Here is a 57,671-nt window from a genome sequence, read left to right on the forward strand (position 1 = left end):
GGGCGACTTGGCACCGACGGAGATGCGGCCGGAGTTGGCAGCATTGGTCGGGGCGAGCACGCCGGCCGCGAAAATCAGCTTGTTTTCGGCGGAAAGCGGATGACAGTTTGCCGGGACTTCCTTGTTGACCACTCTTGAGGTCAGGGCGCGACCTCCCAGACCGGCCAACTCGCCGAGCTCTTCAAACTTGAAGCTCTTGGTCCTGGTATTGATGCGTAGGATTTTCATGAAGACTCCTTGATCAGCAAATCGGGTAAGAAGTTTGCGAAGGACATACAATCATGCCCCTCAAGACATAAAACAAAAAAAAGGGCAGGATTGGGAGGAATGCCACCTCTCAACCCTGCCCCAGTTACTGGCATCATACAATTACGGCAGTCTCACGCTTCGGGTCCGGGTCAGAATGACCCGGCTTGCATGCGCAGTCCGTCTCAAGGACGCAGACCCGCGCACCACGTTTCGTCGAATCTGGCCGTTTCCAGGAAATCTTCATCGCGCACCGTGGCCCCGACCTCATCGCGCTCAAGGCCGACTTTCCAATCAACCTCTTCCAAGGAAAGCAGCGAAGCATCGTCAAACCACATGCGGACCTCCGTTATCTGGAAAAAAAAGCGCGCCGGACAGCCGGCGCGCAATTATCAATTACAGGGCAGCCTCGTAAATGCGGGCCACATCGGCGTCTCTCAGGCAGACGGGGTTGGTGAAACCGCAAGCATCTTTCTGAGCGTTGCCGGTCATGATGGCGATGTCTTCCTTCTTGACGTCCTTGCCATAACGCTTGCCCAGTTCGATCAGGCCGGAAGGAATGCCTACGTCGGTGGACAGCTGCTTGATGGCGTCAAGGGCTTTTTCCGCGCCAGCGCGCAGGGACATGCCTTCAACATTCTCGCCCAGGAATTTGGCCATGTCGACAAAGCGTTCGAGCTTGGCGTTCAGGTTGGCGCGCTCGACATGGGGCAGCAGGATAGCGTTGCATTCGCCGTGCGGCAGGTCGTAGAAGCCGCCCAACTGGTGAGCCATGGCGTGAACGTGACCGAGGCTGGCATTGTTGAAAGCCATACCGGCCAGGTACTGTGCGAAACACATGCCTTCACGGGCTTCGATGTCCTTGCCATTGGCAACGGCTTTGCGCAGGTACTTGGCGATCAGTTCGATGGCCTTCTGGGCGCAGGCGTCGGTCATGGGGGTAGCGATGGTGGAAACATAGGCTTCCACGGCGTGGGTCAGGGCGTCCATGCCGGTAGCGGCAGTCAGCGCCGGGGGCATGCCGACCATCAGCATCGGATCGTCGATGGCGATACCGGGGGTGACGCGCCAATCAACGATGGCCATCTTCACCTTGCGGGAGGTATCGGTGATGATACAGAAACGAGTCATTTCAGAGGCGGTGCCGGCAGTGGTGTTGACGGCCAGATATGGAGGCATGGGCTTGGTGGACTTGTCAACGCCTTCGAAGTCGTGAATCTTGCCGCCGTTGGCAACAACAAGGCCGATACCCTTGCCGCAGTCATGCGAGCTACCGCCGCCCAGGGAGATCAGAGAGTCGCACTTGGTTTTCTTGTAAACGTCAACACCGGCGTGGACGTTGTTGTCAGTGGGGTTCGGAATGGTTTCGTCGTATACTTCATACTTCATTCCAGCGGCGTCCAGCAGGTCGGTGATCTGCTTGGTCAGGCCGCAGCCAGTGATACCCTTGTCAGTAACTACCAGGGGCTTACTGCCGCCCAGAGCCTTAATTTTCTCAGGAATCTGCTTGGAAGCACCAATACCGATCAGAGTAACGCTGGGAATGAAAAATCCATACACCATTTCTTGAACAGCCATGATTGCACCTCGCTAAAGATTGTTTGACTCGAATAGAATCCACTCAATTAACTCTCGTGATTCCCCATAAGGCAAGAATGAGGCCAGACCGCTTCAAAACTTGAAAAAACATGTTTTTTTTAATATAACATGTCTGAATTATTATTCATAAACGATTAGCATTCCCATTGGGGGCGTATCCGTACTCCTCACACCGTCCACCCCTGCCTCGTTTTGTATCACTTTGATCCTGGCCTTTATGGCCAAGCTGGGTCAAAACGACTCATTGTGTCCCCGATCCCCAAAAGAGCACCTTTGCCAGACCTCTAAATGTTGGGTAGCATGCCGACATCGCATTCGACATTCTTTTTATTTACAGCACATTGAAGATCTTCGCCAAAGAAACATCGCGCACCGGGTAACCGAAGACAAGCGGTCGTGTTCTTGCACGAAGATTTGATAAGACCAGTTGGGTCCAATCCCGGAACATGAAGACAACCCCGTTGCGAGGAGAAGATATGGATATAAGAAAATTCTCTCTGCCAGAAATCATTTTCGGACACGGCAGCATGGAATATACAGGCTCGTACGCTCTGCAGCTCGGCGCCAAGAAAGTCTTCCTGGTCAGTGATCCGGGCCTCGAACGCAGCGGCTGGGTCGGCAAACTCATCGAGGTCCTTGAGGCTTCGGCCTTGAAGTGGGTTTACTACTCGAACGTCAGCTCCAATCCGCGCGATCACGAAGTGCACCTCGGTGCGGACCTCTACAAGGCGGAAGGCGCGGACGTGGTCATCGGGCTTGGCGGAGGAAGCCCGCTCGACATGGCCAAAGGCGTGGCCACCGTGGCCAGCAACGGCGGGATAATTCAGGACTACGAGGGAGCTAACCTCATCATCAGGCCCCTGCCGCCCATGATCTTCCTGCCGTCAACGGCCGGGAGCGGCTCGGACATTTCCCAATTCGCCATCATCACCGATGTCGCGCGCAAGGTTAAAATGTCGCTCATCAGCCGCTCCCTGACGCCCAACGTGTCCATCATCGATCCGGACATGCTCTCCACCGCCAGCGACGACCTCATTGTGACCTCATCCGTGGACGCCCTGTCCCATGCCGTGGAATCCTACGTCTCGCTCATTGCCCATACGCTGACCGAGACCCAGGCCTTGAAAGCCATGCATCTCATCCTTGACAACCTGAAGCCCGCGCTCAAAACCCGCGATCCCCTTGCCATGGAAAACCTCTCCATGGCGGCGGTTGCGGCAGGAATGAGTTTCAGCAACGCCAGCCTTGGGGCCTGCCATGCCATCGCCCACTCCCTGGGCGGATTTTTCGATACCACGCACGGAATGGTTCACCCGGTGCTGCTCCCGGCGGTCATGAGCTACAACCTGCCCGCCTGCGAAGCAAAAATGGCGAACATCGGAGAAATCGTGCTCGGCAAGCGCCTTTCCTCCTCCCTGCAAACGGCGGAAGGAGGCATCAAGCGCCTCAAAGAAATTTTTCTGGAACTTGGCACCGCGGTTCATTTTCGCGAAATCGTGGATGACGAATCCGCCTTCCCCCAAATCTGCGAGATGGCCACCAAGGACGCCTGCCTGCTGACCAACCCGCGCCCGGCCACGGCCGAGGAATTGCTGAGCATCTGCCAGGAGGTCTGGTGATGGGCAAGACCACGCTCAGCGATATCGTCGGGCCTGAATATACCAAGCTCGGTTTTTTCCGCGAAGTGCAGGAAAAAATGGGAGAGCTTGAGACGTATAATGCGGAGCTTGAAAGGAAAAAACAGGAAATCCAGGACATCCTGAACGGAATCATGGATCTTTTGGCGGTGGTCTCCACGGATTATCGCATTGTTTACGTCAACAAGGTCTTCCACGACTATTTCGATATATCCCACCCGGAAGGCCTCTTCTGTTACCAGGTTTTCCGGGGAGGCTCAGAGCCTTGCCAAGTCTGTCCCCTGCGCACGGCTCTGCAAACCGGAAAGCCCGACCGGGCATCATATATCGACCATCGGCCGGATCGCAGCCTCCACTTCGAGGTTGTGGCCTCTCCCATGTTTGACGACAAGAGCCAGGTGCGCACGATCCTGGTCTCGAAGCGCGACGTGACCATGGAAAAAGAATATCAGGCCAAATATTATCAGGCCGAGAAAATGGCCACCATCGGACTGCTGGCCGCAGGCGTGGCTCATGAGATCAATAATCCCCTGGCGGCCATCAGCGGATTTTCCGAGGCTTTGAAGCGTCGCCTGCCTTATCTTGGCACCCTGCTGGACAAGGAGCAGAGCATCCTCGAGGATTTCACGGACTACACGACCACCATCCTGGAAGAATGCAACCGCTGCCGGGACATCGTCGGCAACCTGCTCTCCTTCAGTAGCCAAAAAACCTGTAAATTCAATACTATAGATCTAAATTCTCTCGTCACGGGTTCCCTCAAGATTCTGCATCACCAGATCAAGTTGCATCCGGGCATAACCCTGCATCAGGACCTGAGCCCTCACCCCGTGACCATCCGGGGCGCGCAGGGCGAACTCAAGCAGGTCCTTTTGAACCTCGTGCTGAACGCCATGGATGCCATCGAAGCCAAGGGAAGCATCACCATCCGCACCAGCATGGACAACGCTGAACGCGCGGCACTGATCGTCGAGGACACCGGACAGGGCATCCCTCCGGAAACACTGGATAAACTCTTCATCCCATTCTTCACCACAAAGACCAAAGGGCACAGTATCGGCATTGGCCTGTCCATCTGCTACAATATCATTAAAATGCACGGCGGAGAAATCCACGTCTGCAGCGAACCCGGCAAGGGTTCCGTCTTCCGGGTCATGCTCCCGACCGGATTTTCAGCAAACAACAAGGAACTGAATACATGAGCATCTTCAACTCCATAGAAATTCTCGTCGTTGATGACGAATCCAATATACGCAAGCTCTTCTCCCGCGAACTGGCCTCGCCCGGCCGCACCATCCACACCGTGGGCAGCGCCAAGGAGGCCTTCGAGCACCTGCACAAACATTATTACGACATCATCATCCTCGACATACGACTGCCCGACGCCAACGGACTTGAGCTGATGACCAAGCTGCTCGAGACCGTACCCAACGTGGCCATCATCCTCATCACCGGCTACGCCGACGTGGACAATGCCGTGGAAGCCATGAAGAACGGGGCTTACGATTACATTACCAAGCCCTTCTCCCTGGATCGCATGGAACAGGTCATCGAAAAGGCCTACCAGAGAGTCCGTCTCCAGAGGGAAAACGAGCTCCTGCGCCATAATTCAGAACACAAGTCCATGCCCAAATTCATCGGACACTCCAAATCCGTGCAGCAGGTCCGATATCTCATCGAAAAAGCCGCGCCCACGGACGTGCCGGTCCTGCTGACCGGGGAAAGCGGCACGGGCAAGAACGTGGCTGCGGCGGCCCTGCACGCCAAGAGCAAGCGCGCGGGACAACCGCTCATAATCAAGAACTGCGGCACCTTCGACAAGGAACTGCTCAGGAGCGAACTGTTTGGGTACTGCAAGGGCGCCTTCACCGGTGCGGAACGCAGCCATGACGGCCTTTTGTCCCTGGCACACAAGGCCACCCTCTTTTTCGACGAAGTGGGCGAACTGACACTGGAGCTGCAGGGCGCGCTTCTGCGCGTGCTTGAAACCCAGCATTTCAGGCGGGTGGGCGACAAGGAGGAACGTTGCGTGGACGTGCGTTTCGTTTTTGCGACCAACAAGGACCTGGCCAAGGAAGTCGAAATGGGGCGCTTTCACGACGCCTTCTACCACCGCATCAATGTCTTCGCCATCGAGCTGCCGCCACTGCGCGAACGGCGCGAAGACATACCGGCTCTCGTCGAGTACTTTCTCATGTCCCTGGCCAAGGACGGCCAGGAATACAAGATATCGCCCCGCGCCATGCAGCAGCTCATGGACAACCCCTGGCCCGGGAATGTGCGCGAACTCAAGAATATCATCGAGCGGGGGATGATCCTGGCCGAGAACAATATCATCAATGTTCAGGCACTGCCATTTTGCCAGAAGAGCTGCCAGAATCCTCGCGAAAAAGGATTTTCAACCCTCGAAGAGCTGGAACGATCACACATCAGCATGGTCATGCATGCCGTGCAGGGCAACAAGTCCCGCGCAGCGCAGGTGCTTGGTATCGGGCGCAAGACCCTTTACAGAAAGCTCGAAGAATACAGGCTGACCGAGGTGGGGCTGCAGAACGCCAACTTCCTGAGCAAATAGAGTGCATCTTTTTGACGCAGCCCAAAAGCGCTTCTCCAAGGCAAGAGCGGCAAGAGATGCCCTGGAGGTACCCATAAATCAAACTCCGCAATAACCGCTTGCGCCTGTTGTGTTTTTTTCCGGCATCCTCTAGCCTTTGGCGGATCGTAAATTGCGCCGCGTCCGTACGGGCCCATGCCTGACAAAGCGACGGCAGAAAACTCCAGGATTCGCCAATGCCAACGGTATTCTTCTTGTGCGACGCCAAAGGGCGCGTCGTCGAAGCACACGCAGGAGAATTCGAGGAATGGGACCTCTCTCCCGGCACGTCCCTGTGCAACGCGCTGGGTATTGACTGCCCGGGCGGGGATCTTCTGAAGGCCCGCCTTTCTCCTGAAACCACCCATACTCTGACCGGGCCATCGGGCCAGCCCATAAGCCTGCGCATCATGCAGCTACCCAAAAGCCTTGCGCCCGAGGGTGGTCTTCTGGCCACCGTGAGAATCTCCTCACAGCTCGGCATCCTCGCCGCCGACAATCCCGAACCCTCGGCCGCCACGCTGGACTATGCCGTTTTCAATGCCGTTTTCAACGACGCGCGTGATGCGATCTTGCTCACGGATGAACAATTCAACATCCTCGCGGCCAACCGCAAAGCCCACTCCCTGTACGGCAAGGGAGAAGAACCGCTGGCCGGAACCACGTTCCGGCGCATCCTGCGCACCGTGGACGAAGCGCGGGTCCTTGCCTCGGCCAGATCCCTGAAAAATGGCGGATCTTGGCGCGGTTCACTCGCGGTCTTGAGCTCGGACGGTCAGGAAACACCTGTCAAGCTGGGTGTTCGATGCCTGAGCGTGGGGGGAGTGCGTCTGTTCCAATTCATGATGCGCGACCTGCGTGGACGAATCGCCCTCGAACGCGACTTGGCCCAGAGCCGGCTGGCCGTCGCAGACATGAACACAGCCCTGAAACAGGTCCTGCGCAATGTTGAAGAAGAGCGTCAGGAACTCAAAGACGAACTCGTGCAGCAGGTCCGCGAAGAGGTTCTGCCCACAGTGGAACGTATCGCCCTCGAGGACTCCCCCCTGGTGCGCCAAGCGTACAGGTCCGCCCTGGAAGAAAAGATCGCGGACATGGGCGTAACCGCTCCGGAATCAGCGAATCTCTTTGCCAGGCTCACCCCCCGCGAAATGGACATCTGCCGTCTCATCCAGCAGAGTTGGCAAGGCAGGGCCATCGCCGAGGAGCTCGGCATCTCCTTTGAAACCCTGCAGACACACCGCAAGAACATCCGCCGCAAGCTCGGGCTTAAAGGCGGCCCGATCTCCCTTTCCGCCTTCGTGCAACAGCATCCTCCCTTCTGACATATCGGGTATCCAGACATACCCGATACATCCCTGCTCCATCCCCTTGATCTCTCGCTTTATTCCCCTAGTCTATCCAATGCTTCAAAAAGGCGCGCAAGAAAGCGCGTTTCAATAACTTGAGCCAAGGAGACTTAATGGCAAAAATATATGTTGAAGGTCTGTACAAAATTTTTGGCCCCAACCCGAAGAAAGCGCTGCAGATGCTGTCCGAAGGCAAAAGCAAGGACGACATCATGGCCGCCACCAAGCACGGCGTGGGTGTCAACAATGCCACCTTCGAAGTGCATGAAGGTGAGATCGTGGTTATCATGGGTTTGTCCGGCAGTGGCAAATCCACTCTGGTGCGCTGCCTGAACCGTCTGATCACTCCCACTGCGGGCAAGATCCTTATCGACGGACGCGATGTCCTGACCATGGGCGAAGACGAGCTGCGGCAGTTGCGGCAGCGCAAGATGGGCATGGTCTTTCAGAATTTCGCCCTCTTTCCGCACCGTACCGTGCTCGAAAACGCGGCCCTTGGCCTTGAAATTCAGGGCATGGACAAAGAACAGCGGCTGAAGCTGGCCGATGAGGCACTTTCCCTGGTCGGCCTTGATGGATGGGGCGCATCATATCCGCGCCAACTGTCCGGCGGTATGCAGCAGCGCGTAGGCCTTGCCCGTGCGCTGGCCCTGAGTCCCGACATCCTGCTCATGGACGAAGCTTTCAGTGCGCTCGACCCTCTCATCCGCCGCGACATGCAGGATGAACTGATCAGCCTGCAGGAACGGATGCAAAAAACCATCGTCTTCATATCGCATGATCTGGACGAAGCCCTGAAACTCGGCGACCGCATCATTCTGATGAAGGACGGCGCCATAGTGCAGATCGGATCTCCGGAAGAAATCCTGACTCACCCCGCCGACGATTATGTGGCGCGCTTTGTCGAGGACGTGGACATCACCAAGGTCCTGACCGCCGAATCCGTCATGAAACACAGCGAGGCCGTGGCCTATCTGCGCACCGACGGGCCCCGTGCGGCCCTGCGCAAGATGCGCAAGCACAACATAGCCCACCTCTTCGTGGTGGACCACACGCACCGACTGGTCGGGATCGTCTCCGCCGACGCCGCGGCCATCCTGGCGCAACGCGGCGAGGCAAGCCTGACCGAAGCCATCTGCACGGATATCAAGACCGTTTTCCCGGACACTGCGGCTCATGATCTCTTCAGCATAATGGCCGATCTGCCTTACCCGCTGGCCGTGGTCGACGAAGCAAACAAGTTCAAGGGGGTCATTGTGCGCGGCACTCTGGTCGCAGCACTGGCTGAAAGAGGAGGTGCCGCATGAACGAGTACAAACTGCCGGTAGGCGAAGTCATCGAGACGGGCATCGACTTTCTGGTCGAACACTTGTCCTTTATCACCAAAGCCAGCGCCGAGGTGGTCGAGACTATGCTGGGAGCCATGGAAAGCGGCCTGCTGCTCATCCCCATCCCGATTTTCATCGTGTTGGTGGGTGCCTGCGTATGGTTCCTGACCAAGGAGCGCAAACTCACCTTGGGCAGCGCTCTTGGCCTTGCGCTGATCTGGAACATGGGACTTTGGACCGCCACGGTCAGCACCATCGCCCTGGTCCTGGTCGCCACGCTCTGCGCCATCGCCATCGGCGTACCGCTGGGCATCTGCGCGGCCATCAGTAAAAACACATACAAGGTGGTCATGCCCGTCCTCGACGTGATGCAGACCATGCCGGCCTTCGTCTACCTGATCCCGGCCATCCCCTTTTTCGGGCTTGGCAAGACAGCGGCTATTTTTTCCACGGTCATATTTTCAATGCCTCCGGCAATCCGCTTCACATGCCTTGGAATCCGCCAGATTCCCGCGGAACTTGTGGAATGTTCCACCGCTTTCGGCGCAACGCGCATGCAGCGACTGTACAAATTGGACCTGCCCCTGGCCGCACCGACCATCATGGCCGGCATCAACCAGACGGTCATGCTGGCCCTGTCCATGGTCGTCATCGCGTCCATGATCGGCGCCAAGGGTCTGGGCGGCGAGGTTTGGAAAGCCATCCAGCGTCTGCAGATGGGACGAGGATTCGAGGCAGGCATAGCCATCGTCATCGTGGCCATGATCCTGGATCGGGTGCTGCAGAAGCTTGGCACCCGAAAAGAAAACTAAAACAAAGGAGTTACCTGTGAAAAAAATTCTACTTACCATCGCGTGTCTGATGCTCTTGATTCAGCCTGCCCTGGCTGCCAAGGGCAAAGTCCGTATCGCTTACGTCGAATGGGACTGCGCCACGGCCAGCACCACGGTCGCCAAGGCCGCCCTGGAAGAGATGGGCTATGAAGTCGAAACCCTTGCGGTCGCAGCGGCGGCCATGTGGCAGGCCCTGGGAACCGGCGACGTTGACGCCATGGTCACCGCCTGGCTGCCCGTGACCCACGCCGACTACTATGCCAAGGTCAAGGACAAGGTCGAAAAGGTGTCCGTGGTCTCCGGCGGTGCCAAGCTCGGCTGGGCCGTACCTGCGTACGTGACCATCAACTCCATTGAGGAGCTGAACGCCAACGCCGACAAGTTCAACGGCAAGATCATCGGCATCGACCCGGGCGCCGGCCTCATGAAGCTGTCCGAGCAGGTCATTGCCGACTACAAGCTGGACAAGCTGGAACTGATGGAAGGCAGTGGCGCGACCATGACTGCGGCCCTGGCCAATGCCATCAAGAACGAGGAATGGGTGGTCGTCACCGCGTGGTCCCCGCATTGGATGTTCGGCAAATGGGAACTCAAGTACCTGGAAGACCCCAAGGGCATCCTGGGCGGCGAAGAGCAGATCGAGGCCATCGTGCGCAAGGGTCTGGACAAGGACATGCCTGAAGTTCATGCCTTCTTCTCCAACTTCAAGTGGGATTCCCCGGCCCAGCTGCAGATGGTCATGGCCTGGAACCAGGAAGGCGGAAGCCCGGAAGAAAACGCCCAGCGTTTCCTGAAGGAATATCCAGAGACCGTGAAGGGCTGGATGGGCAAGTAAAAGAGCTCAGAAAAACGACGTTAAACGGCGCATGCCGGGAATTTCCCGGCATGCGCCGTTTTTATTTTCACCCCACAATCGTAGGGGCGGCCCCCCGTGGCCGCCCTACCCGTGGCCGCCCTACCCGTAGCCGCCCTACCCGTAGCCGCCCTACCCATGGCCGCCCTACCCGTGCCCGGCCTGCACCCTGCGACCCGAAAACGGGCAGGCACGGGGGCCTGCCCCTACGGTGAGCCGCGTTTCTCGCCCTTTGGCGCTATCATCGCGCCCCCACAAACAAAAAACCCCGGCTCTCACCGGGGTTTTCTGATCAGGCCAGCTTACCGCAACATTTCTTGTACTTCTGACCACTGCCGCATGGGCAGGGGTCGTTTCGGCCGACCTTGGGGTCGACCCGGCGCACCGTGTCCGGCTTCTTGTCTGCGGGCTCGTTGCCGCCGACATATTTCACGTCTTCCTGCTCCTCGTGCTTGAGCTCCTCCTGCTTGACCGCCTCGATGCGCAGGTGGGTGAGCGCCTTCATGGTGTTTTCGCGGATGCGGAAGATGAGATCCTCGAACAGCTCGAAGCCTTCACGCTTGTACTCCTGCTTGGGATCACGCTGGGCGTATCCTCTAAGACCGATGCCTTCTTTCAGGTAGTCCATCTGCAACAGATGGTCTTTCCAGTTGCGATCAAGCGCATCGAGCAGGAAAAAGCGCAGGATTTCCTGATACTGATCAGGAGCGAGAGCGCGATGCTCTTCAAGCACGGAGAAAATCGCGGTCCGCGCCTCGTCCTTGGCCATGAATTTTCCGCCCGGAGCCATGCGCTCCATGGCGAAGACCTCGTCCAGCTTGGAGCGGATCATGCCCTGGATCTCTTCAGGGGATTCAGTGTGGCCCTTTCTGTTTTCAAGCGGCTCGTAGACCTGAGAGAGAAGATCGTCGACAAACTCTTCCACCGTAGGCTGCAGGTCTTCTGCGATCATGAACTCGCGACGCAGGGAATAGATGACCTCTCGCTGCTGGTTCATGACGTTGTCGTAGTCGATGAGCTGTTTGCGGATTTCAAAGTTGTGCCCTTCGACACGCTTCTGAGCGTTTTCGATGGACCGGGAAATGAGAGGATTCTCGATGGTCTGACCATCTTCAAGACCCAGCTTTTCCATGATTCCGGCAATGCGCTCGGAACCGAAGAGACGCATGAGCGTATCGTCCAGAGCCAGATAAAAGCGCGAGGAACCGGGGTCGCCCTGACGTCCGGCGCGGCCGCGCAACTGATTGTCGATACGTCGGCTTTCGTGGCGTTCGGAGCCCAGGATGTGCAGGCCGCCAAGCTCGCGCACGCCTTCTCCAAGAACGATGTCAGTGCCGCGGCCGGCCATGTTGGTGGCGATGGTCACACGGCCTTTCTGACCGGCCATGGCCACGATCTCGGCTTCCTTCTCGTGGTACTTGGCGTTCAGGACTTCATGCGGGACACCTTTCTTCTTGAGCAGGGAGGCGATGTATTCGGACTTCTCGATGGAAGTGGTACCGACCAGAACCGGCTGGCCCTTGGCATGCAGGCCCTTGATCTCCTCTACGATGGCGCCGAATTTCTCGGCCTGGGTCTTCAGGATCACGTCGGGAAAATCCTTGCGCACCATCTGCTTGTTAGGCGGGGCAACCACGACTTCCAGCCCGTAGATCTGCTGGAATTCAACGGCTTCGGTATCGGCCGTACCGGTCATGCCGGACAGTTTGCGGTACATGCGGAAGAAATTCTGGAAGGTGATGCTGGCCAGGGTCTGGTTCTCGGCCTCGACCTTGACCCCTTCCTTGGCCTCCAGAGCCTGATGCAGACCATCGCTGAAGCGCCGCCCGGGCATGAGCCGGCCGGTAAACTCATCGACGATGACCACCTGCCCGTCCTTGACGATGTAATGATCGTCCAGGGTGAAGAGATAGTGGGCGCGCAAGGCCTGCAGAATATGATGCTGCAGGGTGATGTTGGCCGGGTCGAAGAGGTTGGTCACAGCCAGGATCTCTTCGCAGTAGGCCACGCCCTCGTCGGTCAGCACGACGGTGCGAGCCTTTTCATCGATGGTGAAATGCTCCTCCCGGTCCAGCTTTGGAATGATGGCGTTGACGCGTCCGTAGAGCGAAGTCGATTTCTCGCCCGGTCCCGAAATGATGAGCGGAGTACGGGCTTCGTCGATGAGGATGGAGTCCACTTCGTCGACAATGGCGAAATTGAGCGGACGCTGCACAAGCTGATGCTTGTAGAACTTCATGTTGTCGCGCAGATAGTCGAATCCGAACTCGTTGTTGGTGCCGTAAGTCACATCCGCGCCGTAGGCCTGCTGACGCTCGGCGTCAGAAAGACCGTGCACGATGACGCCGACGGAAAGTCCCATGAACGTATAGAGCTGGCCCATCCAGGCCGCGTCACGCTTGGCCAGGTAATCGTTGACCGTGACCACGTGCACGCCCTTGCCGGCCAGGGCGTTCAAGACCACGGGCAGGGTCGCGACCAGGGTCTTGCCTTCACCGGTCTTCATTTCCGCGATCTTGCCCTGATGCAGGATCATGCCGCCCATGAGCTGGACGTCGAAATGGCGCATGCCAAGCACCCGCCGACTGGCCTCACGGGTCAGGGCGAAAACTTCGGGCAGCACGGTATCAAGCTCGCGTCCGCCGGCCACTTCTTCCCGATACCCTGCAAAGCGGGTTGGAATCTCGGCGTCGGAGAGAGCCTGCATTTCCTTTTCCAGGGCATTTATCTTGCTGACCGTGGGCTGCAAGGTTTTCAGGTATCTGTCGTTTCTGGAACCGAATATTTTCTTGGTCAAATAACCGATCATGAATACTCCCGACTTGTTGGTCTTGGGGATAAAAGAGCCTCTTGCCGGGGGCGGGTGCTCCGGCTAGAAATCGGACAAATGCTCCGGGCTCAAGCACTAGGGCAGATTTTTTACAATGACAACCGCAAGAAGGCAGCCATGAACGAGCACAACCACGCCCTTTTGATCATCGACATGCAACACGACTTCGCAGTGCCCGGTGGTGCCTGCGAGGTGGCCGGGGCCCATGCCACCATTCCGGTCATCCGCAAGGTTTTGACTTCATTTCGAGACCTTGGCCTACCGGTCTTTCATATCGTGCGCGAATATCGCAGCGACGGCTCCGACGTCGAAATTTCTCGTCTGGAGGCTTTGAGGGCGCGGCCCATGGTTGTACCCGGTACCCCGGGAGCACGCATCGCGCCGGGGCTTGAGCCCATCGAGGGCGAGTACCGCATCGTCAAAAAACGCTTCAGCGCGTTCATGTTCACAGAGCTCGACCTGATCCTGCGCCGCAAGGGGGTCACGCACCTGGCCGTGACCGGCACGCAGTTGCCCTTCTGCCTGCGCACCACCCTGTTCGACGGCCTGAGCCTGGGCTATCACATGACCCTGCTGACCGACGCTTCATCCTCGCGCACGCCGCAGATCCATCTGGCCAATATCCAGGACATCAGGGACGCGGGCATGACCTGTATAAACGTCGAAGAATACCTGCGCGGCATCAATACTCCGGCCTGATGACGCACCGGGGGATGACCATCGCGCGTCAAGCCCGGTTCATTTCCCGCTCGGTGTCACGGTTCACGGCTTTCTGCTTCAAGTCCTCGCGCCGGTCGTAAACCTTCTTGCCCTTGGCCAGGGCCAGCTCGATCTTGATCTTGCCATCCTTGAAATAAAGCTTGGTCGGCACCAGAGTCAGGCCTTTCTGCTCCATCTTCGATTTGAGCGAGTTTATCTCGTGGCGGTGCATGAGCAGCTTGCGCTCCCGGTCCGGCACATGCTGGGCATATCCGGCGTTGGCGTAGGTGGATATGTGCACGCCCGAAAGAAATGCCTCGCCGTTCGTGATGCGTACGTAGCCGTCCATAAAATTGACCTTGCCGTCACGCAGGGATTTGACCTCGGAACCGGTCAGCATGATGCCGGCTTCGATGAAATCGAGCAGTTCGAAAAAATGACGGGCCTTGCGGTTGGCCGCGATGATCTTGATGCCTGTAGGCTTGGCGCACATGAAAAAATCCTTGAAGTTGAAATCTAGTCGTCCACCAGGGAGGAGTAGAACATGAGTTCCTCGGGAAAACGTCGGAAGATCATTTCCCGGACGAGCTTGTTGTTGCGGGCCACTGAATGACTGGCCATGACCTGCTTCAGCAAGGCATTGCATTCCTCCATTGAGGCCTGCCGGACGATGCGCTTGATGCCCGGGATGGCCTGGGGTCCGAGACTGATGGAGTCGACCTGCATGCCCATGAGTACCGGGATGCAGAAGGGGTCGGCCGCAAGCTCGCCGCACAGGCAGACCTCGATACCGGCCCGGTGGGCCGAGTCGACCACCCATTTGATGGAACGCACGATGGCCGGATGCAAGGGCTGGTACAGGTAGGACACGTCCTTGTTGGTGCGGTCGATGCCAAGAGAATACTGAATGAGGTCATTAGTGCCGATACTGAAGAAGTCCACCTCGCGGGCCAGAAAATCGGCGGTGATGACGGCGCTTGGCACTTCGATCATGATGCCCATGGGCATGTCCTCGCGGAAGCAGATGCCTTCCGCGTGCATCTCCTCCTGGACCTCCCGGTAGAACTTCTTGACCTCGACCAGTTCCTGTAGCCCCGAAATCATGGGAAACATGATGGACACGTTACCGAGCACGCTGGCCTTCAGGATGGCCCTCAGCTGGGTCCGAAAGACCTCGCGGTGCTTCAGGCAGTAGCGGATGGCGCGCAGCCCCAGGGCAGGATTGGACTCGGCCGAGGACTGCATGCGCATGAGCTTGTCCGCGCCCACGTCCAGGGTGCGGATGACGAGCTTCTTGGGCGCGACCAATGAGGCCATGTCCATGTAGATTTCCGTCAACTCATCCTCGGTGGGCATCCCGTCGCGATTCAGATAGCTGTATTCGGAGCGGAACAACCCGATGCCTTCCCCGCCGTTGTCGTTGACCGCGACGACCTCTTCAAAAAGTTCGATGTTGGCCAGAACCTGCACCCGGTACCCGTCGATGGTCTCGGCGGGAAGATGGCATGAGCGCATGATCGTGGCCTGATAGCCCTCGAACTGGGCCTGCAGATCCGTGTACCGGGCCAGCTCGTCCTCGTCGGGATCGATGATGATGCGCCCATGAAAGCCGTCAAGGATGATGATCCCGCCTTCGGCCAGATCATCTCCTAGCCCCTCCATGCCGACCACGGCCGGAATCTGCAGGGACCGGGCGAGGATGCCTGCGTGGGAGGTCTTGCCGCCCTGAGCCGTGGCGAAGGCCATGATCTTGTTGACGTCCAGCTCTATGGTGTCGGCCGGAGACAGATCATGTGCCAGCAGGATGGCGCGGTGTTTGATGGCCTGGTGCCCATCCCCTCCCCCGACCAGCTTGCCCAGCACCCGCTCGGCCACCAGCCGGACATCCTGCATGCGCTGCCGCAGGTATTCGTCGGCGATGGAGGCGAATATCTCCTGCACGTCTCCGACGGCCCTCTCCAGCGACCATTCGGCATTGATCTTGGTGAGAGCGATGTGATCCAGGGCCCGCTTGCGAAACTTGTGATCCCGCAGCATCATGAGGTGCGATTCGATGATGGCCGAATGTTCCTTCAGATCCTCCGGCACCAGGGTCAAAATCCTTTCCAGGTCGTGCAGGGCATCGTCAAAGGCGCGGTTCAGCCTCTCGATTTCAAAAGGCACATCCGCATCGGACACGGTCTGGCGGACCGTGCCGGAAAAATGGCTTTTGTTGAGGTAATACGCGCGGCCAATGGCGATGCCGGCCGAGACGGGAATACCGAAGAGCGTGCGGGAAGCCATCAGCGATCCTCTCCGAACATGTCTTCAAAAAGTTTGGAAACACTCGAAATTGCGGCGGCAGCATCTGGGCCATGAGCCCGCAGGGTCAGCTCGGCTCCTTGCGGGGCAGCAAGGGAAAGCAAATCCAGGATGGATTTGGCATCGGCCTCCATGTCACAGGAGTGGACAGTGATGGAAGCCGCATAGCGTTGGGCTTCCTGAGAAATCTTTCCTGCGGGCCGGGCGTGAAGCCCAAGGCTGTTCCCGACCCGGATAATCTTTTCCTGCACTTCACCCATTTCAAATCACCTACATGGATACAGAAGCAAAAATCTTTTCCCAGGGCGCTATCAGGCCGCCCAGAACCAACGCCGCCAAAATCAGGGAGCGATCCCACTCACGCATGAAACCAGCCAAGGCCAAAAGTCCGGTACCTGCGGCCCAGGCCAGGTTCCACGGTCCGTCCGAAGGCGCAGCCTGCAACAGAAAAACGGCCACCAGGACGCTGTTCATGAGCTTGAGCCGCTGCCCCCAATCAATAAGGTTCCAGGACTTGAGGCGCTGCAGGAAAGAAAGGCCCTGGGCATAGCCGCGTCCGAATGTGTACATCTTGAAAAGCTGCAACCCGCAGAGGCACAGACAAATCCAAACCGCAAGGGTTCCAATGTATCCGGCGGCCGCCAGATTGACGCCGACCAAGGACCACAGAACCAGAAAACTGCCGCCAAAGAAAGAATCACCCAGTGCCGACAGGGTATACACCGTGGTCGAGCGCAATTTTGGAAGGATGTCCTCAGGAAGCATGCCTAGAGATATCTTCTTCTCCATGGATAAAAAAATCCCGACCAGGAGAGGAGTCCAGAAAGGATGGGTGTTGTAGTGCTTCAGATAGCGACCCCGCGCACGCTTCAAGGCTCCCGGTTCGGCGACGTAAAGCGCGCGCAGACCCGGCTCCATGATATAGGCCAGCCCGACATTCTGCATCCCTTTGGTGTTGAATGTGGCGCCAACCATGTATGTACGCAGAAAAATCTGCAGCAGGATCCGCGTATCCACCCTTACTCCGCGTCGTATTCCACAATCAGTTCGTATATCTGCTTGACCGACCAGCCGCGGGTTTGGTCCCGCACGGTCCGGGCCGCGTCCTTGGCGTGCATGCCCGCACTCATCAAGCTCCGGACCCGCTCCAGAACATCGGTCTTGGACGTAGAGGCTATCTCTTCGGGAGGCCCAATGATCACGGTCACCTCACCCAGAAGCTCATCCGTGAAATCCTGGAGTTGCCCAAGCCTGCCATTGATAAACTGCTCATGTTTCTTGGTCAATTCCCGGGCCAGACAAAATTCCCTCTCTCCCAGCACCTCGAATGCAAGCTCCAGGGTCGGGAGCACTCGGTTCTTGCGTTCAAAGAAGACCAGAGTCGCGCCAAGCTGTGCAAAGGGCCGAAGCAATGCGCGCGCGTCTCCGCCCTTGCGCGGAAGAAACCCCAGAAAAACGAACGGATAAGGAGGAAGACCACTGGCCATGAGCGCCGCGATGGGGGCGCACGGACCGGGCACCGGAACCACACGGACTCCCTGCTGACGACACGCCGCGACCAGACGGTAGCCGGGGTCGGCAATGAGCGGCGTCCCTGCGTCGGACACCACCGCGACCGAAAGCCCCTGCTCGAGAAGCGCGAGCACCTCGCCAATGCGGGAACTCTCGTTGTGTTCGTGCAGGCTCAGGAAGCGCTTGCCCGCGAGACCTGACAGCTGCAGCAGATGACCGGCCCGCCGGGTGTCCTCTGCCAGGATTACGTCAGCATCTTCCAGAGTTTGCTGCGCCCGGGGAGAGAAATCACCAAGGTTGCCAAGGGGTGTGGCCACGATCCAGAGCGTCCCGTACATCGATGATATCCTCCCAGTGTTCGACGACCGTTTCCCCGTGCAGAAAAAGTATGCTGACCAGATCGAAGCGGCATGGTCTGCTCCAAGACCGATGGCGACTCAGATATAACGTCCCCGCCTTGATCAGGCGCTTCTTTTTGGCCGATCCGATGGCTTCGCCGGGCTCGCCATGCACAGCCCTGGAGCGGGTCTTGACCTCGACAAAAACGAGCGTCCCGGCGTCTTCGCAAATCAGATCGATCTCGCCGCACGTGCAGCTGAAATTGCGTTCAACGATCCTGAATCCCTTTTCAGCCAAAAACGCGGCAGCCAGTTCTTCCCCGGCCTTACCCGTGATCAGATGCCGGGCAGCCACAGCTGCGCCTCCCGCGGCGTCGGCACGACGCCGCGAAAACTGACCCTGTGCGTCGGGCTTGGACCGAGCCTGCGCAGCGCATCAAGGTGCGTCTTGGTGCCGTACCCTTTGTGCACGGCGAAGCCGTAGCCCGGATAGCGCTGGTCCATGCACAGCAAAAGATCGTCCCGAAAGGTCTTGGCCAGAATTGAGGCCGCAGAAATGCAGGGGTGCAGGACGTCGCCGCCGACCACCGTCTTTTGGGGCAAGGAAGAGGGGAAACGCTGGTTGCCATCCACCAGGACCATGTCAGGACAAACCTTGAGGGCATCCAGGGCGCGGGCCATGGCGGCCAGGGTGGCCTGCAGGATATTGATGCGGTCGATTTCGCCGGGCCAGGAAAAACCTAAGGCCCAGGACACTGCCTGGGCCTTGATGGCTTGTGCAAGCACCGCGCGACGTCGCGAGGAGAGCTTTTTGGAATCGGTCAGGCCCGGAAGGTCGAAATCCGAAGGCAATATGACCGCCCCCGCAACAACCGGACCGGCAAGACAGCCGCGTCCGGCTTCATCGATGCCGGCCTGAATCTGACCCGCAAACTGAGTGCAGCCTTTGGGGCTGAACAAATTGATCCTACCAGGCGTTCTTGGTCTTGATGCGGGCAGCTTTGCCCCTGAGGCTACGCAGGTAGTAGATGCGGCTCTGACGAACCACGCCTTCGGAAATGACTTCGATGCGGTCGATGGTCGGGGCATGCAGGGGGAAGATGCGTTCCACGCCGACGCCATCGGAAACCTTGCGCACGATGAACGTGCTGTCGGTGGTGCCCTTCTTCAAACGCAGAACCACGCCCTGGAAAACCTGGATGCGTTCTTTTTCGCCTTCGATGATGCGGGTATGCACCTTGACCGTGTCACCGGCGCGGAAGCGGGGATGGTCGGCACGCAGGTGCTCGTTTTCAATCTTCTGGATGATGTTCATGATTTTCTCCTTTATCTGAAGCGGCCTGTGGGCCGCAACGTGTGCGTCTTATCCGATATCGCCCAGCAGGCGGTCCACCATGATGGAAGCCGCGGAACGGACGGAAAGGTGGTTGTACCTATCCATAAAACGTATGGCCCGCAACATGCCGTCGGCCCCTGCCAGAACGTCGCGCTGCAAACCGTGTCCGGTGCCCAGGACCAGAAGAACAGGCTCCTTCTGAAGCATCCGGGACACCTGGGCGCAGGTCATGTTTCCAGCCTTGGCACTGGTGGCCACGACCTTGGGACGCACGCCCGTGCAATCCGTGATTTCCGCGATGGCCTCGTCCAGCAGGCCGACCACCCGGACCCGGCCCAGGGCAGTGCCACGATCCGGATTTGCCTTGAGCCCGTACCCCTCGCGCCAATGGCCGATAAGGGTGCGGGCAAGGTCCTGCTGATCCGCGACCGGGGTGCAGACAAAATATCCGCCAAGCCCATAGGTACACGAAACGCGTGCAATATCGTGGAGGTCAAGGTTTGTCAAAGACGTAGTGATGGTCTGACCCGATTTATTTTCAACCGGGTAATGGACCAGCGCCACGAAAAGATTCCGCCCCGGCCGTGTCCGCTCGAGCCCTTTCAGGTACCCGATATCTTCATCACTGAGCTCCGCCTGGGCAAGAATGTCCGGGCGCAAGGCCAGGGTCGTCTCCAGACTCTTTTCCCGCCGCCAGGCAGTGATGCGCCCGTGATGCCCCGAAGACAGAACCTCCGGCACTTTCAGGCCTTCGTACTGTTCGGGCCTTGTGTAGTGAGGATATTCAAGCAAGCCGGAACTGAAACTTTCCTCGTCAGCGCTCTCGTCTTTGCCCATGAACTCGGGGACGAGTCGGCTCACGGCCTCGATCAGACACAGGGCTCCTGTCTCGCCGCCGTTCAGGACAAAATCGCCCACGCTGACCGGTTCGATCTCACTAAGCTCTTCGAGCCGGGCATCAATGCCTTCATAACGCCCACACAACAGCGCGAGCTCTTCCTCCACGGCCAGCTCCCGGGCCAAGGCCTGAGTCAGGGGACGTCCCTTGGGGCTGAGCATGAGCACCCGGGCCTTTGGTCCCAGGGTTCCAAGCGCGCGGAGGATCGGATCAACGGCCATGACCATACCCGGCCCCCCCCCGTAGGGACGGTCATCGACATTGTGATGCCTGTCCGTGGAATGGTCGCGCGGATTGATGAACGAAAACTCTATCAGCCCCTTTTCCCTGGCCTTGGACAGGAGTCCGCAGGAAAGGGGGGAGTCGAAAAATTCGGGAAAAATGGTGATGACGGAAAATCGCATTCCTGCTTCCACTACGGCCGAAGCGGGCCGCGGCACGGGGTCATGACTGTTGATACAATTCGAGCAGGCCGTCCGGGGGGTCCACCAGGATGACTCCGGCGTCGAGGTCAATACCCCGGATGAACTCGTCCACGGCCGGAAGCATGATCTCGTTGCCGTCCTCGTCGTGGATGAACCACAGCTCCTGACCGGCCACGTCCCGGATGTCTTCCAGAAGGCCGATGCGGGAGCCGTTCACATGCATTACCGGCAGGCCGATCAGATCTTCGGGGCGAAACTCGTCATCGTCCAGCGGCGGCAGGTCGCGTTCCCGCGCCAGCACGTCGGCACCGCGCCACGCCTCCGCCTGGTCCCGCCCCTGAGAACGGTCAACCGTGATCAAGGCGCGCCCCTGGTGCGCTCGCCATCCTTCCAGGATGCACGGCTTGGGCTTTTTGCCCGGTAGGCGCAGGTAGACGCGGGTCAAACCCTCAAAGATGAAAGGGGAGTCTGCATATGGTTCGATGCAGAGCTCCCCCCTGAGGCCATGTGGTTTCTGAACCCGACCCAGTTCCACGAGCTTTACCGGGTCCAACTTCTCTTCGGACACGTTACTCCAGAATTTCCAGGACTGAACGTTTCCTGATTTTGGTTGAAGCCGCGCCCAAGATGGTGCGCATGGCCCGGGCCGTGCGCCCCTGCTTGCCGATGACCTTGCCCAGATCTTCCTTGGCAACCTTGAGCTCAATGACGGAGGTCTGCTCTCCCTCGATTTCAGTCACCGAGACACTGTCCGGATTGTCTACCAGAGACTTGGCAATGAATTCGATCAAATCCTTGAGCATGAGCACCTCCGCTGAAGATCTGTGGATCGCACGATGAGCCGGGCGACGAGCCTTGGAGGTACTATTTACTGAATCCAGACTTCTTTAGCAAGGAGCGAACCGTATCCGTGGGCTGCGCACCAAGTTCGATCCAGTTTTTGACCTTGTCCTGATCAAATTTGATCTCGGCGGGTTCGGTCATGGGGTTGTAATAGCCCACATAATCAAGGGCCCGGCCGTCACGGCGGGAAGCGGAATCCACTGCCACGATGCGGTAAAACGGTTTCTTCTTGGAGCCCATGCGGGTCAGTCTGAGTTTCAAAGCCATTGTTGTTCTCCCTGAACGTAAGTGTATTGCGCGAACGCCTATGTCCGGTCGTAACCGAAACAAGGGTCGCCCGACTATTTTTTTCTGCGCTGCTTTTTGGCCTTCTTGCGCTTTTCCTTGAGCTTGGCCGCTTCCGCGGCGGTTCGTCCACCGCCGCCGGAAGGCATCCCGCCGGGCATCCCGGGCATGCCGCCCGGCATCGCTCCCATCCCAGGCATTCCGGGCATTCCAGGCATGCGTCCGCCCTGAGGCATGGACGGCATCTTGCCGCCTGCCATCTTCTTCATCATCTTCTGCATCTGCTCAAAATTCTTGAGAAGCTGATTAACCTCGGTCACCGTAACCCCACTGCCCTTGGCTATACGCTGCTTGCGGCTGGGGTTGATGATCTTCGGTTCGTGACGCTCGGCCATGGTCATGGAACTGATCATGGCCTCGACCTTGCCGAGTTCCTTTTCGGGCATCTGCACGTCCTGCAACTGCTTGCGGATCTGCCCCATGCCCGGAATGAGCTTCATGATGCCCTCAAGGGAACCAAGCTTCTTGATGCGCCGCATCTGAGTGCGAAAATCTTCGAGATCAAATTCGGCCTTCTTGAATTTCCTTTCAAGGGCCTCTGCTTCCTTGGAATCAATGGTCGACTGCGCCTTCTCGATCAGCGTCAGCACGTCTCCCATGCCAAGAATCCGGGACGCAATGCGGTCCGGGTGAAATACTTCAAGTTCGCTGAGACGCTCGCCCATGCCGACAAACTTGAGCGGCTTGCCGGTGATGGACTTGATGGACAACGCCGCGCCGCCACGGGCATCGCCGTCCATCTTGGTCAGCACAACACCGGTGATGTCCAGAACTTCGTTGAATTTCTCGGCAACGGTGACCGCATCCTGGCCGGTCATGGCGTCGGCCACGAACAAAATTTCCTGCGGACGGCATTTTTCCTTGATGCCGACCAGCTCCTGCATGAGCAATTCATCAATATGCAGGCGGCCCGCCGTATCGATGAGGATCACGGAGCAGCCCTTGAGTTCTGCGTCGCGCATGGCGTCAACACAGATGTCCACCGGATTCATGTCCACGGTGGAAGGATAGACCGGCACGCCCAGCTCAGCTCCGAGCTTCGTCAGCTGATCAATGGCCGCCGGACGATAGACGTCGGCAGGGACCAGATACGGAGCATACTTCTGGCGGCGCAGGAACAGGGCCAGCTTGGCCGCCGACGTGGTTTTGCCCGAACCCTGCAGGCCGGACATCATGATCACGTAGGGCGGCTTGCCCTGTAGGTTCAGCGCGCAATTCTCACCGCCCAGGAGTTCGATCAGCTCTTCGTGAACGATCTTGATGACCTGCTGGCCAGGGGTCAGGCTGCCGAGGACATCCTGTCCAAGAGCGCGAACCTTAACCTTTTCGACAAAGTCCTTGACGACCTTGAAATTGACGTCGGCTTCCAGGAGGGCCAGACGCACTTCGCGCAAGCCATCCTGGATGTTGCTTTCATCGAGGCGGCCGTGGCCGCGCAGTTTTTTAAAGACCGATTCAAGTCGGTCGGACAAGCTATCGAACATTCAAGGGCACCTGTGCTGGGGAAAAGAAGAAGGGATGCATAGACAAGTTCGACCCACTCGTCAAGCAGAAGCAAACCATGGCATCACGGCGCGAGGCATCCCCACGCGCCGCGACGAAATCAGCCTAGAGCTTTGGCCACGGCACGCGCGAAGCCGGGAGCCGCGCCGCGGATTGTGGCCTCGTCCACGCAGAAGGCCAGGCGGAAAAAGCCCGGATAACCAAAACCCGAACCGGGCACGGCCAGAATCTGCTCCTGCATGAGTTCGCTGACGAAAGCCGCATCATCCCCACCCTTGGGAATACGCGGAAAGAAGTAAAACGCGCCCTGCGGCATGGAAAATTCAATCCCAGCCTCACGCAGTACCTCGGCCATGGCATCACGACGCCGGGCATAGATCGAGGCGTCCACCTCGTGGCCCAGGGCCTTGGCCAGCAGCTTCTGCCCCACTGCCGGTGCGTTGACGAAACCCAGGATACGGTTGGCCAGAATCACTCCCGCAATCAGATGCGCCCCTTCAGGCATGGCCGGATTCACGGCCACGTATCCGACTCTCTCCCCGGCCAGGGCCAGATTCTTGGAGAAGGAACTGATTACGACGCTATGTTCGTAGATCGGAAAGATCGGGGGCACTTCAGTCCCGTCATAGGCCAAAAAGCGGTAAGGCTCGTCGGAAATGAGCAGGATGGGCCGCCCGGTACGGGCCGATGCCTGTCGAAGGATATCCGCCAGCTGCGTAAGCTCGTCCAAAGTGTAGACCCGCCCGGTCGGGTTGTTGGGCGAGTTGATCAGCACGCAACGGGTGCGATCCGAGATCGCCGAAGCCAGGGCTTTCAGGTCCAGCTCGAAGGTCAGGGGTTTGGACGGAACGGTTTTCAGAACCCCGCGATGGTTCTCGGCATAGAATCCGTACTCTACAAAATAAGGTGCCGGACAGAGCACCTCGTCCCCGGGTTCGAGCACGGCCCGGAACAGGGAGTTGATGCCGCCCGCCGCCCCGCAGGTGATGACCAGGTCTTCGGCCGCGACAGCCACTCCCTGCTCCACCGAAATCACCTCGGCCAGGCGCTCACGCACCTGCGGATACCCGGCGTTGGGCATGTAGCCGAAAGCGAACGGCTTGCCCGCCTCCTCGGCCAGCTCGTGCAACCCCTCGGCCACGGCCGCCGGCGGGGCCAGATCCGGGTTGCCCAAACTGAAATCATAGACATTCTCCGCGCCGTACTTCTTCTTGAGCTCGATGCCGGTCTCGAACATGCGCCGGATCCACGACGACTTGGCCAGATAGCCCTCGATCTGCGAACAAAGAATCATATGATCTCCCTTGAAGGCCCACCCCCTTAGGGGATATCCAGGCCGATTTTTCTGTATTCACCAAGCTTGTTGCGCAATGTGCGCACGGAAATACCCAGCAGCTCCGAAGCCTTGGTCCTGTTGCCTGAAGTCGAATCCAGGCTTTTCATGATCAGATGCATCTCCATCTCCTGGATCGTCGGGATGCGCCCGGCGAAGTCCATGGTCATTCCCGGAGACAGGGATGCAGCCTGTAACGGAGCGGGCGCGGCCGGCACCGAACCGTCTTCCTCGCAAAGCTCCGGGGACCACTCCTGTCCATCCAGCAGAAAATGCATCGGCCGGATAGGCCCAGCCCCGGCCAGAAGCACGGCCCGTTCCATCAGATTCTGCAGTTCACGCACATTGCCCGGCCAGTCGTGAGCCATGAGCCAATCCCGGGCTTCGTCCGAAAGTTGCAGGGCGCCGAGCCCGTATTCCCGGGTGAGACGGCGGATGAAAAAATCGGCCAGCAGCAGCACATCATCACCGCGCTGGGCCAACGGGGGCAGACGCAGGGGGATGACGTTCAGGCGATAGAAAAGATCCTGACGAAACTCGCCCTTCTCCACGCTCTGCTCAAGATTGCGGTTGGTGGTGGCCAGGACCCGCACATCCACCTTGACCGTTTCAACCCCACCCACGCGATCGATCTCGCCTTCCTGCAGGGCACGCAGCAGCTTGGCTTGCAGGGCCAGGGCCATTTCGGAAATCTCGTCCAGCAGCAGGGTCCCGCCGGTGGCCAACTCGAACTTGCCGAGCTTTCGAGAGATCGCCCCGGTGAATGAACCTTTTTCGTGACCGAACAGTTCGCTCTCGAGCAGATGCTCGGGCAAGGCCGCGCAGTTGACCGCCACGAAGGGCGCGCTTTCACGGCCCGAATAGGCATGGATAAAGCGGGCAAACATCTCCTTGCCTGTCCCCGACTCGCCGGAGATGAGCACCGTGGCCTTGGAAGGAGCCACCTGCCTGGCCAAAGCCAGAACCCTGGCCACGGAAGGATGGGAGCCGACGATCGCCACCTCGCGCGGATTGCTCCGGGCAACGGGCCGGGGCGGAACAGGTGCGGACGCGTCTTCGGGCAGCACGGTCTGGATCTTTTCCCAGGTCAGCGGACAGAGCCAGTAATCCTGCGCACCCATTTCCATATAATAACGCGCTTCCTCGGCGCTTCCCTTGTCCGTGAACACGATGACGGGGATCAGACTTTCGGCCTGGTTCAAGGCATCGATCAGATCCTGGGCCCTGTATCCGGGCAGGGAAGGCAGGGTGAACACGATATCGGCCTTGCGCGCCTCGAGCACCTTAAGAGCCGAAGCGCGGTCGTCCACAACCATGGCCTGGCAATCATGCGTCTTGAATTCGGCATGCAGGGGGGACACGAGCTCGGATCGTGAAACAAAGAGGATTCGCTTGGACGCCATATCCGCATATGCTATCTTTTCCCCAGCCTCTTTGCAATATGAAGAGCCCATGAGCGCTTGCCCGCCATGCGCCCATCTGCTAGGGCTGGGTCGGATTTCACGCCTTGAATTCACAGCAAGCCAAAGAGTCTTCCCACTTATGCCCATGGACCCCGAAAAACTGAGCTCCCTGTTACGCGACGTAGCTACCGGCGACATCTCTTGCGAGACGGCCCAGGCTGCGATCACGAGACAGGAACACAGCGACCTGACCCTCGACACTTGGCGCCGGGAGCGCACCAATGTCGGCGAAGTGGTCTATGGCCAGGGCAAGACCCTGGAGCAGATCCGCGCGTCCCTGGCGGAACTGGGCAGGCACCATCCGGTCCTGGCCACCAAAATTTCGACCGAGCATGGGCGGGCGCTGCTGGATATTTTTCCGCATGGATGTCTGTGGGAGGAGGCGAGACTCTTTTGCCTGGGCGCGGACCTGCTGGCCGCCGACCCCAAGGCCCCCGACTCGGAAGTGCTCATCGTCACGGCCGGATCCTCGGACCTTCCCGTGGCCCGCGAAGCCCTTGGCACCGCCAGATTCCTGGGCCTTGGTGCACACCTGGTGACCGACGTGGGAGTCGCGGGACTGCACCGGCTGGAGCCGCACCTGCCGAGCCTGCGACAAGCCAGGGTCATCATCGCCGTGGCCGGGATGGAAGGCGCGCTGCCGAGCGTCCTCGGCGGACTTTTGAAGGCGCCGATCATTGCGGTTCCAACCTCGACAGGCTATGGGGCCAACTTCGCCGGCCTGACCCCGCTTCTGGCCATGCTCAACTCATGCGCGCCGGGCGTGGGTGTGGTCAACATCGACAACGGCTTCGGGGCGGCAGCTTTGGCCAAAAAAATCCTGGCCCGTCAAGAATATACAAACGCAAATGAATAAACCGGTTCTTTTTCGAGTCACGAACAATCTGAAGGTCGGCGGCGTGCAAAAACGGCTGCGTGCTCTGTTACCTTTGCTCACGGAGCACTACGAAGTGCACGTCGTGACCTACAAGGACCGGGGCGTATTCTTTGACGAACTGGCTAAGCTTGGCGTGCACACCCACTTCCTGCCCCGCAAGGGACACTGGAACCCGGCGGCCATCTGGCGGCTGGCAAAACTTTTCCGCAAACACCGGGCCGAGATCGTTCATACCCACTCCTTCGGCGGCAATATCTTCGGCATCCTCGCAGCGGCCCTTGCGCGAGTGCCTGTGAGGATCGGCCAGGTCCATTTGAGCGACCTGCACTGGTACGGGACGACCGCCATTCGCCGCAAAAAACAGATGCTGGAAGAACGGATGGTGCACCGGCTTTTTTCGCACAAGGTGCTGTTCGTCTCCCGCGAATCCCTCGAATATTTCAAAAAAAACACGCAGCTGCCGGACGAAATGCTGATCGTCCTGCACAACGGTCTCGACCTGCCCGGAATCACCGAGGCAGCGTCCCGGATGGAACTTGGCATACCCGAGGAAAAAAAACTTGTCGGATTTGTGGGCCGCATCGCACGAGGCAAGGGAGTCGGACGTTTTCTTGAAATAGCGCGCCAGGTATCTTTTGAGGCACCCGGCAGATTTCATTTTGTGGTCATAGGCGACGGTGAGAGACTTTCCCGTCATCAGGCCTGGAGCCGCGAACAGGGTCTGGAGCCTGAGATCACCTTTCTCGGTGAACGCCACGACATTCATCGCTGCTACGCGGCCCTTGATTGCCTGATTTTCTGCTCCGACCCCGGAGTCGAAGGCATGCCCGGCGTGGCCCTGGAGGCATGCGCCCACGGCCTTCCCATCCTGGCGCTGAAAACAGCCCCTCTTGAAGAGATCCATGCATATTACTCGCGCATCGCCTTCATGGACGGATTCACGCCAGCCGCAAAACAGCTTGAAAAGGCTCTGGCCCTGCCGGTGGCAAATCAAGATTTATTTCGCGACGAATTTTCCATTGAGGCCATGCAAGCTCGAACCCTCGCCCTCTATGCGCAATTGCGCAGACAGGCCAAAGCATGAACATCATCTCCCTGACCCAGACGCTGCTGGGTACAAGCATTCCGGTCCTGTGCTACCATCAGGTCCGGCCGGACAGCGGCATGACTCCACAGAAATTCGGCCGTCAGCTTGACCTCATCAAAAAGCTCGGCTTTCAGACCATCAGCCTAGCCACTCTGCACCACATCATGCTGGGGCAGATGCCTCAAGCCAGCCCCTGCGTGGTAATAACCTTCGATGACTGCACGCTGGACAACTGGGTTTACGCCGTGCCCGAACTCCTGCGCCGGAGCATGCATGGGGTTTTTTTCGCCATCACCGATTTTATTCAGCCCGGACCAACCCGGCTCCAAGCGGGCCAAACAACGGCGCCACTTCCAGTGCCAGCCTTTGGCGACATAATGCAACAGGCCTTGTCCGGAAACTGTGACGGGTTCATGAACGAGGCCGAAATCCACGCTGCGGTCCACGATCTGGGCATGGAGGTCTATTCGCATTCCGCCGCGCATCAGGCCTGCTTCACTCAGGCAGAACAAAGCGGAACCCTCGGCGATAACAGGCACTGGAGCCATGCCGCATTATGCGGCCAAGACGCACGCGCAGACGCTGCCGTCCACCCGGTGGGCAGTTCCTACGCCCATCCAGGCTTCGGGCTAGATTGGAACGGCTGCCCGCTGACCCTGAAGACTGATCAGGAGCGACTCGCCTTTTGCCTGAAGGACTTTTCTGCCGCCAAGGCCCGGATGGAAGATCTTTTGGACCAGTCCTGCCCCTTTCTTTGCCTGCCCTGGGGCGAATACGACAATGTCACCCTGGACGCCGCGAAAACGGCTGGCTATCAGGGCGTGCTGAATCTTGAAGCAGGAGTTGTCGGGCCGGGAATTGACCCCATGCGCATCGGCAGACTGGCGGTAAAGGACCGTAAAACTTTGTCCTGGCTTGGCTTGAAGACGCTGCTCCTGGCGCACAGAATGATGGCTCCATGGGCTCAGATCCGAAACCCAAGCAAGCGCACATGAACATCTGCTTTGTCAATTCCACCAACAAATGGGGCGGTGTCAAAAGCTGGACCCTCGATGTGGCGCGCGGCCTCGCGGATCGCGGACACGGAATTCTCATCGTTGGCAGGCCGGGACCATTCATTGACAAGGCCGCAGGAATGGGGCTCGACGCTCTTGGGTTGTCCTTTGGCCCGGACTTCAACCCACTTCGGATTCTTGGGTTCGTCAAAATTTTCAAGGCTTGCAAAACCGATCTTGTCGTCGTCAATGTGGGCAAAGACATGCGAACCGCCGGCATCGCGGCCAAGATGCTCGGCATCCCGGTGGTTCACCGCGTCGGCCTGGCCGGAGACATGTGCAACACATACAAGGTGCGCCTGCTGCACAAATGGGTGCGGCCTCGCATCCTGGTCCCGTGCGAACAGATCAAGAGGGGACTTTTGCAGGAGCTGCCCTATCTGAAACCGGAAGAAATCACGGTCATCCTGACAGGCAAGGAACCTGCGCCGTCTCCACCGACGACAGTGCATTCACCGCTGCGCTTCATCTCCACCAGCCAGCTCAACGCGGACAAAGGACACAAAGACGTCCTTGAAGCAATGGCCGAACTGAAAAAACAGAGCTACGCCTTTGAATATCATATTGTGGGAACTGGGCGCATCGAGGGAGAACTGAAAAGCCTCAGCACCAACCTCGACCTTGACGACCGGGTCACTTGGCATGGATTTCAAAAGGACGTCCGGTCATTTCTGCGCAGGGCAGACGTTTTTCTCCTTCCGTCACACCGGGAAGGCCTGCCAAACACGCTGCTTGAAGCAATGGCCGAGGGGCTGGTTTGTGTGGCGCGGGATGTGGGGGGGATAAACGAATGCTGGCCTCAAGCAATCTTGCGTTTTCTAATTAGTGATCCGCAAAATTTATTCAATTCATTACACATCTTACTCAACGCACCAGCAGCACAACTCATTGAAACCAAAAAATTGTATTGGGAACATTCTAATGCAAACTCTTTCAGCGATATGACTGAAAAATTGGCTACTTTTTTTCAAAAAAACATCTCAAAATTATATAATTAGCAACACTATTTCACATATAAAATGTACTTTTCATCAGACACTGAACTAAATAACCGATTAAAAAATATTTTTTTATTTTTGATCTGTACATATTTTACAAGCATTTGCTTATTTCCGTCCAAAGCGGAGGCATTTGGGTTCATCGCACTTGCCTTGGCCCTGATTCAGATTAGCAAAAATGATCGGTTCTATTTCTTTAAAGACCCTGCCTTATATGCACTCTTGGCATTTGGTGCTTATTCTTCCGCTGTAAACGCATTGGGACTAGGCGAAGTCGCCCGGACGGGTATCATCTATGGCTGGACGGTACCATTTCTCGTTGGAAAAGCCTTCGCACGCTTCAACTCGACCAATCTATTAAAACATGTCTTTTTTGCAGCTGTGGCCCTGGCAGGGTTCATGCTGGTGGCACAAATTCTCTACCACCTCGGAATCAGACAAATCGGCGACCTAAACTTGGGGATGAACAGTCTGACTCTCACCTTTCGCAATTCTTCACGCACAGCCATTTTTGTTGCCACAGGGGCTCTTGTGTGCCTGAGCTACGCCATTTCCAGTGACAAAAGACAAAAAAAATTTGTTGCGGCATGTTCATGCGCGACCCTCATTTCCGCACTAGTTGGGACGGGAAGCAGGATGACACTCACGGCTTTTTTAATATGCAGCGGTATTTTTTTATTTTTACAAAAAAAATTGCGACTCCTTTTCTTTATAATATTCGTGATATTATGCCTTGTTCCTTTTTTTGGGAAAGAGCAGCGTTTTAATCTCAATCCATCTCACTTAATTTCAATTCAAAGTGCTACAGAGAGATTCACAGTCTGGTATGCGGCTTGGGAAATTTTTAAAGAAAATTCCATATTCGGGAGCGGATTCAGGACGTTTAAAGAGGTCTCAAATCCACATGTTATGACTTTTCGAAATGAGCATCCACAAGTTATGAGCTCTGAAAACCTTGATGATGCTCACAATCTGACACTACATCTTCTAGCAGAAAGTGGTTTAGTCGGAACATTGATTTTTTTCCTGATTTTCTTCTATGCACTGCAAGCTGCTTGGAAATCGCACAAAAAAAACTTTGCCATATTACCCTTGAGTTTATGCTTAGCTCTTATTTTTTTGCATGCCCAACTTCATGTCAACATTTTCGCATCGAATGTTAGCGGATTACTTTTTTTGATTACGGGCCTTTTAAGTGGGATCAAGCCAGAAACAGAGTGTTTTTCATGAACACGCTCACCTATATCGCCAAATCCAAAATCCCATCCCGACACGCCAATTCCGTGCAGGTTGTGAACATGATTTGCGCTTTTGCGCCACTGGTTCAACGCCTTGACGCCTACCTGCCAGGAGGATTTGCCCGTATTTTCCATTTATGGACAGGGAAACTCTTCGCAAACTATGGGCTCTCGATTCCACGCAATGTGCACGTTCATTTTGTTTCACAGTCTGGGAGAGGCTTTGAGAAAAACGTTTTGCGGCAGATCCCTTCCAGCTGTGAAGGCAGTATCTTCACCCGCAGTGCAGAGATTGCCTGGAAACTTGCCGAGAGAAATGCCCCGGTGCTGTTTGAATCACATGTTTTTTCACGAGATGCCAAGCAGGTGCCCTTGCCGCGGTTCATTCAGGCCATGAACGCATCGCGCGCAGCCGGCATAGTTGGAATCTCTCAGGAGATCTCCGACTCCTACCTGGCTGCCGGCCTTATGCAAAAACGGCTCATCACCTCTGCGGATGGAGTGGACCCGACTGTTTTTTCCCGTGCATTGCCAGGCGGACTTGGGCATCTTTTCGGGCAGCACATCTACGATCGCCCCACGCTGGTTTACACGGGCTCATTGAGCCACGAAAAAGGAGCTGCCTTCCTGGCGGAGGCGGCGACGCGGATGGGGCACATCAATTTCGTCATCATCGGCGGCAACGCCAAGGAATCGGCAGCGCTGGCCGTAAGGTACAATTGTGCCAATCTCTTTCTGCACCAGAGCGTACCGCACAAGGAAATTCCCTCGATCCTTCAAGACGCAAACATGCTGGTCATGCCCTACTTGCCAGAGGGAGCCCTGATTCCTTACATGTCGCCACTCAAGCTTTTTGAATATCTTGCCACGGGCAAGCCCATTCTTTCCTCGGATCTCAGCGTACTGCGTCCATTTCTGACTGATGGCGAAAATTGCCTTCTCTTTTCGCCGGGCTCCCTTGATTCCCTGTGTGCACAGGTCAACCGCTTGCTGACCATGACTCCCGAAAAAAAAGAGCGACTCCGCGACAACCAGTTGCGGTCCGCAATGCGCCACACCTGGACAAACAGAGCCAAAACCATCCTCGAATGGCATCGCGGATTGCTTACGTAAAGGAAACCATCCATGATCAAACTCGGTCCACAAATAATAAAAGGCGGCTGGTGCCAGATCGTGTCAGTCCAGGACCATCACGAGCTCTGCGCCAAAGTACTGGTTCCACGCAGGCGCTTTCAGGGCGGGCAGCCCGACCCCAACGTCATCGTCTCGCAAAAATATGGCATTGAGGATTTTCTGGATTACGAATGGGCCAACTACCAGAAGATCATGGCCGCCTGCCCTGCCGATCTGCGCCAATATTTTGTGGACATGCGGGGTGTCGAAATCGCAGAAGATGGGCGCAAGGCCTTACTCATGCGGATAGTCCGTGACGATCAAGGCGAAACCGCGCCCAATCTGGTCAAGAATACGCGCCCGCTTGCACCAGAATTCTGGGCCGTGATGGAACGCATCCGCAAGGAAGTATTTCTGGCGAAAAGCATCGACCATTTTGGAATCGTTCGCCGCAACATTCTGGTCCATTCACCGAGCCATCCGGTGATCATTGACTTTCAAACCGGCCGCGAACGTTTTCGTGGACAATTCTGGCTGCGACACCCATGGTTCGTCCGCCAAAAAGTCAATCGCTACTTTCAAAAACTCTATAAGGAGATGGGCGTTACCCTTCCGTAACCTCAGAGCATCATGAAACTTCTCGAAAATGAAACCATACAGTTGCTACGCCGTTCCCTTAGCTATTTTGTACCCTACAAACTGCTTATCATCGCGTCCTTCGCCGCTCTTGGCCTGGTCGCGCTGTGCACTGCCGGGGCAGCCTATCTTGTCCAGCCAGCCCTGGACAAGATCTTTATCGACAAAGACAGCTCTGCGCTCATGCTACTCCCCATCATGCTGGTGGCACTCTTTCTGGGCAAAGGGGTTGGACTTTTCGTTCAAAAATACCTCATGTCCTATTGCGGGCTCAAAGTGCTGGAGCGGCTTCGCTATGAACTTTTCGCAAAGATAATTTGCCTACCCGTGGATTTCTTCGGAGAAACACGTGTCGGTATGCTCATGTCCCGCATCATCAACGACGTGAACCTCATCAGCTCAAGCCTGCCGGAACTGATCAGAATCATCCAGCACAGCCTGACCATGGTCGGACTGGTGGCCCTCATCATCTACCGAGATGCGCAGCTTGCCTTTTGGGCCTGCCTCGTCTTCCCCTTGGCTGTATACCCCGTGATCTATTTTGGAAAAAAACTCAGAAAAGTGGGACGGAAATACCAGGCCAAAATCGCGGATATCTCTTCGTACATGCAGGAAAGCTTCAATGGCTTGCGCGTGGTCAAGGCGTTTGCCGCCGAGGAAATGGAAAAGGAAAAATTCAGCGAAGCAAGCTCAAAACTTCTGCGTATCGGCCTCAAGGGCAAGATCTACAATCAGCTTTCATCCCCGATAATGGAACTGATCGGGGCCGTGGGGGCAGGCTTGGTAATCTGGTATGGAGGCAGCCAAGTCATTGCCGGCAAAAGCACGCCAGGCGAATTTTTCTCATTCATGACGGCACTTGTCATGCTCTACGACCCTTTCAAGTCCATAAGCCAGGCCAACAACACCATTCAACAGGCCATGGCGGGAGCCGAACGGGTTTTTGAAATTCTGGACTCCAAGGAATTGGTCGAAGAGTCTGGCGGCAATACCGTCTATGTTCCCCCGTTTGCTTCGCTTTCGTTTGAGGATGTGTCTTTTTCCTATCCCGGCACTCAGGAGCCAGCCCTCAAAAACATCAATCTGGAAATCAAGGCGGGTGAGCGGGTGGCGTTCGTTGGCCAGAGCGGAGCAGGCAAGACATCCCTCATAAACCTGATACCCCGCTTTCATGACTGCCAGCAGGGAAGCATACGATTAAACGGCCTGCACATAAAGGATTATACTTTATCCAGTCTGCGTACAGGCATCGGCATCGTCTCGCAGGATCCTTTTCTTTTCAATCTCTCAGTGCGGGACAATATCGCCTATGGCCGACAGGAACTGGATCAGCATTTGGTGGAGCAGGCGGCCAAAGCGGCCTATGCCCATGACTTCATCAAAGAATTGCCGCAGGGCTATGATACAGTGGTGGGTGAAAAAGGGGTGAAGCTATCCGGCGGGCAAAAACAACGCCTGACCATCGCCAGGGCAATCATGAAGGACCCCTCGATCCTCATTCTCGACGAGGCGACGTCGGCACTGGACACGGAATCCGAGCGCATTGTCCAGAAGGCCCTGGAAAACCTGATGGTCGGCAGAACAAGCCTCATCATCGCCCATCGCCTGTCGACAATCCTCACGGCCGACAAGATTGTGGTCATGGAGGGCGGGCAGATCAAATCCGTGGGCACTCATCAACAGTTGCTGGAAAAATGCCCCATTTACAAACGGCTTTACACGCTCCAGTTCCAGCCTCAGCCAGAAGACTAAGAACTTGCGCGAAGGCCCCGTTTTTCCGTCAGACCGCAACCGCATACGGCTGAATTGCAATTATCGTCGGCGCAATATTCAGGAACTATGCGGCCGAGGATTTTTTTAATCTCTTCGCCCATGAATTGCGCCCCCCGGCTTTCCAATTCGCAGAGCAGCTCTTCGAGGCTTGCGCGGTATTGTTCGTCCGAGAGGCCATTCATCAAGCCGGCAGCAAGTACCATGATCTTTTCATGGCCTGTCTCGACAATCCCTTCCCCTTCGGTGATGAGCTCCTCGTAGAGTTTCTCTCCAGGGCGCAGGCCCGTGAATTTTATCTTGATCTCGGCCGGGTCCTTGCCGGAGAGGATGATCAGATCCCGGGCCAGGTCAGCGATGCGCACGGGCTTTCCCATTTTCAGGATGAAAATCTCACCGCCTTGCCCCAAGGCACCGGCCTGTACGATGAGCTGAGCCGCCTCGGGAATGGTCATGAAATATCGGGTCACGTCCTGATGGGTGACCGTGACCGGGCCGCCGCGTTCGATCTGATCGCGAAAAAGCGGGATGACCGATCCGGAAGAGCCGAGCACATTGCCAAAACGCACGGCCATGAATCTGGTTGCTCCGCCCTGGTACCCTCGCATGACAAGCTCCGCCACACGCTTAGACGCACCCATGACGTTGGTAGGGCGCACGGCCTTGTCCGTGGAGACGAGCACGAATCGTTCGGCCTCGTGCTTCGCTGCCGCGTCCATGACCGTCCGGGAGCCAACAATATTATTGGTCACGGCCTGCCAAGGGTTGCATTCGAGCATGGGCACATGTTTGTAGGCGGCAGCGTGGAACACGACCTGGGGCGCATGCGTGCTGAACACCGCCTCCACCAGCGGAGCGTCCTGCACCTGCCCCAGCACCGTCACATAACGAGTGAACCCTTGCTGGTGCAGGAGTTCCATCTCGATGGAATACAGGTTCTCTTCACCGGCATCGAAAAGTACCAACAGCTTTGGTTCAAAACGGATTATCTGGCGACTGAGCTCGGAACCTATGGATCCGCCAGCCCCCGTCACCAGAACAACCTTGTCCCGCAGGTACCCCTTGATCCCCTCTTCATCCAGACGGACCTCCTCACGTCCCAGCAGATCCTCGTATCGAACATCACGCAAGGACTTGATCGAGACCTTCCCGCTGGCGATATCGGCCAAGGCAGGCAACTTCTTCATGCCAAGCTGCGCGACTTCACAAGCCTGCATGACCTGACGCAGTCCGTGACCTTGCTGACTCGCGCTGACCAAAACCTCATCAACACTGGCAATTTCCGCCACACGCTGAAGATCCGCAAACGGCCCGTAAACCGGCAAGCCGTGAATCCGGCGACCTATGCGGGCGGGGTCGTCATCAACAAATCCCACTAGACGCATACCGGAATCGCGGACATCCAGAATTTCCTTGGCCACACGCGCGCCTTCATCATCAGCCCCAGCAACAAGCACTCGCGCGCCACCGGATGGCGTGCAAAAATTCTCGGGCAGAAACACGTTCCGCCACTCTCCGGGTTTAGACGCAATTTCGTAAAGAGAACGAATAAGCACCCGCGCTCCGCAGGCGAAAACAAAGGCCAGCAAGGCGTCCAAAATGAATACTGAGCGGGGGTAACCCTTGAAATGCGAAGCGTACACCACATAAAGAATGAGCGCCGTCTCGGCCATGAATACTGCACGCCCAATCTTCCAGAGGTCGGAAAGGCCTGTGTATCGCCACATGCCCCGATATAGGCCGGTCATCCAGAAAAAAGCGATCTTTAAGATCATGGCGGCAGGCAGGAGAGCCAGCAGCTGTCTCAGAAAGGAATCAGGGATATTGAATTCAAAGCGCAGCAAATACGACAACGACAAGGCTGACGCAAAAAGGATACTTTCTCCAACCAGCATAAAGAACAAATTTCTCTTTTTCAGCAAAAAGTTGAAAAACAGAGCTATTTCCATCAAGCATCCTTAATATTCAAAATTCCGTTTAAACGCATAGTGCGTGAAGGCCCATACAAGCAGCAGCACGGCATCAATTCCAAAAACGGCCCAGAATCCGTATTCGGCTACACTCACCACCAAAAACGCGACAAGAAGCTGGATCACTCCATAAGAAACGCTGACTTTCCAATGGGCAATTCCGCGCTCGTTGGCCAGAAATTGATACAGATGCCTGCGATGCGGTGCAAGCAGCGATTCCCCGCGCCACAACCGCTCGACCACTGTCACGGCCTCATCGGCGTAAAACGGAAAGAGGAAGGAGGCAAAAACCAAAAACTCGGTCCATGTCCGGGGCAACAGGCACACTGACAGAGCAAACAGAAAGCCCAGAAAAATGCTTCCCACATCCCCCATGAACAGCCTCGCGCGGGGCAGGTTGGAGGGCAGGAAGCCCAGCAGCGCGCCCATGACCGCTACAATCGGATTATACAAGGGGGTATCCGCCGCTCCGCCAAAAAACAGCAGGCAAGCAAAGGCGACCAGGGCAGTGATGCCTGCGATGCCGTTGATCCCGTCCATGAAATTGAAGCAATTGGTCGTGGCGACCACGAAGAAAAGGGTCGGAAAGAGCAGGGATACGGACCATGAAGCATGGCCCAACCACAATGCCCCACCCAAAGCGAGAAGTGCAGCCACGAATTGCGCGACCAAGCGCAGGCCCGCAGAGATGTGGCTTAAATCGTTGGCAAAGCTTAAAATCGCCAAGGCCAGAAGCGGAATCCATAAAAATGGCGAAAGCCCTGTTGCAATAGCGCCCCCCGCAAAGGCCAGTACCAGCCCCACGCCGCCGCCCTTGGGAGTAGGCCGGGCATGGGAACTGCGTTCTCCTGGCAGGTCCAGATAACCGGCACGGGTCAGGTATCGGGGCACCAGCATGCAGCACAGGATGCTCAGCAATAGCCCCACCAAAAAATACAGCGCCGCGCCCGTCATTGTCGCTTCATCCCTTTTACCATTTCATGGATGCCCCGCCGCAGGTCCCAGCCCGCTTCAAAGCCCAATTCGCGAAAGATTTTGGCGCTGGAATAACGGGCGGAACCGGCCAGCTTGGCCAGCCTGTCACCGTTCAGTGGAGCATGCATCCCGACGCGCTCCAGCATATCACCCAGAGCAGCCCCAGCCCTCAGCACAGCGTAAGGAACAGCCGGTCCAACCTTTTTGTCCAGTGCCTCGTGAATCCAGTTCAGCATTTCATTGGTGGAGTATTCCCTGCCATCGGTCAGAATATAGACCTGCCCGCATGCCGCAGGATGCGTTGCCGCCAGCAAGCATGCCTGCACGACATCCTGCACGTGAATCATGGAGCGTCTGTTTGACGGAAATGCGATGGCCGGGAAGACGCCCTTGTGCACAGCCCGGATCATCAGATCAAGATTGCCCTTGCTCCCGGCACCATAAACAAGCGTAGGCCGCAAAACCACCGGGCAGGGCAAGGGAAACTCTTCAAGCACGACGCGTTCGGCCGCAAGCTTGGTGACGCCGTATGGATTCTGCGGGAAACAAGGCGCGGACTCGTCCCAGACCTCTTCCCCACCCTCGCCCATGGCCTTGACTGAACTGAGCAGCACGCAGGCCCGCACACCCGCCTGCTTGGCGGCACGAAGCAGTGAGCGCGTGCCATGCACATGAATGGCTTCATATTCGGCATTTTCGGCGGCATTCTTAGCGCGAGTATGGGCCTTGCCTGCCAGCTGAAGGATCGTGTCCACGCCCTCAAGATTTTGAGGGTCGATCTCATCCCGGCCCAAGTCACATTCCAGCACATGCCGCCACGGTCCGATTTGCGGCCTGCGCAGCATAGCCGTGACATCAAAGCCCTGATCCGTCAGCTCCTGGCACAGGCAGCGCCCGATAAATCCCGACGCGCCGGTGACCAGGACGCGCTTGTCGTTAAAGCCCATGCCTATTGCCGCACCTTGTAAGCACGCGCCCATGGATAATTGTCAACGACCAAAGAAAACTCATCGCTAAAATCCGAAGCCGGGCGGAGCAGCATCTGCACCATCATGGACCGGTACATCTTGGCGTCCATCAGAAACACTTGGCGCGACATCTGGTTGATGACCACATGCGTACCCGTCCCGTGGGGCCACTGGAAATGCCTGACACCTTCGGCCTCCACCACGTCCATGGAATCAATGCGTGTGGACTTGCCGCCAACCACCAACGTGCCCGCGGCAGAATCCATGCGGACCTCGCCGCGCACCTGCTGAATCTTGCCGGGTGAACTGGCGCCCGAAGCAATATCCCAGTTTCCGTAATAGCTTATCCAGGAAGCCAAGCGCAGATTCTCCCAGGAAACAATGAAATAGTTAGACAAGCTCGTTGGCCAATTCGTGTCATCCAAGACTAACTCGGACAAAAATACCTGCGCATCGGCAACGTCCATTTTTTGGATGCCGGATACTGGATTCCCCGCGAAAAGAGCGGCCTGAACTCCTGCTGTTCTCGTCAGTCCGTCATCAAGCATGGCTTGCCCGAAATACCGAATCAACTGACTCGCCTGTCGCGAAGAGGTGGCGCTGTGTACTTGTGCAAGGGGATAAAGCCACTTCCCCGACTGTCGCCCGCCATCGCCGAACGTTGCCCGTTCAGCATAGTACTGCCCTGCGTAGCCGTAGTCCCACCACTGCCAGAGCAGTGCCTCCGGTTCCGCCTTCTCACGCAATTCCAAAAATGTCTCAGCATAGATTTTGGGCAGCACCGGCGCGGGTCTCACCTCCTGCATAAATACTGCGGAAGGCCACAACACAACGCAAGCCAAAACCAACTGTGCGATCCAGCGCCGCCCTTGGCTCTGGCCAAGCATACTCATAAATTCACTCAACCCCAAACCAAGCCCCATACCGATACCCACGGTGCCGTACATGGCAAACCTGTTGCCAAGCTTAACGCTGGCAACACCGAGAGCCAGAAAGGGCAAAAACACAAGAAGCGCAGGACGACGCCAGCTGACAAAACCAAAGCCCAAAATACCCAGAACAAAAACGACCCAATTCCCTCCCATACGCGGTCCGAGCTGTCCCCAGTCAAGGTTCTGTGCCTCACGCACGCTCTGGGCTATATCGGGAAGTTTCATTCCGGTGGCGTTGTTCACCATTTCCGGGGTAGCTATCTTGGTGTACACATAAATCTTGCGCAACAATTTTTGGATTATCCCATCCAAATCACCCAAGTACAGAATCACTGCGGCCAGCATGATCAGCATTGCCACCTGAACCATCAGAGGGATCGGTCTGCGACGTTGCAAACACGCCAACACTACGAGAACTGACAGGGCCATCCCAATCCATCCGGCGAAAGCCGTTCCAAAAATCAGGAGTAACTCTGCCCAAAAATAGAATTTCCCTTTTTTTTTGACAGAAAAGAGCCCAACAATACCTGCCATACCCAAAGCCGGAAGTAGTATGCTCACGCTGCCAGGATATATATACAATGCTATCCCACCGCTCACACCAGCCCCTATAGCTAAAGCCAAACACCATCTGTCCCATCCTACTGAATCTTCGGATGTTCCAATGCGTTTGAACATCTCCAACCAGATGACAAGACAGCAAAGCATGGAAATCGGGAACAACAAATTTATGACATCCGTATCACAAAACCCAAGCCGGGTACGTACCAGAAATCCTAGTCCAGATGTGACTAAAATTCCAAAAACGAGTCCCCCCTCAGGCAAACGCAAAAAACGGGACATAAAGCATATTGGCAATGCCAACAAAGGAATAAATATTATCGGTGACCAAAACCCAGCAGCAGCGAGAGGAAATCCAAAATCTGCGACGGCTTTCAATATCAAGGTAAATGCTCGGTTGACATGCCGGCCAAGACCTTTCGCCCCAGCCAGCCACGTATAAGCGTCATGCGTAGCCATTAGCGGCTCGCCATCAACTAGAAACGACTGATTCTGCCACCAGGGGAGTTCGGCAAGTCGAATGACTACTGTTGTAAAAATAACAAGCAGTAATGCAAGCCAGAATTCTCCGGAAAGGGAAAGGGCAAAGCGCGTAGGTCTGGTCATCGGGGTTCCAGGGAAGATAGACAAATTGATAATAACCAACTCAAGCGTGACCGGCTCCGATTAACGAAGAGTAAACCGCGAGGGTTTCCGCAATGATACGCTCTGAGGAAAATTCAGAGACGGCGAGAAGTCTGGATTCGCGCCCCATCGATTTACGCAATTCGCCGTCTAAAATTAGCTTTTCCAACGCATCGGCCAAAGCCAAGGCGTCCCTCGGAGGAACCAGAAAACCATTGATCCCCTCACGAACAGTTTCGCGACATCCAGGGACATCGGTCGTGACTATGGGGCGTCCAGTGGCCAAGCCTTCGAGAAGCGATTTGGGCAACCCTTCCCGATAAGATGGCAAACAGACAATATGACTCTCGGCCAACAGATTCGGAATATCGTCGCGATGGCCAAGCCATTCAACAACGCCACTGGCCTTCCATTCATCGAGAATATCCAAGGAGATGGACGCGGGGTTTTGATCATCCGGGGCGCCAACCAATAAAAAACGGACATCACTACCACGATTTTTTAGAATTTTGGCAGCATGAACATACTCGAAAACACCTTTATCGAATAGCATTCGTGCGATCAAGATAACGGTGATTTGACCGGTCGGCGCAGGGGCACCAGGATAGACGTCGAGATCAATTCCCGAGCCACGGATCAGATGCACAGAACGGCAGCCAAGACGCTCTACATAAGACTTATCATCATTATTTTGAACAATAATTTCCGACGGAGCAAGTAATAATTTTATAAAAGCAATAGCAATAAATTTTAATAGTCGCGCAACCCAATTATAAGAACTAAAAATCCATCCCATTCCAGCAAATGCATTTACAACATTGCTCACATTACAAATACGAGCTGCAATAGTTCCATACAACGATGGCTTTAGCGCCACATGATGAACCAAATTTGGATTTAAACTTTTATATATATAAACAAGGCGAACTACTAACACCAACTCTTTGAATATATTTAAACTTCTTCTAGACATTGGAAGGTTTATCAAACGTATCCCTGCGTCTTCGATCTGTTTTCGATACGAACTTACCTGGGTGACTACCGAAACATCATACCCAGAACGTATTGCGGCAACAGCAAGCAAAAAACGATGGGAGCAAAAATACCAGTCTTCACTTATAAAATAGAGAATTTTCTTGCGTTTCACGTTGCCTTCAAAAAATCAGGAAATATAAATATCATCCTCCCGCACCCAATGCCTCAATCCTTGAACCTGCCAGAAGCCAAAACGCTACGAATGATTTTCAAGGTTTGCGCCGCTTTTGCATCCCACGAATGCTCCCTATGAACAACGTCCGCGCCCCTCTTGCCCATTTCAAATGCAATCTCTGGGTTATCCGCAATGTAATGAACAGCAGAAGCCAAGGCCATGGCATCACCCGGCGGAACAACAATACCACACCTCTCATCTCGAACCAAATCAGCCATCCCCGGCCAGTCAGACACGACTACAGGAACTCCGCAAGCTAGGCTTTCAAACAATTTGAGAGGAAAAACACCCGTAGCGCATCTTTGACCAACCTGAGGAGATAGCGAACACAAAGCGTTGCAAATTAATCCAGCCAAAACAGTTTGATCTACAGGAGAAACAAAGCTGATAGTGCTCGCAGACGCAGCGGCGTTGGCAACTTTCGCGGCCCCAACACCATCACCGACAATGACCAAGGAAACTTCACTCGGCCACAATGGAGACTTCGCTGCTTCAAGCATGGTTTCAACGCCCTGCCACAAGGAAAGCGCTCCAAAAAAAATAACATACTTTTCCGGAAGATCGATGTTGTCAGAACGTGCTACCAGCGGATTAAAAATATCCGTGTTAGCCCCATTGGAAACCAGAAAAACACGATCATGTCCCGCCTCGCGCCGAACCCATTCTACGAGATGCGGGGTAACAGCGATAACGGCATCCGCCCATTTTAGCTGTTGCCGCATCAAAAAGATAAAAAAAGACCTACCGTAATTTGTCCAAGGATAAGACAAAAAAAGATCTTCATAAGGACCATTGATTTCACAAATAATAGGAACGCTCCGAAGTCGCGCCCATAAAGAAACAATAAACGTTGCAAAATGCCAACGAACATACACTAAATCTGAAATAGTTGACATAATTAGCCGAATTTGTGTCAAGAAAAAATTTTTTACCCGGACATACACGGATGGCTTATGTTCATTAACACGATAAAATGGCTGGAAAAGTTTTACAAGAACATCTCTCTTTCGCAAACCGCAAATAATTTCATTAACATGAGAATAGGAAGCTTGACCTTTACGAGTAACTTGCAAACATAGATAGTATAAAATCATGGAATTTCATTCTTATAAGTTAGTTCTTTATACATTAAATTTAATGTTTGTGAATCGTGCCTCCACGAATATTTTCCAAGAGCAAACTTATGCCCCAGATATCCCATTTTTTTTAATTCATCAGGATGTTCGTACATCCAAATCAATTTGTCTGCCATGTCCAAATAATCATTAGCCCTAAAAATTTTACCGCACCCGGAATCAAGCACAATTCTTTTTAATGGCGCACAATCACTTACAAGCACTGATCTTTTACAAATCATATATTGGAATAATTTGTGAGGTACAGTGGTGTGCGTATGTTCAAAATTGTTGTGCGGAACAAGACATACATTACTTGCCATTACGTAACTATTGACCTTGTTAAATGGTACCCAGCCAATAATCTCAACAAATTCCGAAACCTTAAGGGACGAACACAGCTTCTCCAAATCTCTCCGAATTCGCTCATTATTTGCACCAACAACAATACATTTAAAACCAGGTATCTTGTTTCCAACAACAGATACGGCCTTCAACGTAGTATCCATCCCTCTGTGAGGACCAATGCCACCAATATAACTGACTACCCAATTATTTTTATAGCGTGACATTATACCGCTATCTACACTATCTAGTTCAAAATTAAAGGTAGACTCATCTTCAGTATTTGAGATTTCAAAAATTTTATTTTTATTAATTCCATAATTAACAATTCGCTCAGAAGCTTCAGGGACAACGGTGACAATCCTATCAAACTTTTTCAAACATACAGACTCTCTATATCGCATCCAGTGGTAATTCCAGACAAGAGATTTTAAAAAACGCATGAACAACATATCAGAAGACCGATAAGATCGCATTGCGGCGGGCATATTTTCATGCAGATCAGCAATCAAATGTAATCCATGTTTTTTTGTTCTTAAAACGACAGGAACCGCAAACAAATCATGGACATGCAATGCCTCTAGCTTAAATCTATCAATAAAAATATTAATTATATTTTCCCAAGGAATATTAAACAATAATAATGCGTAACACAACTTTGTGAAGAAATTTGAATCATCAACATGCATCCGCACAACGGTTGCTCCTAAGTCATCAAGGAACTCCTCACCCTCGTCATTGATCGAGTTTGCTCGGCACAAAATGAAAACTTTGTGACCACCTTGAGAAAGCGACTTTGCCTCTTTCGCAACCCTGATGTCAGGTGGGAATCCACGCTCATTAATTAGAATCATCCCGATACGCACTAAAGCATCCCCCTGAAAATATTCACAATACGCTCACCTGCACAACCATCCCAGTATTTTGGAACAGAATGACCTTGAAGAGAATTATTAATCTTATTTAGAGCAATAGATGTAATCTGACTTGCGTCAGCATGCACTAAAATATTGGTGCCTTCAGATATTGTAATTGGACGTTCAGTATTATCCCTAACAGTCAGACATGGTATACCCAGATAAGTCGTTTCTTCTTGAACCCCACCAGAGTCAGTTATCACCAAAGAAGCGTTCGATTGCAAAGAAAGAAAGTCTAAATATCCAAGAGGCTCAATAAAATGTACGTTTTTTTTGTCTTGATACATCTCAGATTCTAAAATTGCTTTTCTGGTTCGAGGATGGACAGGAAATATTATATCATAATTTTGAGACAACATGTTTAAAGATTTAAGAATTTCTGAAAGAGATTTATTATCCTCAACATTAGACGGTCTATGTAAAGTACATAATACAAAATTTTTCGTAATAGAAAACCTTTCTAAAAGATGATTTATCCTTTTTTTAGCAAGAGGCAAAAGCCTTATCAGCGTATCAATCATCGCATTACCAACAAAATAAATTTTGTCTTCAGAAATATTCTCTTTTAAGAGATTTGCTTTAGCATCTACCGATGGCACTAACAACATGTCGGAAATTTGATCCGTTAGAATACGATTTATTTCTTCCGGCATAGACCTATCAAAGGACCTCAGGCCTGACTCCAAATGAGCAACCGGAACACCAATCTTCGAAGCAACCAAAGCACATGCCAAGGTAGAATTTACGTCACCAGGGACAATCACCCAATCTGGTTTATAATCAAGCAAAACCAATTCAAAGCGTTTCATAATTTCAGCAGTCTGATAAGCATGAGTACCAGAACCAACTTCCAAATTTATATCCGGTAATGGCATTCCTAGTTCATCAAAAAAAATTTGAGACATTTTAGGGTCGTAGTGCTGCCCTGTGTGAACTAAAATATTAATAAAATCAGCCGGATATTTATTAATGTTTCGAATTACAGGATCTATTTTCATAAAATTAGGCCTAGCACCGACAACCGACATGATTCGCATTAACTTTAACCTCTATATAAAATTAGACATTCAGTTATTTGATAGATTCAGACATATTAAACTTGACTCTCCGTGATTGCGAAAAGGCGGATGAATTCTCTAAGCGTAAGCATCCTGCCGTTCTTATGTGGTAAGAACTCATTGAAATCCTTGACCCACTTCATCACTATCTTCGTAACGGAGACTGCGTCATGACAGTCATTGGAATGGACGGAATCCGTCTCAAGATTTTTAACAAAATTATCGTCCATGCCGTTGCTCCAGGAACTCCTGACAAAAGTAAAGCGCCCCACCAAGCCAAGGCCAGTGTAGAGCGTAGCTATCCCCGAACTAGCACCATTAAAAATATAGTTTTCATTAACTAATCAACAATTAGCTCTGCTAAAATTAAAACTTAATAAAGGGTTACTGCTTATTTACAAAAATTTATCTGATTAATTAAATTTAGTATATTACAAATAGAATTTTTTTTAAAAAAACTAACTGAATAATTATTACTTACAGATTCATTTTTTTTAATTATATGCAGCAATTCTTCGACATTATCAAAAATATACAAAACTTTTTTCTCTATTAAATCAATCATACTTTCTATTCCCGTAAAATTATAAAGTAATACGCTACAGTCAAACTCTAAAGCTTCATAAACAACTGTTGATGTATGCGCTACTACAAATTGAGATTCTGATAAAAGTTGGTATAGTGGTATTTCATTTTTAACCACCTTCAAATTAGAATCTCGCAATTCAGGATACAAATTACTCCAGTCACTGTACTCACATGGATGTAATTTATACACTATATCATACTGAAAATTTGCGCTATTAAGTAAATGAAGCGCCATTTTAACCAAATACTTACCAACCATAGGCTGAGAAATAAATACAATCTGTCGCCTTTTTTCGAATTTTTTATATTTGTTTTTTTGCAATTCTAAATACGGAAATCCTACACTAACAACTTTTGATTTATCGACCGGATATGAACAGCGAGACAACCAATAGTCACCAAACGTTAACAAATAGTCAGGAAATGTATTCAATTTTACATTATGCGGATAAGAATAACCAACATGCCCACTATTGACCGCGGTGCCATGCTGCAATTCTATAACAGGCACAAAATTTTTCTTGCAACTTTCAATAAACTCTTTATTTAAATAGCCAACTACAACAAATACAATTTTTGGCTTAACTTTATTAATTAAGTAATCAAAATACTGCATCAAAACTTTTCTACGAATATACGCATCGCGTATTCTTTTATAAATATTTAACTTAAATCCAAATTGAACAAAAAATTCATTCTCTACATTATCTAAAAATTTATTTTTTTCATGAAAATTTTTTACAGAAAATCTACGAGCAATAGAAGAACATAGGTACGCATGGTCTAAGTAATGAATATTTTTTGTTTTTGATGGCGCAAAATGCTTGCTATTTACAGGCTTTTCAATCAATAAAGTTTTAAATTGGTTGCTTATTACATCGACAAGAGGATCAGAGTAAATATCCCACCATAAGTTATCTTCTAATAATCGGCGTTGCGGATGACCAAAAAAAAGGACATCATGCGGATTTAAACACCTTGGATTAACAATAGAAAAAAATGAGTGTTTAAGCAAAAGCAGCCTATCTAAATATCTTGAACTTATATTTACATTTTTAGCAGAGATGCTTGAGAAATTAAGTAAATCCTTGTAAACTCCGTATCGAAGGTAGTCCCAAAATTTAAAATCAAAAAAATCAAGTTCAAATAAATTCAAATCTTCTTCTATTGAAAAAAATTTTTCTCTGACCGTTATGATTTTCACACAATCCACCTTAAACATCATGCAATGCCTGATGCGACTTAATCATCTGCCGGGAAACTTCGGACCAATTAATCCTTGAGGGTTTCCCCACGGTGCATGTTTTTTCCATACTGCCGACAAAAGTATTCGGGCGTCATGTTGTTCAGGCTTGAATGCGGGCGCACGGAGTTGTAGTGCCGCCTCCATTCCTCGATCACAACCCTTGCCTCTGCCCGACACCGGAACCATTCCATCGGCAGGCATTCGTCACGAAATTATACCGTTAAAACTCTCGTTCAAACCGTTCTGCCATGGCTTCTCAGGCTCAATCAGCGCCAGATCCAGAGACTCCCGAGCCGCCCATCTGTGCAGCGCCTTCGACACGAACTCCGGACCGTTGTCAGAACGCAGGCTCAAAGGGGCCCCCCGTTCGCTGATCAGGCGGGACAGCGCCTCGATCACCCGGCCCGACCTGATGCTACCGGCAACGTCTATAGCCAGGCATTCACGCGTGTATTCGTCCACCACGGTCAGGCATTTGATCTGCTGCCCGTTTGCGCAGGCATCGTAGACAAAGTCATACGCCCACAGTTCGCTTGCTCCCATCAGCAGTCGTGGCCTCGGGCGGGATGCAGCCACTTGTTTTCGAGGCCGCTTCCTGGGCACCCGCAACCCAGCCTTGGGCCACAGCCGAAACGCCTTGTCGACGCCCATGACATGCCCCAAGCGTTCCATGAACACGCTGATCCTGCAATATCCGAAGCGCGGATACGTCGCAGCAAGGTCTGCCATTAGCGGCTTGTCCCGGGCCTCCAGTCGTGACTCGTAGTGGAGCGATGACCGGGGAGTGGACAACAGCGCACACGCCCTGCGCTGTGAAAGCCCGCGACTCCTGGCGTATGCCACCTGGAGGCGTCGGGCGGGTGCGCCTACCACTTTTTTGCGGCGATCTCCTTCATGACCTCGATTTCCAGGTCCCGTTCCGCAAGGATCTTCTTCAGCCGCGTGTTCTCTTGTTCCAGCAGGCGCAGACGCCTCACGTCATCGGCGGACATGCCGACAAACCGCTGGCGCAATGTATAGATCGTCTGCTCACTGATCCCATGCTTTTTGGCCACCTGGGCCACCGGGCTGCGGTCAGCTTCGCGCAGGATGCCCACCATCTGCTCTTCGGAAAATCGTCCCTTTTTTATCAGTCCCCTCGTGGTTGAGGGAAAAACCTATCTCAAGTTTCGGCTGGCCTGAAAAGAGCCGGGCAGGCCACTGAAGACTTGTACAGAGATCTGGAACCACTTCTGTAGCTTCAGTCATGAATACAAAATAACTATCATACTTTCTCTAACAAAAACCAATTTATATCATCCAGAGGAAACGTATCTTTATGATATACAAAACCATAGTCAATAATTTTCAAATCAGGATACTTTCGCAGCATCTCTCCTGCAAAATCTCTTTTAAACAATTTACCCTTGTGACCTCTATATTCTATCTCAACTGGAGTAGGGTTATAGTATTCAGCTATTAAAATATATTTATTTGTTGAAGAATAAATATTTTCATATGCTAGAGCCAGACTCTCTGGATTAATATGAATTAAAACACCCTTAACAAATGATAGATCATGCTTAGGTGAATTAATTTTTTCTAAAATAGATGTGTTATAAATCGTAATATTAGAAAAATTCTGCAACTCCGAAACAGCTTTATTATTAATTTCTACTGCAGAAAGACTAATGTCTGGAAGCAAAAGGCGCAATGCCTTCAAATTTAGACCTATATTCGAACCAAACTCTATTACTGACTTTATTGGTCCAATTTTTGAAATGATTTTTGAAAAAAAAACCACATTACTGACTACTTTGTTCGCCGATGAATTTCTTAAAATATAATCATCTCCAAACACTCCAGACCAGAATAACTCTTGTTCCGTAGAATACTCCATAAATCCTCCTAAATAAAATCGTCCATACTTATCATGCTTCCTGCTGAAATGGATTTATTAAATCGCCTTCCACATACAGTATCAATCAAAGATGCAGATATCCCCGATCCTGGGCGCATTGCAGCGACCATATCATCGGACAATAAATCCCCAGAATTGACGTTTATTTTTAAATACAAACTTTTAAAATACTTTTTACTTTGAACTAAATCTTCATACGCCGGCCTTAAGCAATACGAACCGAGCGCACGCTCAAGCTCCTTAATCCTCTCGAACCAAAGGGCAAACTCACTCGGATCTAAAGCTTTGTTATGACCATTTTCTAAAATACTTCGATCTAAAGTTATGCGCTTTTCTAAAACGTTAACTCCCATACCAATGGACAAAAAATCTAAATCAAAGTCGCGTCCTTGGGGCGTATATCCAACCGGATACCCATATTGAGCTTTTAAAAATGGGATGGATCTGAAATTCATGTCCTCGTATTGATTAGTATGAAAATCATGAAGAAAAATAACTCCCGTCCCACCCGCCTTCAAATACCAGTCTAGAACCTCATTCATTCCAGCAGTAGTGAAAACCCCTGTATCAATAATAATTGGCTTTCGCGTACGACCTATAGCCTGAATCAAGCGCTTATGACTAGAACTCCACGTGCAAATCTTATGAACAGACACATTTGCTGTCTCTAAAATTGAAACGGCTTCCATATAATGGGAAGTGCAAATAAACTCCATCCCTTTCGATTCAACATAATTTTTAATATCGCACCAATCTTGCACACTATATTCAAGTTTTTTAAACATTGAATACATATTTTCAGTCTTACTTCTACCGTCGAAAGTTTCATATGTATACTCTACACTCTTGTCACCTAAAAGATAATCAGGACCTATCATCTGCATTTTTACAGCATCAACACCTAATCTTGACACAATATCGACCAGCTTAAAAGCGGTCTCTTTATTACCGCCATTCGTAAGGCCTATATCAGCCATGATAAATATTGGCATTCCATCTCCGACATACCGACGACCAACCTTCACTGGACTTACATAAAAACTATTCATCAAAAAGCCCTCCCTGCAACTCAACAATACCACTATCTACTAAGTATTCAGCATATTTAAAATCCATCAGCGTGTCTATATCCACAGAATTTTCTCTTGGCATGACATAAGGAACGATATCCATATATTTGTAATGATTCTTTTCTAGCAGCGAATTTAAACTGTAAAACATAATAGCACCATTAGATCTATATGTAGATGGACACTCAGTTGATTTTGTTACGACATACTTACTTTCTGGAAAACAATGAAAAAGTCGCTTGCGACTTCCTTCATTGTCAATCAACCAAGCATTATATGGCGGATATTCATTCTCAACAACACTCATAAGTGCATCTGCAGAACTCATTTTAAAAATCTTAAATGCCTCGACAATATCAGCGACGGAAGACAATGGACTCGTTGGCAACAAAACACATATATTATCAAAAGAAAATTCAATACTAGACAACTTACAAACAACATCTTTAACTACATCAACAATAGTATACGGATCATTTGACAAAGCAATTGGACGCATAAATGGAATCCAAGCACCGTACTCTTGAGACATAGATGCTATTTCTGCACATTCAGTCGACACCAAAACTTTATCAAAAATATTTGCCTTTATCGCCTTTCTGATAGCATAAGCAACAAGAGGGTGTCCAAAAAATAATCTTACGTTCTTGTTGGGAAATCTTACAGAACTACCCTTGCTAGGAATGATGCACAATGTATTATTCATAATATTATCACCCCCTACTCTTCTATTAAACTCATCGACACAGGCATCCCTCTGCTGACAGCAAATTTTAGCTTCCTACCGATTACATGATCATAATATTTTGGAGGAAGACCTACTCCTGGACGAATTCTGCGAACATCGTTGGCACAGATGGTAGCTCCAACCGCTAAATCTCGAACAAAAAACAATGACTTTCGAAAAATCAAGGAATTTTTTTCAACTTCTGGCCGCTTAAAACCAGGCATGCCAACAGCCAACCAAGCCTCTTTCGCTTCTAGGCAAACTCTTTCCAGATCACTAGGCTCTATTGAAAACGCGCTATCAGGCCCGCTGTCTTCTCGACTCAAAGTAAAATGTTTTTCAATAACGCTGGCCCCAAGGGCAACCGACGTAACAGCGGCTATTGTTCCCAATGTGTGATCCGATAACCCGCTTACAACTCCGAATCTGCGTGAAAGTTCAAGAATTTGACGCAAATTAGCCTGATTTATTGGTGCCGGATAACTACTGATACAATGAAGCAAGATTAAATTAGCGCACCCAGATTCACGCGCAGCGTTAACTGCTTCTTCTATCTCTTCTTCGCTTGCCATGCCTGTTGACATAATCATCGGCTTACCCGTTCTAGCCGCATACCGTATAAGTGGAAGGTCGACGATTTCAAATGAAGCTATTTTGTAAGCTGGAGTCCCAAGATCTTCCAAGAGATCAACCGCTGTTTCGTCAAAAGGAGTAGAAAAAATGGTTATGCCGATACTACGGGCATGATCAAACATGGCTTGATGCCATTCATAAGGGGTTTCAGCCCATTTATAGAGATCATAGAGCTTGTAGCCATCCCATAATCCGCCTTTAATCATAAAATCCGGGGCATCACAGTCGATGGTCAAGGTATCAGCAGTGTACGTCTGCAACTTGATCGCATCCGCTCCGCACCTGTGTGCGGCTTCAATGGTTTGAAGCGCGCGCTCCAACGAACCGTTATGGTTTGCTGAAAGCTCTGCAATAATGTATGGTGGATGATCAGGGCCGATAGCACGGCCGTCAATGGTGAACGTCATCTTCAAATACCTGATTTGAATTTACAGTTTCTAATTTTCAGGATAAATTCTTATCCCTCGTACCAAAAAAGTGCCGGGGATTGTAAAAAGCCAACCTACCCAAGATCTAGATTGGAATAGAGGCGTTTATCAAACTTGTCGGGTCAGAGTAAACGGCGATAGACAAGCTCGCCCTCCCCTTGATCCTCATGTGTGAAGCCAATCCGATTCAAGACTTTACGTGACCGAATGTTAAAATCTTTAACCCGGGCCAAAATGGTGGCATGTTTTACAGACTCGCGAAAAGCTAACATCGCAACCTGGAGCAACTGCTTCCCCAGGCCACGACCACGTGCACACGGATCTAAAGAATAGCTAACGACCCAGCCAGACGGACTATGGTCAAAACGAACCTGCCCAACTGGCAATCCATTTCCTGTTTCTAAAATAAATATGCGACAATGGTCTAAATCTCGCAACCGATCATAAAACCATTTCCGATGAGTTTCAGCGTTGATTTGTTCCGTATTAAAAGCATTTTTACGAACCAGAGGGTCATTAGCCCAGGCCAAGAGTATCTTTTCATCATCTCTACGAGCCAGCCTTGCTTTAAGGGGAGTCTGGGAATTAAGTAATACCACATCTGCAACTCGCTCTACGCCTTGTCCATCCACCAATTTTCGACACCTTGTAGACCAATCAGGCGAAATCCCTGATTCCAAAATTCTCTGGAGTTCTTGCGCAATTACCGTCTCACCTATGGCATCTTTATGCCCAAGATAACGAACCAAGCCAAGTCGTCCTAATTCTTCAGCGATTGGCCTCTGATTTTCGGCCAACGTGATAACGAGAGTTGGCAAGCCCAAACAGCAACGCTCCCAGGACGTCGCGCCTCCAGCGCCTACAGCAAGGTCAGCCTTAACAATTAATGACGCAAGAGTTGGCAGGTGCTCATGCAAACAAATACGTTGGTTTTCCGCAACCTGCCTCCGAATTGAATCAATGTGCGGACTTGCGGGACTAATGACAACGTCAAGCATAATATCATCACGGCGTAATGACTTAAAAGCAGAAACCACCATACCAGTCAGACTATCACTATCTGCACCGCCAAAATATACCAAAATTCGACGAACAGGCCCTTCTCTAGGTGGAACACGATCATGCAACTCTGCATATATGGGATGCAAAAGACCATATTCCGGACCAAGCATCAATCCGCAATTCTCAGGAACTACGCTATTATAGCGGCTCTGCCAATCCTTAACTAAATTCTGGTCCAGCAACAAGTCACAGTTATGCTGACGATCTGCAAGGTCATCAATTATTAAAATCTTGCGGCAAACGGAACGCAACTCTCGTTCCCAATTAGCGTCGAGCGCATAATGGTCAACAACAAGCCAATCAACAGCCATATCCCGAATAACAGAACGTACCTGCGCAGCGTCCGTCTTCCAATTTGTGCCGAGCCATGCAGTATGTGCTGGCGAGTCAAGTTCGTACTCAATTTCCTGTGTTATATCTGTGGCGGGGAGATTGTGCACAGTAAATTCCCGTTCGGAAACAAGGTCGCTCAAATTTCCGGGATGTTCGCGGGAGATGAAATGACATTCGCATCCGCGTTCGCGCAAAGCTTCAGCAAGTGTCAGGCAGCGCATGACATGGCCCGTGCCGATTTCTAGAGACGCATCGACGCGAAAAACGATAATTCTCGGTCTCATTACCATTCCTCAATCTTGCTCAGGGCCCTGAGCATTAAGTCCGCTCGGTGCCAGTCCTCATCGGTGTCTGCGCCCCATTGATGGGAAATATCCGCGTTTTCTGCATCACCAGTAGAAATGATGACCTGCTCGAAACACCTACTCTTCCGCGCAGGTTCAATGGCCCAGGTAATCATAGGCCTGCCGCTAAATTCCCTGATGTTTTTGCGGGAAACGCGATTAATGCCACCCCTCGCGGGGATCACTGCCGGCTTCATGGCTCCACCGCCTTGCAAAGAGCCTCCACGACGGCGACCTGTTGACCTTCGGTCATGCCATGAAACATGGGAAGGCTAATCGCTTCGGCATAATAGCTCTCAGACTGAGGATAATCCCCTGGCTCAAAACCAAAATTTCGGTAGTAGGGTTGGGTGTGAACCGGAATGTAGTGCACATTTACGCCGATGCCTTGATTGCGCATGCTTTTGAAAATCTGGTCGCGTGATCCGCCCGTTTTTCCATGGTTCGTACGGATAACATATAAATGCAAACCTGAGTACGAGTCTGGATGCTGCCAAGGCGTGATTACGCAAACTCCAGCCAACATTTCATCGTAGCGCCGTGCCAAGGCATGGCGGCGTGATACAAATTCATCCAACCTTTTTATCTGACTAGCACCGAGTGCAGCCTGCAGTTCAGTCATTCGATAATTAAACCCAAGTTCGATCTGTTGATAATACCACGGCCCGTCAGGGGACTGGGTCATCAAGTCCGGATCACGAGTAATTCCGTGGCTTCGAAGAAGGGACATCCGATTCGCCAGACTAATGTCGTTTGTCGTCGCCATCCCCCCCTCAGCGGTGGTAATGATTTTGACGGGATGAAAACTGAAAACGGTTATGTCGCTGTGCCGGCAATTACCTATGAATTCTCCTCGGTATTTGCCGCCAATGGCGTGGGAAGCATCCTCAATAATTTTGAATCCATAGCGCCCTCCTAATGCATGAATGGCCGCCATGTCGCAAGACTGGCCACAGAGATGAACGGGAACAACTATCTTAGGCAAACATCCCTCACGTTCAGCTTTTTCAAGCTTCCTTTCCAGTGCGAGAGGGCAAAGATTGTAAGTGCGTGGATCAATATCAACAAAGTCGACACGAGCACCGCAGTACAACCCGCAATTCGCGGAAGCTACGAAGGTAATCGGAGTCGTCCAGAGCCAATCCCCAGGCCCAAGATTCAAAGCAAGGCATGCGATGTGAAGAGCTGAAGTAGCGCTATTCACGGCTACAGCATGTTCTGCCCCCACATGATTGGAGACTGCCTGCTCGAAACGCGGAACCACGGGACCCTGCGTAAGAAAGTCTGAGCGCAGGACATCAACCACCGCATCAATATCGGCTTGGATAATTTCTTGGCGGCCGTAGGGTATCATACTTAGATATTGCCTATTTTATCGTAATTTTCCAGAATCCAGGAAGATAATTCCTCGCGTGACATCCAATCAGTATTCCCATTACTCGTATAACTAAAACCTTCTTGCACTTTCTTACCATCTTTAATTCGCCTTGGACAATCCGACCAATTATTAATTGCCGGCAATATCTTGTAATATTCAGGATAATCGTAAGTATAATATGAATCATCCTCGCCAATCATTTGCTCATGCAGTTTCTCCCCGGGCCGAATACCTACAAATTCTAGTTTAGCATCTGGAGCTATCGCAAGCGCTAAATCAGTAACCTTCATTGATGGAATTTTTTTAACATAGACTTCTCCACCAACCATATCCTCAAAAGCCCGCCATACCAATTCTACACCTTGCTCTAACGTAATCATAAAACGCGTCATGCGTTCATCGGTTATTGGCAAAACGCCCCTATCCTTGATTGACATAAAAAATGGAATCACAGAACCGCGAGAGCCCATTACGTTCCCATAACGTACCACTGAAAATTTTGTTGTCTTTCCGCCAGCATAAGAATTACCTGCTACAAACAGCTTATCAGAAGCGAGCTTTGTTGCGCCGTAAAGATTGACTGGACTGCTAGCCTTGTCCGTTGAAAGAGCGACAACACGCTGCACTTTCTTGTCGATGCAAGCATCTATAAGATTCATAGCGCCGTTTATATTTGTTTTAACACACTCAAAAGGATTATATTCCGCTGTAGGAACAATCTTTGTCGCAGCAGCGTGGACAACGTAATCAACCCCGTCAAGAGCACGATAAAGACGCTCTCTGTCCCGCACATCACCAATAAAAAAACGAACTCGATCGTCACCTTGAAATTTTTGGGCCATCTCCCATTGTTTCATTTCGTCTCTGGAAAAAATAATCACTTTCGCTGGATCGTATTTGCCAAGAGTCATTGGCACAAAGGCGTTTCCAAAAGATCCCGTTCCACCGGTAACAAGAATTGTCTTATTATTAAACATAATAACCTATTATATCAAATTAATGACAAATTTATGAAAAACCCACACTATGAAGCGTCTTCTCTCAATATATTTCCGGCCATCATTCTAAAAGATTCGCATGACTTTTCCAACTCTTCAAAATTTCCACTTTTAACGACCCTTCCCTTCTCTAGAAAAAATATCCGATCGCAGTCTTTTACAGTTGTCAACCGGTGCGCAATTAAAATAACTGTCTTGCTCTTGCCGATATTGTGAACAGCACTCATCACTGCCTGCTCAGTAAGATTATCAAGAGCGCTTGTAGCTTCATCAAAAACAAGCACTTCTGGATCATGATAAAGAGCTCTGGCAATTCCAATCCTCTGACGCTGCCCCCCCGACAACCGTACTCCTCGCTCTCCAACGAGTGTTGAGTACCCATGGGGAAGATCTGAGCTTACAAAATCATGCAGCTCCGCGACGCGAGCAGATCGTTCAACTGACTCCATATTTATTTCATTTTCAGGGACGCCAAAAGCTATGTTCGCAGCTACGCTGTCATCAACAAGATAGATTTGCTGTGGGACGTACCCCAACACATTTTGCCACTCTCGGACATTATTTTGGGCAATAGGGGCATCATCGACAAACAACCCTCCTCCCTCCGGCCACAGGAGTCCGAGCAAAATATCCACGGTTGTTGTTTTTCCGGCCCCAGTTGACCCCACCAAACCCACCGTGGTATTAACCGTAATTTCCATATCCATTCCGCGTAATGCCGAAGTCTTTGCATCTGGATACGAATAGACAACATCTTTTAAATGTATACGCTTGCTCGGGGAAAGCGCACGGATTGAACTATTGATTTCCCCGCCTTCCTTTTTACAAAAAAGCTTCATATCATTATACAAAGAATCTAACGCTGCCAATCCAAACCGCAACTTGCTCACATGCGCATAAACTTGCTGCAGAGCTGGAAGGAGACGATATCCAGCGAAAGCATATACAGCCAAAATCGACAATACATGAGAAAAATTATCGTGCGTACGAAACAATACCAGCGCGAGTGTTAACACTCCGCCAAAAGCAACAACCTCCAGCGCATATCGTGGAAGTTGGCTCATGACCTGACTATTAGCCTGGTGCTGAGCAAACCGGAGCGCAGGAGCAGTAAATTTTCTATAAAACGCCTGCTCTCTGCCAAAAATTTTAACCTCTTTGATGCCACCCAAGGCTTCTTGCGCGACTTGGAATCTTTGCTTGTTAGCAAGCACTCTGTCTTTGCCAATTCTTGATAAATATCGACGAATA

General features: G+C 52.7%; 52 protein-coding genes and 1 pseudogene (1 of these 53 running past the window's edge). 16 read left to right on the forward strand and 37 right to left on the reverse strand.

Translation table 11 applies throughout. From position 1 onward, the window contains the following. Positions 1-228: aldehyde ferredoxin oxidoreductase (locus CVU60_05535; protein ID PKN42451.1), on the reverse strand; the 228-nt coding region annotated here is incomplete at its 3' end. A gap of 414 nt (positions 229-642) precedes the next feature. Further along, positions 643-1,824 (reverse strand): L-threonine dehydrogenase, encoded by a 1,182-nt coding sequence (locus tag CVU60_05540; protein PKN42452.1) that lies wholly within the window; start codon positions 1,822-1,824, stop codon positions 643-645. Positions 1,825-2,321: 497 nt separating this feature from the next. Between CVU60_05540 and CVU60_05545 the strand changes: the two genes are divergently transcribed. The 7 genes from CVU60_05545 to CVU60_05575 all read left to right on the forward strand — a co-directional run bounded on the left by CVU60_05545 (position 2,322) and on the right by CVU60_05575 (position 10,420). Then, positions 2,322-3,464 carry an alcohol dehydrogenase gene (locus CVU60_05545; protein ID PKN42453.1) on the forward strand — a complete coding sequence of 381 codons (1,143 nt, stop codon included), beginning with the start codon at positions 2,322-2,324 and terminating at the stop codon, positions 3,462-3,464. Continuing rightward, positions 3,464-4,684, forward strand: coding sequence for a PAS domain-containing sensor histidine kinase (locus tag CVU60_05550; GenBank protein PKN42454.1), 1,221 nt, complete (start codon positions 3,464-3,466; stop codon positions 4,682-4,684). Before CVU60_05545 ends, CVU60_05550 begins: the two co-directional genes overlap by 1 nt. After that, positions 4,681-6,057 carry a sigma-54-dependent Fis family transcriptional regulator gene (locus CVU60_05555; protein ID PKN42455.1) on the forward strand — a complete coding sequence of 459 codons (1,377 nt, stop codon included), beginning with the start codon at positions 4,681-4,683 and terminating at the stop codon, positions 6,055-6,057. Before CVU60_05550 ends, CVU60_05555 begins: the two co-directional genes overlap by 4 nt. A 215-nt stretch (positions 6,058-6,272) precedes the next feature. Further along, positions 6,273-7,400 carry a hypothetical protein gene (locus CVU60_05560; GenBank protein ID PKN42456.1) on the forward strand — a complete coding sequence of 376 codons (1,128 nt, stop codon included), beginning with the start codon at positions 6,273-6,275 and terminating at the stop codon, positions 7,398-7,400. A gap of 137 nt (positions 7,401-7,537) precedes the next feature. Continuing rightward, entirely contained in the window at positions 7,538-8,731 is a 1,194-nt protein-coding gene (locus CVU60_05565) for a glycine/betaine ABC transporter ATP-binding protein (GenBank protein ID PKN42457.1), read from the forward strand. After that, the gene (locus tag CVU60_05570) at positions 8,728-9,564 is read left to right on the forward strand and encodes an ABC transporter permease (GenBank protein ID PKN42458.1); all 837 of its coding nucleotides are present in this window, start codon (positions 8,728-8,730) and stop codon (positions 9,562-9,564) included. Before CVU60_05565 ends, CVU60_05570 begins: the two co-directional genes overlap by 4 nt. A 49-nt stretch (positions 9,565-9,613) precedes the next feature. Continuing rightward, positions 9,614-10,420, forward strand: coding sequence for a glycine/betaine ABC transporter substrate-binding protein (locus CVU60_05575; GenBank protein PKN42588.1), 807 nt, complete (start codon positions 9,614-9,616; stop codon positions 10,418-10,420). A gap of 310 nt (positions 10,421-10,730) precedes the next feature. Here the strand turns inward: CVU60_05575 and CVU60_05580 are convergent, their stop codons facing one another. Next, positions 10,731-13,247 (reverse strand): preprotein translocase subunit SecA, encoded by a 2,517-nt coding sequence (locus tag CVU60_05580; protein PKN42459.1) that lies wholly within the window; start codon positions 13,245-13,247, stop codon positions 10,731-10,733. Positions 13,248-13,385: 138 nt separating this feature from the next. On the opposite strand from CVU60_05580, the gene CVU60_05585 reads away from it, so the two are divergent. After that, entirely contained in the window at positions 13,386-13,967 is a 582-nt protein-coding gene (locus tag CVU60_05585) for a cysteine hydrolase (protein ID PKN42460.1), read from the forward strand. 28 nt (positions 13,968-13,995) lie between these two features. Here the strand turns inward: CVU60_05585 and CVU60_05590 are convergent, their stop codons facing one another. From CVU60_05590 to CVU60_05660, 15 genes are all read right to left on the reverse strand, one after another. Continuing rightward, on the reverse strand, positions 13,996-14,460 hold the full coding sequence (locus CVU60_05590) for an SsrA-binding protein (protein ID PKN42461.1): 465 nt from the start codon (positions 14,458-14,460) through the stop codon (positions 13,996-13,998). Between the two features lie 23 nt (positions 14,461-14,483). Next, entirely contained in the window at positions 14,484-16,250 is a 1,767-nt protein-coding gene (gene ptsP / locus CVU60_05595) for a phosphoenolpyruvate--protein phosphotransferase (protein ID PKN42462.1), read from the reverse strand. Next, positions 16,250-16,528: an HPr family phosphocarrier protein gene (locus CVU60_05600; GenBank protein PKN42463.1), complete on the reverse strand. Its 279-nt coding sequence runs from the start codon at positions 16,526-16,528 to the stop codon at positions 16,250-16,252. The genes ptsP and CVU60_05600 overlap by 1 nt, the downstream gene beginning before the upstream one ends. A 10-nt stretch (positions 16,529-16,538) precedes the next feature. Beyond that, positions 16,539-17,285, reverse strand: a complete 747-nt coding sequence (locus CVU60_05605) for a 3-keto-L-gulonate transporter (protein PKN42464.1) — start codon at positions 17,283-17,285, stop codon at positions 16,539-16,541. Between the two features lie 2 nt (positions 17,286-17,287). Beyond that, positions 17,288-18,118 (reverse strand): 16S rRNA (cytidine(1402)-2'-O)-methyltransferase, encoded by an 831-nt coding sequence (gene rsmI / locus CVU60_05610; GenBank protein PKN42465.1) that lies wholly within the window; start codon positions 18,116-18,118, stop codon positions 17,288-17,290. Further along, positions 18,069-18,473, reverse strand: coding sequence for a YraN family protein (locus tag CVU60_05615; protein PKN42466.1), 405 nt, complete (start codon positions 18,471-18,473; stop codon positions 18,069-18,071). The genes rsmI and CVU60_05615 overlap by 50 nt, the downstream gene beginning before the upstream one ends. Further along, entirely contained in the window at positions 18,455-19,078 is a 624-nt protein-coding gene (locus tag CVU60_05620; protein ID PKN42467.1) for a ribonuclease HII, read from the reverse strand. The genes CVU60_05615 and CVU60_05620 overlap by 19 nt, the downstream gene beginning before the upstream one ends. Positions 19,079-19,085: 7 nt before the next feature. Further along, positions 19,086-19,433, reverse strand: coding sequence for a 50S ribosomal protein L19 (locus CVU60_05625; protein PKN42468.1), 348 nt, complete (start codon positions 19,431-19,433; stop codon positions 19,086-19,088). A 48-nt stretch (positions 19,434-19,481) separates the two neighbouring features. After that, positions 19,482-20,756 (reverse strand): tRNA (guanosine(37)-N1)-methyltransferase TrmD, encoded by a 1,275-nt coding sequence (locus CVU60_05630; GenBank protein ID PKN42469.1) that lies wholly within the window; start codon positions 20,754-20,756, stop codon positions 19,482-19,484. Between the two features lie 40 nt (positions 20,757-20,796). Then, positions 20,797-21,471 (reverse strand): 16S rRNA processing protein RimM, encoded by a 675-nt coding sequence (gene rimM / locus CVU60_05635; protein ID PKN42470.1) that lies wholly within the window; start codon positions 21,469-21,471, stop codon positions 20,797-20,799. Further along, positions 21,347-21,580, reverse strand: a complete 234-nt coding sequence (locus tag CVU60_05640) for a KH domain-containing protein (GenBank protein ID PKN42471.1) — start codon at positions 21,578-21,580, stop codon at positions 21,347-21,349. Before CVU60_05640 ends, rimM begins: the two co-directional genes overlap by 125 nt. 61 nt (positions 21,581-21,641) lie before the next feature. Then, positions 21,642-21,887 (reverse strand): 30S ribosomal protein S16, encoded by a 246-nt coding sequence (locus CVU60_05645; protein PKN42472.1) that lies wholly within the window; start codon positions 21,885-21,887, stop codon positions 21,642-21,644. 74 nt (positions 21,888-21,961) lie between these two features. Then, entirely contained in the window at positions 21,962-23,449 is a 1,488-nt protein-coding gene (locus tag CVU60_05650) for a signal recognition particle protein (protein ID PKN42473.1), read from the reverse strand. Positions 23,450-23,568: 119 nt separating this feature from the next. Then, positions 23,569-24,762: an aspartate aminotransferase gene (locus CVU60_05655; protein ID PKN42474.1), complete on the reverse strand. Its 1,194-nt coding sequence runs from the start codon at positions 24,760-24,762 to the stop codon at positions 23,569-23,571. Between the two features lie 26 nt (positions 24,763-24,788). Then, on the reverse strand, positions 24,789-26,204 hold the full coding sequence (locus CVU60_05660) for a sigma-54-dependent Fis family transcriptional regulator (protein PKN42475.1): 1,416 nt from the start codon (positions 26,202-26,204) through the stop codon (positions 24,789-24,791). Between the two features lie 139 nt (positions 26,205-26,343). Between CVU60_05660 and CVU60_05665 the strand changes: the two genes are divergently transcribed. The 8 genes from CVU60_05665 to CVU60_05700 are packed head-to-tail and all read left to right on the forward strand — an operon-like array spanning position 26,344 to position 35,020. Next, positions 26,344-27,120 (forward strand): 1-(5-phosphoribosyl)-5-amino-4-imidazole-carboxylate carboxylase, encoded by a 777-nt coding sequence (locus tag CVU60_05665; protein ID PKN42476.1) that lies wholly within the window; start codon positions 26,344-26,346, stop codon positions 27,118-27,120. Then, positions 27,113-28,225, forward strand: coding sequence for a hypothetical protein (locus tag CVU60_05670; GenBank protein PKN42477.1), 1,113 nt, complete (start codon positions 27,113-27,115; stop codon positions 28,223-28,225). Before CVU60_05665 ends, CVU60_05670 begins: the two co-directional genes overlap by 8 nt. Next, positions 28,222-29,223: a hypothetical protein gene (locus CVU60_05675; protein PKN42478.1), complete on the forward strand. Its 1,002-nt coding sequence runs from the start codon at positions 28,222-28,224 to the stop codon at positions 29,221-29,223. The genes CVU60_05670 and CVU60_05675 overlap by 4 nt, the downstream gene beginning before the upstream one ends. Next, complete coding sequence (locus CVU60_05680; GenBank protein ID PKN42479.1) at positions 29,187-30,281, forward strand: glycosyltransferase; 1,095 nt, start codon at positions 29,187-29,189, stop codon at positions 30,279-30,281. Before CVU60_05675 ends, CVU60_05680 begins: the two co-directional genes overlap by 37 nt. Positions 30,282-30,302: 21 nt before the next feature. Then, positions 30,303-31,511: a hypothetical protein gene (locus CVU60_05685; protein PKN42480.1), complete on the forward strand. Its 1,209-nt coding sequence runs from the start codon at positions 30,303-30,305 to the stop codon at positions 31,509-31,511. Continuing rightward, positions 31,508-32,632: a hypothetical protein gene (locus CVU60_05690; GenBank protein PKN42481.1), complete on the forward strand. Its 1,125-nt coding sequence runs from the start codon at positions 31,508-31,510 to the stop codon at positions 32,630-32,632. Before CVU60_05685 ends, CVU60_05690 begins: the two co-directional genes overlap by 4 nt. A 12-nt stretch (positions 32,633-32,644) precedes the next feature. Continuing rightward, complete coding sequence (locus CVU60_05695; protein ID PKN42482.1) at positions 32,645-33,250, forward strand: hypothetical protein; 606 nt, start codon at positions 32,645-32,647, stop codon at positions 33,248-33,250. 12 nt (positions 33,251-33,262) lie between these two features. Beyond that, complete coding sequence (locus CVU60_05700) at positions 33,263-35,020, forward strand: ABC transporter ATP-binding protein (protein ID PKN42483.1); 1,758 nt, start codon at positions 33,263-33,265, stop codon at positions 35,018-35,020. Here the strand turns inward: CVU60_05700 and CVU60_05705 are convergent. From CVU60_05705 to CVU60_05795, 19 genes and pseudogenes are all read right to left on the reverse strand, one after another. Continuing rightward, the gene (locus CVU60_05705; protein ID PKN42484.1) at positions 35,017-36,987 is read right to left on the reverse strand and encodes a polysaccharide biosynthesis protein; all 1,971 of its coding nucleotides are present in this window, start codon (positions 36,985-36,987) and stop codon (positions 35,017-35,019) included. The two genes, CVU60_05700 and CVU60_05705, sit on opposite strands and share 4 nt — an antisense overlap. Before the next feature lie 9 nt (positions 36,988-36,996). After that, on the reverse strand, positions 36,997-37,962 hold the full coding sequence (locus CVU60_05710; protein ID PKN42485.1) for a UDP-N-acetylmuramyl pentapeptide phosphotransferase: 966 nt from the start codon (positions 37,960-37,962) through the stop codon (positions 36,997-36,999). After that, on the reverse strand, positions 37,959-38,963 hold the full coding sequence (locus CVU60_05715; GenBank protein ID PKN42486.1) for an NAD-dependent dehydratase: 1,005 nt from the start codon (positions 38,961-38,963) through the stop codon (positions 37,959-37,961). Before CVU60_05715 ends, CVU60_05710 begins: the two co-directional genes overlap by 4 nt. Further along, complete coding sequence (locus CVU60_05720; protein ID PKN42487.1) at positions 38,933-41,050, reverse strand: hypothetical protein; 2,118 nt, start codon at positions 41,048-41,050, stop codon at positions 38,933-38,935. Before CVU60_05720 ends, CVU60_05715 begins: the two co-directional genes overlap by 31 nt. Positions 41,051-41,090: 40 nt before the next feature. Then, positions 41,091-42,215 carry a glycosyltransferase family 1 protein gene (locus CVU60_05725; protein PKN42488.1) on the reverse strand — a complete coding sequence of 375 codons (1,125 nt, stop codon included), beginning with the start codon at positions 42,213-42,215 and terminating at the stop codon, positions 41,091-41,093. Between the two features lie 53 nt (positions 42,216-42,268). After that, positions 42,269-43,372: a glycosyltransferase WbuB gene (locus tag CVU60_05730; protein PKN42489.1), complete on the reverse strand. Its 1,104-nt coding sequence runs from the start codon at positions 43,370-43,372 to the stop codon at positions 42,269-42,271. Then, the gene (locus CVU60_05735; protein PKN42490.1) at positions 43,369-44,604 is read right to left on the reverse strand and encodes a hypothetical protein; all 1,236 of its coding nucleotides are present in this window, start codon (positions 44,602-44,604) and stop codon (positions 43,369-43,371) included. Before CVU60_05735 ends, CVU60_05730 begins: the two co-directional genes overlap by 4 nt. Next, positions 44,604-45,692, reverse strand: coding sequence for a UDP-N-acetylglucosamine 2-epimerase (non-hydrolyzing) (locus tag CVU60_05740; protein PKN42491.1), 1,089 nt, complete (start codon positions 45,690-45,692; stop codon positions 44,604-44,606). Before CVU60_05740 ends, CVU60_05735 begins: the two co-directional genes overlap by 1 nt. Positions 45,693-45,748: 56 nt before the next feature. Next, positions 45,749-45,943: a hypothetical protein gene (locus tag CVU60_05745; GenBank protein PKN42492.1), complete on the reverse strand. Its 195-nt coding sequence runs from the start codon at positions 45,941-45,943 to the stop codon at positions 45,749-45,751. 1,630 nt (positions 45,944-47,573) lie between these two features. Beyond that, positions 47,574-48,677: pseudogene (locus CVU60_05750) on the reverse strand (IS3 family transposase). Positions 48,678-48,811: 134 nt separating this feature from the next. Then, on the reverse strand, positions 48,812-49,426 hold the full coding sequence (locus CVU60_05755; GenBank protein ID PKN42493.1) for a pseudaminic acid biosynthesis-associated methylase: 615 nt from the start codon (positions 49,424-49,426) through the stop codon (positions 48,812-48,814). An 8-nt stretch (positions 49,427-49,434) separates the two neighbouring features. Further along, entirely contained in the window at positions 49,435-50,496 is a 1,062-nt protein-coding gene (locus CVU60_05760) for a hypothetical protein (protein ID PKN42494.1), read from the reverse strand. After that, a complete protein-coding gene (locus tag CVU60_05765) occupies positions 50,489-51,223 on the reverse strand; it encodes an acylneuraminate cytidylyltransferase family protein (protein PKN42495.1) in 735 nt (244 codons plus the stop codon). The genes CVU60_05760 and CVU60_05765 overlap by 8 nt, the downstream gene beginning before the upstream one ends. A gap of 14 nt (positions 51,224-51,237) precedes the next feature. Continuing rightward, a complete protein-coding gene (pseI, locus tag CVU60_05770; protein ID PKN42496.1) occupies positions 51,238-52,284 on the reverse strand; it encodes a pseudaminic acid synthase in 1,047 nt (348 codons plus the stop codon). Between the two features lie 143 nt (positions 52,285-52,427). Further along, positions 52,428-53,990, reverse strand: a complete 1,563-nt coding sequence (pseG, locus tag CVU60_05775) for a UDP-2,4-diacetamido-2,4,6-trideoxy-beta-L-altropyranose hydrolase (protein PKN42497.1) — start codon at positions 53,988-53,990, stop codon at positions 52,428-52,430. Continuing rightward, complete coding sequence (locus CVU60_05780; protein ID PKN42498.1) at positions 53,984-54,241, reverse strand: hypothetical protein; 258 nt, start codon at positions 54,239-54,241, stop codon at positions 53,984-53,986. The genes pseG and CVU60_05780 overlap by 7 nt, the downstream gene beginning before the upstream one ends. Beyond that, entirely contained in the window at positions 54,238-55,398 is a 1,161-nt protein-coding gene (gene pseC, locus CVU60_05785; GenBank protein ID PKN42499.1) for a UDP-4-amino-4,6-dideoxy-N-acetyl-beta-L-altrosamine transaminase, read from the reverse strand. The genes CVU60_05780 and pseC overlap by 4 nt, the downstream gene beginning before the upstream one ends. Before the next feature lie 2 nt (positions 55,399-55,400). Further along, entirely contained in the window at positions 55,401-56,399 is a 999-nt protein-coding gene (pseB, locus tag CVU60_05790; protein PKN42500.1) for a UDP-N-acetylglucosamine 4,6-dehydratase (inverting), read from the reverse strand. A gap of 47 nt (positions 56,400-56,446) precedes the next feature. Continuing rightward, a protein-coding gene (locus CVU60_05795) for an ABC transporter ATP-binding protein (protein PKN42501.1) crosses the window boundary here: on the reverse strand, positions 56,447-57,671 show its 3' portion. The gene runs 515 nt beyond the window's last position; the window shows 1,225 of its 1,740 coding nt (coding positions 516-1,740); its start codon lies off the right edge, out of view — the gene reads right to left on this strand; its stop codon occupies positions 56,447-56,449.

The sequence above is a fragment of the Deltaproteobacteria bacterium HGW-Deltaproteobacteria-18 genome (assembly GCA_002841885.1).
Taxonomy (GTDB): Bacteria; Desulfobacterota; Desulfovibrionia; order Desulfovibrionales; family Desulfomicrobiaceae; genus Desulfomicrobium.

What these genes read in the sequence shown, in the direction of transcription:
- CVU60_05695 (PKN42482.1), top strand. Translation starts at nt 32,645, where the DNA reads ATGATCAAACTCGGTCCACAAATAATAAAAGGCGGCTGGTGCCAGATC.
- CVU60_05545 (PKN42453.1), top strand. Translation starts at nt 2,322, where the DNA reads ATGGATATAAGAAAATTCTCTCTGCCAGAAATCATTTTCGGACACGGC.
- CVU60_05570 (PKN42458.1), top strand. Translation starts at nt 8,728, where the DNA reads ATGAACGAGTACAAACTGCCGGTAGGCGAAGTCATCGAGACGGGCATC.
- pseI (PKN42496.1), bottom strand. Translation starts at nt 52,284, where the DNA reads ATGACGTTCACCATTGACGGCCGTGCTATCGGCCCTGATCATCCACCA.
- CVU60_05660 (PKN42475.1), bottom strand. Translation starts at nt 26,204, where the DNA reads ATGGCGTCCAAGCGAATCCTCTTTGTTTCACGATCCGAGCTCGTGTCC.
- pseG (PKN42497.1), bottom strand. Translation starts at nt 53,990, where the DNA reads ATGGTAATGAGACCGAGAATTATCGTTTTTCGCGTCGATGCGTCTCTA.
- CVU60_05575 (PKN42588.1), top strand. Translation starts at nt 9,614, where the DNA reads ATGCTCTTGATTCAGCCTGCCCTGGCTGCCAAGGGCAAAGTCCGTATC.
- rsmI (PKN42465.1), bottom strand. Translation starts at nt 18,118, where the DNA reads ATGTACGGGACGCTCTGGATCGTGGCCACACCCCTTGGCAACCTTGGT.
- CVU60_05655 (PKN42474.1), bottom strand. Translation starts at nt 24,762, where the DNA reads ATGATTCTTTGTTCGCAGATCGAGGGCTATCTGGCCAAGTCGTCGTGG.
- CVU60_05670 (PKN42477.1), top strand. Translation starts at nt 27,113, where the DNA reads ATGAATAAACCGGTTCTTTTTCGAGTCACGAACAATCTGAAGGTCGGC.
- CVU60_05630 (PKN42469.1), bottom strand. Translation starts at nt 20,756, where the DNA reads ATGCGATTTTCCGTCATCACCATTTTTCCCGAATTTTTCGACTCCCCC.
- CVU60_05700 (PKN42483.1), top strand. Translation starts at nt 33,263, where the DNA reads ATGAAACTTCTCGAAAATGAAACCATACAGTTGCTACGCCGTTCCCTT.
- CVU60_05640 (PKN42471.1), bottom strand. Translation starts at nt 21,580, where the DNA reads ATGCTCAAGGATTTGATCGAATTCATTGCCAAGTCTCTGGTAGACAAT.
- CVU60_05560 (PKN42456.1), top strand. Translation starts at nt 6,273, where the DNA reads ATGCCAACGGTATTCTTCTTGTGCGACGCCAAAGGGCGCGTCGTCGAA.
- CVU60_05600 (PKN42463.1), bottom strand. Translation starts at nt 16,528, where the DNA reads ATGGGTGAAGTGCAGGAAAAGATTATCCGGGTCGGGAACAGCCTTGGG.
- CVU60_05745 (PKN42492.1), bottom strand. Translation starts at nt 45,943, where the DNA reads ATGGACGATAATTTTGTTAAAAATCTTGAGACGGATTCCGTCCATTCC.
- CVU60_05565 (PKN42457.1), top strand. Translation starts at nt 7,538, where the DNA reads ATGGCAAAAATATATGTTGAAGGTCTGTACAAAATTTTTGGCCCCAAC.
- CVU60_05710 (PKN42485.1), bottom strand. Translation starts at nt 37,962, where the DNA reads ATGACGGGCGCGGCGCTGTATTTTTTGGTGGGGCTATTGCTGAGCATC.
- CVU60_05665 (PKN42476.1), top strand. Translation starts at nt 26,344, where the DNA reads ATGCCCATGGACCCCGAAAAACTGAGCTCCCTGTTACGCGACGTAGCT.
- CVU60_05590 (PKN42461.1), bottom strand. Translation starts at nt 14,460, where the DNA reads ATGTGCGCCAAGCCTACAGGCATCAAGATCATCGCGGCCAACCGCAAG.
- CVU60_05650 (PKN42473.1), bottom strand. Translation starts at nt 23,449, where the DNA reads ATGTTCGATAGCTTGTCCGACCGACTTGAATCGGTCTTTAAAAAACTG.
- CVU60_05540 (PKN42452.1), bottom strand. Translation starts at nt 1,824, where the DNA reads ATGGCTGTTCAAGAAATGGTGTATGGATTTTTCATTCCCAGCGTTACT.
- CVU60_05550 (PKN42454.1), top strand. Translation starts at nt 3,464, where the DNA reads ATGGGCAAGACCACGCTCAGCGATATCGTCGGGCCTGAATATACCAAG.
- pseB (PKN42500.1), bottom strand. Translation starts at nt 56,399, where the DNA reads ATGTTTAATAATAAGACAATTCTTGTTACCGGTGGAACGGGATCTTTT.
- CVU60_05645 (PKN42472.1), bottom strand. Translation starts at nt 21,887, where the DNA reads ATGGCTTTGAAACTCAGACTGACCCGCATGGGCTCCAAGAAGAAACCG.
- pseC (PKN42499.1), bottom strand. Translation starts at nt 55,398, where the DNA reads ATGATACCCTACGGCCGCCAAGAAATTATCCAAGCCGATATTGATGCG.
- CVU60_05765 (PKN42495.1), bottom strand. Translation starts at nt 51,223, where the DNA reads ATGAATAATACATTGTGCATCATTCCTAGCAAGGGTAGTTCTGTAAGA.
- CVU60_05780 (PKN42498.1), bottom strand. Translation starts at nt 54,241, where the DNA reads ATGAAGCCGGCAGTGATCCCCGCGAGGGGTGGCATTAATCGCGTTTCC.
- CVU60_05675 (PKN42478.1), top strand. Translation starts at nt 28,222, where the DNA reads ATGAACATCATCTCCCTGACCCAGACGCTGCTGGGTACAAGCATTCCG.
- CVU60_05690 (PKN42481.1), top strand. Translation starts at nt 31,508, where the DNA reads ATGAACACGCTCACCTATATCGCCAAATCCAAAATCCCATCCCGACAC.
- CVU60_05755 (PKN42493.1), bottom strand. Translation starts at nt 49,426, where the DNA reads ATGGAGTATTCTACGGAACAAGAGTTATTCTGGTCTGGAGTGTTTGGA.
- CVU60_05585 (PKN42460.1), top strand. Translation starts at nt 13,386, where the DNA reads ATGAACGAGCACAACCACGCCCTTTTGATCATCGACATGCAACACGAC.
- CVU60_05720 (PKN42487.1), bottom strand. Translation starts at nt 41,050, where the DNA reads ATGACCAGACCTACGCGCTTTGCCCTTTCCCTTTCCGGAGAATTCTGG.
- CVU60_05555 (PKN42455.1), top strand. Translation starts at nt 4,681, where the DNA reads ATGAGCATCTTCAACTCCATAGAAATTCTCGTCGTTGATGACGAATCC.
- CVU60_05705 (PKN42484.1), bottom strand. Translation starts at nt 36,987, where the DNA reads ATGGAAATAGCTCTGTTTTTCAACTTTTTGCTGAAAAAGAGAAATTTG.
- CVU60_05715 (PKN42486.1), bottom strand. Translation starts at nt 38,963, where the DNA reads ATGGGCGCGTGCTTACAAGGTGCGGCAATAGGCATGGGCTTTAACGAC.
- ptsP (PKN42462.1), bottom strand. Translation starts at nt 16,250, where the DNA reads ATGGCTTCCCGCACGCTCTTCGGTATTCCCGTCTCGGCCGGCATCGCC.
- CVU60_05625 (PKN42468.1), bottom strand. Translation starts at nt 19,433, where the DNA reads ATGAACATCATCCAGAAGATTGAAAACGAGCACCTGCGTGCCGACCAT.
- CVU60_05680 (PKN42479.1), top strand. Translation starts at nt 29,187, where the DNA reads ATGGGCTCAGATCCGAAACCCAAGCAAGCGCACATGAACATCTGCTTT.
- CVU60_05760 (PKN42494.1), bottom strand. Translation starts at nt 50,496, where the DNA reads ATGAATAGTTTTTATGTAAGTCCAGTGAAGGTTGGTCGTCGGTATGTC.
- CVU60_05580 (PKN42459.1), bottom strand. Translation starts at nt 13,247, where the DNA reads ATGATCGGTTATTTGACCAAGAAAATATTCGGTTCCAGAAACGACAGA.
- CVU60_05730 (PKN42489.1), bottom strand. Translation starts at nt 43,372, where the DNA reads ATGATTTTATACTATCTATGTTTGCAAGTTACTCGTAAAGGTCAAGCT.
- CVU60_05740 (PKN42491.1), bottom strand. Translation starts at nt 45,692, where the DNA reads ATGCGAATCATGTCGGTTGTCGGTGCTAGGCCTAATTTTATGAAAATA.
- CVU60_05685 (PKN42480.1), top strand. Translation starts at nt 30,303, where the DNA reads ATGTACTTTTCATCAGACACTGAACTAAATAACCGATTAAAAAATATT.